Source organism: Micromonospora sp. NPDC023644, assembly GCF_040640115.1.
In the GTDB taxonomy this organism is placed as follows: Bacteria; Actinomycetota; Actinomycetes; order Mycobacteriales; family Micromonosporaceae; genus Micromonospora.
This window is the reverse complement of record NZ_JBFABA010000013.1, coordinates 108,972-151,749: the sequence shown is the minus strand read 5'-3', so window position 1 is coordinate 151,749 and position 42,778 is coordinate 108,972. Positions and strand designations below refer to the sequence as shown.

44 protein-coding genes and 1 pseudogene (1 of these 45 running past the window's edge) are annotated in these 42,778 nt (G+C 73.9%); 25 read left to right on the top strand and 20 right to left on the bottom strand.

Features of this window, described 5'->3' with window-relative positions; translation table 11 throughout:
• The 7 genes and pseudogenes from AB0G08_RS13545 to AB0G08_RS13515 form a co-directional block, all read left to right on the top strand.
• Positions 1-502 (top strand): annotated as a pseudogene (locus AB0G08_RS13545) (ATP-binding protein); the annotation flags it as partial.
• Positions 502-921: a roadblock/LC7 domain-containing protein gene (locus AB0G08_RS13540; protein WP_357867460.1), complete on the top strand. Its 420-nt coding sequence runs from the start codon at positions 502-504 to the stop codon at positions 919-921. The pseudogene AB0G08_RS13545 and the gene AB0G08_RS13540, both read left to right, overlap by 1 nt.
• Positions 911-1,300, top strand: a complete 390-nt coding sequence (locus AB0G08_RS13535; protein WP_357867457.1) for a DUF742 domain-containing protein — start codon at positions 911-913, stop codon at positions 1,298-1,300. The genes AB0G08_RS13540 and AB0G08_RS13535 overlap by 11 nt, the downstream gene beginning before the upstream one ends.
• Positions 1,281-1,883, top strand: coding sequence for an ATP/GTP-binding protein (locus AB0G08_RS13530; protein ID WP_358086960.1), 603 nt, complete (start codon positions 1,281-1,283; stop codon positions 1,881-1,883). Before AB0G08_RS13535 ends, AB0G08_RS13530 begins: the two co-directional genes overlap by 20 nt.
• 132 nt (positions 1,884-2,015) lie before the next feature.
• A complete protein-coding gene (locus AB0G08_RS13525; protein ID WP_358086958.1) occupies positions 2,016-3,053 on the top strand; it encodes a lactonase family protein in 1,038 nt (345 codons plus the stop codon).
• A 143-nt stretch (positions 3,054-3,196) separates the two neighbouring features.
• Entirely contained in the window at positions 3,197-4,957 is a 1,761-nt protein-coding gene (locus AB0G08_RS13520) for a VWA domain-containing protein (protein WP_358086957.1), read from the top strand.
• Positions 4,958-5,170: 213 nt separating this feature from the next.
• A complete protein-coding gene (locus AB0G08_RS13515) occupies positions 5,171-6,652 on the top strand; it encodes a sugar transferase (RefSeq protein ID WP_357867445.1) in 1,482 nt (493 codons plus the stop codon).
• A gap of 13 nt (positions 6,653-6,665) precedes the next feature.
• Here AB0G08_RS13515 and AB0G08_RS13510 read toward each other — a convergent pair whose 3' ends face one another.
• Positions 6,666-7,796 (bottom strand): PP2C family protein-serine/threonine phosphatase, encoded by a 1,131-nt coding sequence (locus AB0G08_RS13510; protein ID WP_358086955.1) that lies wholly within the window; start codon positions 7,794-7,796, stop codon positions 6,666-6,668.
• A 96-nt stretch (positions 7,797-7,892) separates the two neighbouring features.
• Between AB0G08_RS13510 and AB0G08_RS13505 the strand changes: the two genes are divergently transcribed.
• Positions 7,893-8,426, top strand: coding sequence for a MarR family transcriptional regulator (locus AB0G08_RS13505; protein ID WP_358086953.1), 534 nt, complete (start codon positions 7,893-7,895; stop codon positions 8,424-8,426).
• Positions 8,427-8,514: 88 nt separating this feature from the next.
• Here the strand turns inward: AB0G08_RS13505 and AB0G08_RS13500 are convergent, their stop codons facing one another.
• Positions 8,515-10,170 (bottom strand): PP2C family protein-serine/threonine phosphatase, encoded by a 1,656-nt coding sequence (locus AB0G08_RS13500; RefSeq protein ID WP_358086951.1) that lies wholly within the window; start codon positions 10,168-10,170, stop codon positions 8,515-8,517.
• Positions 10,171-10,295: 125 nt separating this feature from the next.
• Complete coding sequence (locus tag AB0G08_RS13495; protein ID WP_358086949.1) at positions 10,296-11,534, bottom strand: ROK family protein; 1,239 nt, start codon at positions 11,532-11,534, stop codon at positions 10,296-10,298.
• 76 nt (positions 11,535-11,610) lie between these two features.
• Between AB0G08_RS13495 and xylA the strand changes: the two genes are divergently transcribed.
• From xylA to AB0G08_RS13475, 4 genes are all read left to right on the top strand, one after another.
• Positions 11,611-12,798 carry a xylose isomerase gene (gene xylA / locus AB0G08_RS13490; RefSeq protein ID WP_358086947.1) on the top strand — a complete coding sequence of 396 codons (1,188 nt, stop codon included), beginning with the start codon at positions 11,611-11,613 and terminating at the stop codon, positions 12,796-12,798.
• Positions 12,799-12,809: 11 nt separating this feature from the next.
• Positions 12,810-14,261: a xylulokinase gene (gene xylB, locus AB0G08_RS13485; RefSeq protein WP_358086945.1), complete on the top strand. Its 1,452-nt coding sequence runs from the start codon at positions 12,810-12,812 to the stop codon at positions 14,259-14,261.
• 40 nt (positions 14,262-14,301) lie between these two features.
• Entirely contained in the window at positions 14,302-15,405 is a 1,104-nt protein-coding gene (locus tag AB0G08_RS13480; protein WP_358086944.1) for a DUF5925 domain-containing protein, read from the top strand.
• Positions 15,406-15,467: 62 nt separating this feature from the next.
• On the top strand, positions 15,468-16,892 hold the full coding sequence (locus tag AB0G08_RS13475) for an MFS transporter (protein WP_358086942.1): 1,425 nt from the start codon (positions 15,468-15,470) through the stop codon (positions 16,890-16,892).
• Positions 16,893-16,944: 52 nt separating this feature from the next.
• Here the strand turns inward: AB0G08_RS13475 and AB0G08_RS13470 are convergent, their stop codons facing one another.
• The 5 genes from AB0G08_RS13470 to AB0G08_RS13450 form a co-directional block, all read right to left on the bottom strand.
• Positions 16,945-18,621, bottom strand: a complete 1,677-nt coding sequence (locus AB0G08_RS13470) for a glycoside hydrolase family 13 protein (protein WP_358086984.1) — start codon at positions 18,619-18,621, stop codon at positions 16,945-16,947.
• Between the two features lie 59 nt (positions 18,622-18,680).
• Positions 18,681-19,727 carry a LacI family DNA-binding transcriptional regulator gene (locus tag AB0G08_RS13465; RefSeq protein ID WP_358086940.1) on the bottom strand — a complete coding sequence of 349 codons (1,047 nt, stop codon included), beginning with the start codon at positions 19,725-19,727 and terminating at the stop codon, positions 18,681-18,683.
• 59 nt (positions 19,728-19,786) lie between these two features.
• A complete protein-coding gene (locus AB0G08_RS13460; protein WP_358086938.1) occupies positions 19,787-20,755 on the bottom strand; it encodes a carbohydrate ABC transporter permease in 969 nt (322 codons plus the stop codon).
• A gap of 1 nt (position 20,756) precedes the next feature.
• Complete coding sequence (locus tag AB0G08_RS13455) at positions 20,757-21,806, bottom strand: sugar ABC transporter permease (protein ID WP_358086936.1); 1,050 nt, start codon at positions 21,804-21,806, stop codon at positions 20,757-20,759.
• A 68-nt stretch (positions 21,807-21,874) separates the two neighbouring features.
• Positions 21,875-23,215, bottom strand: a complete 1,341-nt coding sequence (locus AB0G08_RS13450; RefSeq protein WP_358086934.1) for an ABC transporter substrate-binding protein — start codon at positions 23,213-23,215, stop codon at positions 21,875-21,877.
• A gap of 249 nt (positions 23,216-23,464) precedes the next feature.
• On the opposite strand from AB0G08_RS13450, the gene AB0G08_RS13445 reads away from it, so the two are divergent.
• Entirely contained in the window at positions 23,465-24,238 is a 774-nt protein-coding gene (locus AB0G08_RS13445) for a peptidoglycan DD-metalloendopeptidase family protein (protein WP_358086932.1), read from the top strand.
• A gap of 106 nt (positions 24,239-24,344) precedes the next feature.
• Here AB0G08_RS13445 and AB0G08_RS13440 read toward each other — a convergent pair whose 3' ends face one another.
• The 5 genes from AB0G08_RS13440 to AB0G08_RS13420 all read right to left on the bottom strand — a co-directional run bounded on the left by AB0G08_RS13440 (position 24,345) and on the right by AB0G08_RS13420 (position 26,774).
• Positions 24,345-24,839, bottom strand: a complete 495-nt coding sequence (locus AB0G08_RS13440; RefSeq protein ID WP_358086930.1) for a TspO/MBR family protein — start codon at positions 24,837-24,839, stop codon at positions 24,345-24,347.
• 158 nt (positions 24,840-24,997) lie between these two features.
• On the bottom strand, positions 24,998-25,141 hold the full coding sequence (locus AB0G08_RS13435; protein ID WP_165947907.1) for a GPGG-motif small membrane protein: 144 nt from the start codon (positions 25,139-25,141) through the stop codon (positions 24,998-25,000).
• Complete coding sequence (locus AB0G08_RS13430; protein ID WP_358086928.1) at positions 25,132-25,908, bottom strand: metallophosphoesterase; 777 nt, start codon at positions 25,906-25,908, stop codon at positions 25,132-25,134. The genes AB0G08_RS13435 and AB0G08_RS13430 overlap by 10 nt, the downstream gene beginning before the upstream one ends.
• Positions 25,909-25,917: 9 nt before the next feature.
• Entirely contained in the window at positions 25,918-26,193 is a 276-nt protein-coding gene (locus AB0G08_RS13425) for a hypothetical protein (RefSeq protein WP_358086926.1), read from the bottom strand.
• Complete coding sequence (locus tag AB0G08_RS13420; protein ID WP_358086924.1) at positions 26,190-26,774, bottom strand: nucleotidyltransferase; 585 nt, start codon at positions 26,772-26,774, stop codon at positions 26,190-26,192. Before AB0G08_RS13420 ends, AB0G08_RS13425 begins: the two co-directional genes overlap by 4 nt.
• A 153-nt stretch (positions 26,775-26,927) precedes the next feature.
• Between AB0G08_RS13420 and AB0G08_RS13415 the strand changes: the two genes are divergently transcribed.
• From AB0G08_RS13415 to AB0G08_RS13400, 4 genes are all read left to right on the top strand, one after another.
• Positions 26,928-27,641: a dTMP kinase gene (locus tag AB0G08_RS13415; protein ID WP_358086922.1), complete on the top strand. Its 714-nt coding sequence runs from the start codon at positions 26,928-26,930 to the stop codon at positions 27,639-27,641.
• A gap of 261 nt (positions 27,642-27,902) precedes the next feature.
• Entirely contained in the window at positions 27,903-28,817 is a 915-nt protein-coding gene (locus AB0G08_RS13410) for a MurR/RpiR family transcriptional regulator (protein ID WP_358086920.1), read from the top strand.
• Positions 28,814-29,770: an N-acetylmuramic acid 6-phosphate etherase gene (gene murQ, locus AB0G08_RS13405; RefSeq protein WP_358086918.1), complete on the top strand. Its 957-nt coding sequence runs from the start codon at positions 28,814-28,816 to the stop codon at positions 29,768-29,770. The genes AB0G08_RS13410 and murQ overlap by 4 nt, the downstream gene beginning before the upstream one ends.
• Before the next feature lie 446 nt (positions 29,771-30,216).
• Complete coding sequence (locus tag AB0G08_RS13400) at positions 30,217-31,206, top strand: sigma-70 family RNA polymerase sigma factor (protein ID WP_358086916.1); 990 nt, start codon at positions 30,217-30,219, stop codon at positions 31,204-31,206.
• A gap of 73 nt (positions 31,207-31,279) precedes the next feature.
• On the opposite strand, the gene AB0G08_RS13395 is transcribed toward AB0G08_RS13400, so the two are convergent.
• Positions 31,280-32,254: an NlpC/P60 family protein gene (locus AB0G08_RS13395; RefSeq protein WP_358086915.1), complete on the bottom strand. Its 975-nt coding sequence runs from the start codon at positions 32,252-32,254 to the stop codon at positions 31,280-31,282.
• Positions 32,255-32,754: 500 nt separating this feature from the next.
• On the opposite strand from AB0G08_RS13395, the gene AB0G08_RS13390 reads away from it, so the two are divergent.
• The gene (locus tag AB0G08_RS13390) at positions 32,755-33,279 is read left to right on the top strand and encodes a DUF6232 family protein (protein ID WP_358086913.1); all 525 of its coding nucleotides are present in this window, start codon (positions 32,755-32,757) and stop codon (positions 33,277-33,279) included.
• A gap of 6 nt (positions 33,280-33,285) precedes the next feature.
• Here the strand turns inward: AB0G08_RS13390 and AB0G08_RS13385 are convergent, their stop codons facing one another.
• Positions 33,286-33,615, bottom strand: a complete 330-nt coding sequence (locus tag AB0G08_RS13385) for a DUF3817 domain-containing protein (protein ID WP_358086911.1) — start codon at positions 33,613-33,615, stop codon at positions 33,286-33,288.
• A 25-nt stretch (positions 33,616-33,640) separates the two neighbouring features.
• On the bottom strand, positions 33,641-34,075 hold the full coding sequence (locus tag AB0G08_RS13380; RefSeq protein WP_358086910.1) for a hypothetical protein: 435 nt from the start codon (positions 34,073-34,075) through the stop codon (positions 33,641-33,643).
• 121 nt (positions 34,076-34,196) lie between these two features.
• On the opposite strand from AB0G08_RS13380, the gene AB0G08_RS13375 reads away from it, so the two are divergent.
• From AB0G08_RS13375 to AB0G08_RS13365, 3 genes are read left to right on the top strand one after another with little or no spacing between them, the layout of a single operon-like run.
• Positions 34,197-34,523 carry a DUF6158 family protein gene (locus AB0G08_RS13375; protein WP_357867504.1) on the top strand — a complete coding sequence of 109 codons (327 nt, stop codon included), beginning with the start codon at positions 34,197-34,199 and terminating at the stop codon, positions 34,521-34,523.
• Complete coding sequence (locus AB0G08_RS13370; protein WP_358086908.1) at positions 34,523-34,843, top strand: hypothetical protein; 321 nt, start codon at positions 34,523-34,525, stop codon at positions 34,841-34,843. The genes AB0G08_RS13375 and AB0G08_RS13370 overlap by 1 nt, the downstream gene beginning before the upstream one ends.
• A gap of 35 nt (positions 34,844-34,878) precedes the next feature.
• Positions 34,879-35,415, top strand: coding sequence for a DUF1360 domain-containing protein (locus AB0G08_RS13365; protein ID WP_358086906.1), 537 nt, complete (start codon positions 34,879-34,881; stop codon positions 35,413-35,415).
• 147 nt (positions 35,416-35,562) lie between these two features.
• Here the strand turns inward: AB0G08_RS13365 and AB0G08_RS13360 are convergent, their stop codons facing one another.
• The 3 genes from AB0G08_RS13360 to AB0G08_RS13350 form a co-directional block, all read right to left on the bottom strand.
• Positions 35,563-35,772: a hypothetical protein gene (locus tag AB0G08_RS13360; protein WP_358086904.1), complete on the bottom strand. Its 210-nt coding sequence runs from the start codon at positions 35,770-35,772 to the stop codon at positions 35,563-35,565.
• Positions 35,773-35,918: 146 nt separating this feature from the next.
• Complete coding sequence (locus tag AB0G08_RS13355; RefSeq protein WP_357867501.1) at positions 35,919-36,167, bottom strand: hypothetical protein; 249 nt, start codon at positions 36,165-36,167, stop codon at positions 35,919-35,921.
• 520 nt (positions 36,168-36,687) lie between these two features.
• Positions 36,688-37,785 (bottom strand): 3-deoxy-7-phosphoheptulonate synthase, encoded by a 1,098-nt coding sequence (locus AB0G08_RS13350; protein ID WP_358086982.1) that lies wholly within the window; start codon positions 37,783-37,785, stop codon positions 36,688-36,690.
• A 303-nt stretch (positions 37,786-38,088) separates the two neighbouring features.
• On the opposite strand from AB0G08_RS13350, the gene AB0G08_RS13345 reads away from it, so the two are divergent.
• Positions 38,089-39,243, top strand: a complete 1,155-nt coding sequence (locus AB0G08_RS13345) for an alkaline phosphatase PhoX (protein ID WP_358086902.1) — start codon at positions 38,089-38,091, stop codon at positions 39,241-39,243.
• 188 nt (positions 39,244-39,431) lie between these two features.
• Entirely contained in the window at positions 39,432-39,647 is a 216-nt protein-coding gene (locus AB0G08_RS13340; protein ID WP_121400099.1) for a hypothetical protein, read from the top strand.
• On the opposite strand, the gene AB0G08_RS13335 is transcribed toward AB0G08_RS13340, so the two are convergent.
• The gene (locus AB0G08_RS13335; protein ID WP_358086900.1) at positions 39,614-40,354 is read right to left on the bottom strand and encodes a phosphodiesterase; all 741 of its coding nucleotides are present in this window, start codon (positions 40,352-40,354) and stop codon (positions 39,614-39,616) included. The two genes, AB0G08_RS13340 and AB0G08_RS13335, sit on opposite strands and share 34 nt — an antisense overlap.
• An 89-nt stretch (positions 40,355-40,443) precedes the next feature.
• On the opposite strand from AB0G08_RS13335, the gene AB0G08_RS13330 reads away from it, so the two are divergent.
• Together AB0G08_RS13330 and AB0G08_RS13325 are read left to right on the top strand one after the other, a co-directional pair.
• Positions 40,444-41,736, top strand: coding sequence for a pitrilysin family protein (locus tag AB0G08_RS13330; protein WP_358086898.1), 1,293 nt, complete (start codon positions 40,444-40,446; stop codon positions 41,734-41,736).
• Positions 41,736-42,778, top strand: the 5' portion of a protein-coding gene (locus AB0G08_RS13325; RefSeq protein ID WP_358086896.1) for a pitrilysin family protein. It continues 304 nt past the right edge of the window; the window shows 1,043 of its 1,347 coding nt (coding positions 1-1,043); the start codon lies at positions 41,736-41,738; its stop codon lies off the right edge, out of view. The genes AB0G08_RS13330 and AB0G08_RS13325 overlap by 1 nt, the downstream gene beginning before the upstream one ends.

The window sequence follows — 42,778 nt, the reverse complement described above, 5'->3', positions numbered from 1 at the left end:
CGCCGGCAGCCGCGCCGGCGGCCAGGTTCCGCCCGGCACGGCTCCCGGCGGCCAGGTCCCGGGCGAGGCGGCCTCCGGCGGTCCGACCCCGCCCGGCCCGGCCTCCGGCGGTCCCGCCCCCGTCGAGGTGGCCGGGGAGGTCGACGGGCTGCCCCGTCGGGTGCGCCGGCGGCCTCCGGCGGCGCTGCCCCGGCGGCCGGCCCCGAACGGGGGTCAGCCGTCCGCCGGGGACGCCCCGGGACGGTCGTCCGCGCTGGACGGCCCGACGCTGCGGCAGCCGGTGATCGAGATTCCCGCCCCGCGCAGCCCGGAGGAGGCGCGGCGGATCATGTCCGCCCTGCAGTCCGGCACCGCCCGTGGCCGCGCGGCGGCCACCGCGACGGCCCCGGAGCGGGCCGCCCCCGCCGGCCAGCCGGACCCGCCGCGCGAGGACCCGAGCCCGACGCCGGCCGCACGGCCGGTGGACACCGAACCCATGACCGCGACTGAGAGGGACGCCTGATGCATCCGACGAGGCAGAGTGCCGATCTCGACTGGTTGCTCGACGAGCTGGTGGAACGGGTGCCGGCCGCCCGACAGGCGGTGGTGCTCTCGGCGGACGGGCTGCTGATCGGCTCCTCCGCCGGCATGGACCGGGCCGACGCCGAGCACCTGTCCGCGCTGGCCTCCGGCTTCTCCAGCCTGGCCCGGGGCACCAGCCGGCAGGTGGCCGGCGGGGCGGTCCGGCAGACCGTGGTGGAGATGGAGTCCGCCTACCTCTTCGTCACGGCGGCCGGTCAGGGCGCCTGCCTGGCCGTGGTCAGCGACGCGGACGCGGACATCGGCCTGGTGGCGTACGAGATGGCGATGCTCGTCACCCGCGTCGGGGAGTACCTGAGCGCCCCGGCCCGGTCGACGGCGGGGGCCGCCGATGCGGGCTGAGTCGCCCGGGCCGCAGCACGAGTGGCTGGACGACGACGCCGGCCCGGTCGTGCGGCCCTACACCCTGACCGGCGGCCGGGTCCGGTCGGGCGCCGACGGCTTCGACCTGGTCGCGTACGTGCTGGCCGAGGCAGCCGCCGACCCGACCGTCCACCCGGACCTGCACCCCGAGCACCGGCGCCTGGTGGAGCTGGCCGCCCGGCCGGTCCCCGTCGCCGAGCTCGCGGCCGACCTCGACCTCGCGGTGGGCGTGGTCCGCGTGCTCCTCGGCGACCTGCGGGCGCGGGGGCTGATCGCGGTCCACCAGCCGACGGCCGCCGCGTACCTGCCCGACGACGACATCCTCAAGGCGGTGGTCAGTGGACTCCGTGCGCTATGACCGAACCGGATCCGGCCCCCGGATCCCGCTCGCGCTGAAGATCCTGATCGCCGGGGGGTTCGGTGCCGGCAAGACGACGCTGGTGAGCGCGCTCAGCGAGGTCCGGCCGTTGCAGACCGAGGAGGTGTTGACGGGCGCCAGCATCGGCACCGACGACCTCTCGGGCGTCGAGGCGAAGTCGACCACGACGGTGGCGATGGACTTCGGCCGGATCACGATCAACGACGATCTCCAGGTCTACCTCTTCGGCACCCCGGGCCAGGACCGGTTCTGGTTCCTCTGGGACGAGTTGGCGTTCGGGGCGCTCGGCGCGGTGGTGCTCGCCGACACCCGCCGGCTGGCCGACTGCTTCCCCTCGATCGACTACTTCGAGCAGCGGGGCGTGCCGTTCGTGGTGGGCGTGAACTGCTTCGAGGGGGCCCGCCAGTTCAGCCTGGAGTCCGTACGCCAGGCGTTGGACCTCGACCCCGACGTGCCGCTGGTGCTCTGCGACGCGCGGGAGCGGCAGTCCGGCAAGGAGGTGCTGATCGCGCTGGTCGAGCACGTGGCCCGACAGCGCGGCGAGCCCGTGCCGGCGGCCTGAGCCGGCGCGGCGGCGGTCCGGCGGGCGTCTCCCGGCGGGCCGCCGCGATTCGGCCGGGTTTTCGGGGCTAAGCGGGCGGCCCAGGGGGAAGGCTGGTGGGATCGACGGAGGAATCGGCGGAGGGCGGATCCGGTGACAGGTCAGGGCGAGATCGTCCACATCGGCGGCTACACGGCGCACAGCGGGGGCCGGGGCACCGGCATCGTCGCGGCGCGGCGGGACCCCGCCTCCGGTGAGCTGACCCCGCTCGGCACCGTCGCGGTCACCCCCTCGCCCTCCTTCCTCGCCCGGCACCCGCGGCTGCCCGTGCTGTACGCGGTCAACGAGCTGCCGGACGGGCAGGTCAGCGCGTTCCGGGTCGGCGCCGACGGCGGCCTCACCGCGCTCGGCACCCAATCCACCGGGGGCGCGGAGCCCTGCCACCTGGCGGTCGTCCCGGACGGCGGCCACCTCGTCGTGGCCAACTACGGCGGCGGCAGCGTGACGGTGTTCCCGCTCGACCGCGACGGGGTGCCCGGCGAGCGCAGCGACCTGGTGGCGCACGAGGGGCACGGGCCGGACCAGGATCGCCAGGAGCGCGCGCACGCCCACATGGTGAGCCCCGACCCGGGGCGGGGCCCGCTGCTCGCGGTCGACCTGGGCACCGACTCGATCTACCGCTACGACCTGGACGCCGCCTCGGGCCGGCTGGTGCCCCGGGCGCCCCGGGTGCGCACGGCCGCCGGCGTCGGGCCCCGGCACCTGGCCCGGCATCCCGACGGGCGGCGCTGCTGGGTGGCGGGGGAGCTGGACGGCTCGGTCACCGCCTACGAGCTGACCGGCGACGGTGCGCTGCACCAGCGGGGCCGGGTCGAGGCCAGCGACCGGACCGGGCCCGTCCAGCCGTCGGAGATCGCGGTCGGCCCGGACGGGCGCTTCCTCTACGTCGCGAACCGGGGGGTGGGCACCGTCGCGGTCTTCGCCGTCGCCGGTGAGCTGCCGGAGCTGGTCGCCGAGGTGGACACCGGCGGGGAGTGGCCGCGGCACTTCGCCCTGGCCGGGGAGCACCTCTACGTCGCCGACGAACGGGCCGACATGATCCGGGTCTTCCGGGTGGACGCGGGCACCGGCGTGCCGGCTCCGGTCGGGGAGCCCGTGGCAGTGGCGAGCCCCACATGTGTGCTGCCCTGACCAGCCACAACTCCCGCGACGTCGACGGCACGGGGTGGCCCGGTCGCTGAGTGTGACAATGTGACGATCAACTATCTCTCCTGCGTAACTTTCGACCGAACGGCCCGTGGCAGTCGTCCTGGCGGGTCCGCAAGATGGTCACCGTGTCAGCAGGCCGCCATCGCATGCGTAGGAACGTCCACGCAGCCACCGCCGCCGCTGCCGTGGGCGTCCTCGCCGTCACGGCCGGCGGCTGGTTCGGCTACCAGCAGCTGGCGCAACCGGACTGCTCCGGGCGGATCGAGCTCTCCGTCGCCGTCGCCGCCGAGCTCGCCCCGGCGGTCGACGCCGCCGCGGCGAAGTGGGTGAAGAACGGCGCCGCGGTGGGCGGCACCTGCATCGCGGTGAACGTCTCGGCGTCCGACCCGGTCGACGTGGCCGCGACGGTCGCGGCGAAGCACGGCGTCACCCTGGCCGGCGTGGGGCAGGCCAGCGGCACGTCGGTCAGCCCGGACGTCTGGGTGCCCGACTCCTCCACGTGGCTGCTGCGGCTCAAGACCGGTGGCGCCACCGCCTTCGAGCCGGGCATCGGCGCGTCCATCGCGCGCAGCCCGGTGGTCGTGGCGATGCCGCAGCCGGTCGCCACGCGGCTGGGCTGGCCGCAGAAGAAGTTCAGCTGGACCCAGCTCCTGCAGCAGGTGCAGAGCGACAAGCCGTTGCGCACCGGGATCGTCGAGCCGACCCGTGACGCCGCCGGCCTGTCCGGCCTGCTCTCGCTGACGGCCGCCGCCAGCGCCTCCGGCGGCCCCGACGCCGAGAAGGAGAAGGTCGCCGCGCTGCGGGCGCTGGCCACCGACCGCTCGGCGCTGCGGCCGGACCTGCTCGCCCGGTTCCCCACCGCCTCGGATCCCACGACGATCGCGAGCAGCCTCGGCGCGGCGGCGCTCTCGGAAGAGGACGTGATCCAGTACAACAGCAGGAAGCCGCCGGTGCCGCTGGCCGCGCTCTACCTGGAGCCGGCGCCCGCGGCGCTGGACTACCCGTACGCGGTGCTGCCCGGCATCGAACCGGCCAAGGCGTCGGCGGCGCGGGTGCTCTACGAGGTGCTCGTCACCGACGACTTCCACGACCGGCTGGCGCGTCAGTCGCTGCGCGCGCCGGACGGCAACTGGGGCGCGGGCTTCGACGCGCCGCAGGGTGCGCCCAGCCCGGCCGGCGGCGCGCCGGCCCCGCCGGCCAACGGCGGCGGATCGGCTCCGGGCGGGCTCGACCCGCAGGCCATGGACCGGGCGGTCTCCAGCTGGTCGATCGCCACCCAGTCCGGCCGGATGCTCGCCGTCATCGACGTCTCCGGGTCGATGAAGGAGAAGGTGGCCAACGCCGGCAACGCGACCCGGCAGCAGGTCACCGTCGAGGCGGCCCGGCGCGGGCTGAACCTCTTCGACGACTCCTGGTCGATCGGTCTCTGGACGTTCTCCACGGAGCTGGTGGGCTCCGTCGACCACCGGGAACTGGTCGCCATCGGGCCGCTGTCCCGCCAGCGCGGCAAGCTGGAGCAGTCCCTGGGCGCGATCCGCTCGTCGGCCGGCAGCACCGGCCTCTACGACACCGTGCTGGCGGCGTACCAGCAGGTGCAGGAGAACTGGGAGCCCGGCCGGGTCAACTCGGTCGTGCTGTTCACCGACGGCAAGAACGAGGACTCCGACGGCATCACGCAGCAGAAGCTGCTGGCCGAGCTGAGCAAGATCAAGGACCCGGAACGGCCGGTGCAGGTCGTGATCATCGGTATCGGTGGCGACGTGAGCCGGGCCGAGCTGAAGTCGATCACCGACGTCACCGGCGGCGGCGCCTTCGTCACCGAGGATCCGACCAAGATCGGCGACATTTTCCTCAAGGCGGTCGCGTTGCGCAAGGCCCCGGCCTGAGCCGTAGCGCAGCGCGGGGCGGACCCGCCGCACGGGACCGGGTGCCGTGGGCCCTTTCCCGACAAGGGGTTCCTCGGGGAAAGTAGTGACGGTAATGCGTCCGAAGCAATCGGCGACCAAGGTTGTCGGGGCAGGATGTCCTGGTGCCCCTGTGTCGGGCCCGCGCCCCGGGCCCGCCGTACGGGCCGTCGGCGACCGAAGTGGGGAGGGCCGGTGACCTCAGCGACGCTGTTGACCCCCGCCAGCACGTCGTCGAGACCGGACGAACCACGGCCAGGCCCGGCCCGCAGCCGCGAGCGCGCCTACGTCCGCTCCCTGGTGGTGCTGGACACCACCGTCCTGACCGTCGCCGTGCTCGTCGGGTACGTCGCCCGGTTCGGCGACGACGCCCCCGGCGGCTCGAAGATCCCGTACGTCCTGGTCGCCCCCGGGCTGGTCCTCGCCTGGCTGGTCTCGCTGCGGGTGCTGCGCTGCTACGACGACCGCGTCCTCGGCTACGGCGCCGACGAGTACCGGCGGGTCGGCACCGCCAGCCTGCGCCTCGCCGGCGGCATCGCGATCGCCGGCTACATCGCCGACGTCGGCGTCTCCCGGGGCTTCCTCGGCATCTCGTTCGCCGTCGGCATGCTCGGCCTGGAGGTGGCCCGGTTCGCCGCCCGCAAGCGGCTGCACCGGGCGCGGTCCGAGGGCGCCGGCTGGTCGCGCAAGGTGCTGGTGGTCGGCGACACCGCGCACGTGCTGGAGCTGGTGCACACCCTGCGCCGCGAGCCGTACGCGGGCTACCAGGTGGTCGGCGCCTGCATCCCGGACGCGCTGCTCGCCCCCGTCGCGCAGCGGCTGGGCGACGTGCCGGTGGTCGGCTCGTTCCGGGGCATCCCCGAGGCGGCCACCGCCATCGGCGCGGACACCGTCGCGGTGACCGCCTCCGGCGAGTTGACCGCCACCCGGCTGCGCCGGCTGGGCTGGCAACTGGAGGGCACCGGCATCGACCTGGTGGTGGCCCCGGCGCTGACCGACGTCGCCGGCCCGCGCATCCACACCCGGCCGGTCGCCGGCCTGCCGCTGATCCACGTCGAGGCGCCGGAGTTCCGCGGGGCCCGCAAGCTGGTCAAGGGCTTCGTCGACCGGGCCGTCTCCTCGGTGGCCCTGACGCTGCTGCTGCCGCTGCTGGCCGTCGTCGCCCTGGCGATCAAGATCGACAGCCGAGGGCCGGTGCTGTTCCGGCAGACCCGGGTCGGGCAGGGCGGGCGGGAGTTCGGCGTCTACAAGTTCCGCACCATGGTGGTCAACGCCGACGCCCTGCTGGCCGCGCTGGCCGCCCGCAACGAGACCGACGGCCTGATGTTCAAGATGCGCGACGACCCGCGGGTGACCCGGATCGGGCGGCTGCTGCGCAAGTGGTCGCTGGACGAGCTGCCGCAGCTGGTCAACGTCCTGCTCGGGCACATGAGCCTGGTCGGCCCCCGCCCGCCGCTGCCCTCCGAGGTGGCCCGCTACGACGGCGACGTGGCCCGCCGGCTGCTGGTCAAGCCCGGCATGACCGGGCTCTGGCAGGTCAGCGGCCGGTCGGACCTGAGCTGGGAGGACGGCATCCGGCTCGACCTCTACTACGTGGAGAACTGGTCGCTCGCGGCCGACCTGACGATCCTCTGGAAGACCTTCGGCGCGGTGCTCAACAGCCGGGGGGCCTACTGACCGGCCCGCACGCTCAGTCCTGCGGGCCCGTCCAGTCCAGGCACACCACCACCGCGTCGTCGATCAGGTCGCCGGCGACGAACGCGCGCAGGTCGCCGATCAGCGAGCGGACGGCGTCCAGCGGCTCCATCGGCCCGGTCCGGCGCAGGAACCGGTCCAGCGCGGTCTCGCCGTAGCGGACATCCTGCCCGGTGGCGTCGATGACGCCGTCGCTGACCACGAAGAGCCGGTCGCCCCGGCACAGCTCGAAGCGTTGCTCCCGGTAGTCGGTGGCCTCGAACATGCCGAGCGGGAACTGCGCCTCCAACGGCAGCTCCCGCACCGTCCCGTCGCGCAGCAGCACGAGGCGGGGCGACCCGGCGTCGACCACGGTGAGCAGCCCCGAGCGCAGGTCCAGCTCCATCAGCAGCGCCGCGAGGTGCCGGTCGCCCCGGTGCAGGTCGTAGACGGCCTGGTCGGCGAGGGCCGCCTGGTCGGCGAGGCCGAGCCCGGAGCGGCGGGCGTTGCGCAGCGCGTGGGTGGCGAGCGAGGTGAGCATCGCGGCGGCCACTCCCTCACCCGTGCCGTTGATGGTCGACAACCAGACCCGGGTGCCGTCGTCGGACCAGTCGAAGCTGTCGCCGCGCACGGCGTACGCCGGTTCCAGCTGCCCGGCGAGGCTGAACGACGGACGGGTCCGGCTGCGGCCCGGGAGCATCTCCCACTGCATCTCGGCGGCGAGGGTGAGTCGCCTGCTGCGGCGCGCGGACCGGTAGACGTCCGTGCCGTCGGTGACCGCGGCGATCTCGTGGGCGAGCGCCGTGGCGATCTCCGTCAGCTCGTCGAGCGCGGCCGGCCGGGTCGGCGCGGGGGCCACCACCAGCACGCCCCGGCGTTCCCCGCGCATCGACACCGGGAGGTATCCGGTGTCGTCGGCGACGGTCGGGCTCTGGTGGTCGAAGCAGCGCCAGGCGGGGTGCCCCGGGGCGGTGACGGGCTCGTCCCCGACCAGCGGGAGCAGCGCCGCCAACCGGTAGTCGACCTGGAGCAGGTCCACCCGGGTGATCCCGTAGCCCGCGGCGAGGACGTCGGCGATCCGGTCCAGCAGGAGATCGGCGGGCGCCTCGTTGAGGACGCGCCGTGCCCGGTTGACCGGTTCGCTCATCATCGCTCCTTCATCACGAGCCCAGACCAGTGGATTCGGAGTAGTGTCGGGCCCACCATGGCGGAAGTGCACGGTCCCTACGGACCCGAGACGAGTATGGCCGTCGAGCTCGACACGGTGGCCGACGCCCTGCTGACGGTCTGGGAGGCCGCGCGGGAGCGGACGACCAGCCGGGTCTCCGGCGCGCAGTTGCGCGCGATCATGCTGGTCGAGCAACACGACGGGATCAACCTCCGTCGCCTGGCCACCGGGCTCGACATGCTGCTCTCCTCCGCCAGCCGGCTCTGCGACCGGCTGGTGGCGGCGGGGATGCTGGAGCGCGAGCCCGGCCGGTTCGACCGGCGGGAGATCTCGCTGCACCTCACCCCGGAGGCCCGCCGGCTCCTCGCCGAGCTGCGGGACGACCGGCGCCAGCAGCTCGCGGCGATCCTCGCCGACATGACCTTCGAGGGGCGGCAGGCCCTGCTGCGGGGGATGCGGGAGTTCGACGAGGCGGCGCGCCACCGCAACGCGTCCGTGCAGTCCGTCGAGGCGGCCGACCCCTGGGCGGGCGGGCCGCTGGAGCACCCGGTCGGCCTGCCGACGCAGGAGCGGCCGGGGAACGGGCCGCGGGTGGCCCGGACGGCCTGACCCGGGCGGCGACGACCACCACGGCGGCTTTCCCCGTCGACGGGTGCGCCGAGGGTCGGGCGCGGCCAGCGGACACACGGCCGCGACGTCAGGCCGGCGCGGCCGCGACGGCCAGCATCGCGATGTCGTCCTGGCTCTGCCCGTCGAGCCACTCGTCGACGGCCCCGAGGAGCCGGTCGACCAGCGCGGCCGGGGGCAGCCCGGCGGCCGAGGCCAGCGCCGCGCGCAGCCGTTCCTCGCCGAACTGATCCTGGCCGCCGGGGCCGCCGCGGGCCTCGAGGACCCCGTCGGTGTACGCGAGCAGCAGCTCGCCGGGGGCGAGGTGGAGTTCGGCCTCGGCGAACCGGGCGGCGGCGAGCGCGCCCACCGGCATCCCGCCGACCGCGACCGGGGTGACCCCGCCGTCGGCGCGGAGCAGCAGCGGGGACGGGTGACCGCCGCCGGCGATCCGGACGTCGACGCCGCCGTCGGACGCCGCGTCGAGGGTGCCGAGCAGCAGGGTGGTGAACTGGCTGCGGCGGGCCGCGTCCGGGGCGTCGAAGAGGGCCTGGTTGAGCAGCCCCATCAACTCCAGCGGGCGCTGCTCGACCAGGCGCAGGGTCCGCAGGGACTGGCGGACCCGCCCGGTGAGGACGGCCGCGCCGACGCCCTTGCCGGCCACGTCGCCGAGGGCGAAGATCGCGCCACCCGGCACGGGGAACACGTCGTAGAAGTCGCCGCCGATGCGCAGCCGGTCCCCGGCCGCCCGGTACCCGCCGGCGAGGGTGGCGCCCGGCACGGCCGGCAGGTCGGGCGGGAGCAGGCTGTTCTGCAGCACCCGGGCGAGGTGGACCTGCTCGCCGTAGAGCTCGGCGGCCCCGAGGGCCGCGCCCGCGCGGGCGGCGAACTCCCGGGCCAGCTCGATGTCGCGCCGGGCGAAACCGGCACGCCCGGCGCGCCGGACCAGCACCAGGGCGCCGGTGGTGCGGCCGGCGCCCCGCATGGGGCTGGTCAGCACGGTGCCCGGCCGGCCGAAGCCGGGCGGAAGCACGGTGGACAGGTCGGCCGGCTCCCCGTCCGGCCACCGGGCCGGGGCTACCGCGTGGCCGGCCAGCGCCTCGGCCAGGCCGGGCAGCGAGCCGGTCAGCGACCAGGTCGCCAGCCCGGTCGCGGGGACCGGATCGACGCCGTCGTACCGGATCCAGTGCGGCTGGCCCTGCGCGGGCGGGGGCGGCAGGTGGACCACCATCGCCAGGTCGGCGAGGTAGGGCACGGGCAGGGTCGTCGCGGTCCGCAGCGTCTGCTCGCGCTGGAGGGAGAGCCCGAGCCGGCTGCCGGCCTGGGCGAGGAACACCGTCCGGGAACGCTCGACGTGCAGCGCCTCCACGCGCGCGTGTTCCTCGGTGACGTCCCGCACGTACCAGGCGTGCCGCCCGTCGGCCAGGTCGCGTCGTACGCCGCACAGCCGGCGGCCGCCGTGTTCGGTGTCGAAGCTGTCCGCCCCGGCCCGCACCGCCCGGGCGATGGCCGGTACCGGACAGGTGTTCAGGTCCGTGCCGGGTGCGACCTCGGGGAGGAGCGCGGTCGCCATCGCGTTGACCAGCGTCACCAGCCCCGCCCGGTCGGCCGTCACGACCGCCTCGGCGAGCCCGTCGAGCACCTCCCGGGTGAGCCGGGAGTCGGCCGGCCGCGCGGCGCCGGAGGAGCGGCCCGGTTGCCCGCCCTCGGCCGGGCCCGTGACACCGCCCCGGGGAGCGCTGGTCACCGCGGCTCGCCGGGCGCCCCGGTCTGGTGACCTGTGCGCATGCTGGTCGTGCACTCCTCGGATCGGGTCGTTGCCTCGGGGCAAGCGTACCGAGGCGGAGCCGCGCCGCCATCGGAGGAACGCGTTCAGGCCGGGCGGGCCAGCCAGCCGGCCGGGCGCGCCAGGATCCGGCGTACCACCGAACCGGCCCCACCGACGGCAGCGGCGGCGGCGCCGAGGGCCGCCGGGCGGACGGCGACCGGCGACCAGGCCGCGGTGAGCACCCGCCGGGAGATCTCGGCGAGCACCGGCGGGCGCAGCCACGGCGCGAGCGGGGCGTATCCGCCGCCGAGCACCACGGTGTCGAGGTCCAGCAGGTTCACCACGCCGGCGACGGCGACCCCCAGGGCCGTGCCGGCCTCGGCGAGGGCCCGCAGCGCGGCGGGGTCGCCGGCCCCGGCCAGTTCGGCCAGCCGGGTCGTCGCGGTGTCCGCCGGGAGGTCCGCGCCGGCGAGGCCGGCCGCCGCCAGGATCGCCTCCTGCCCGGCGTACGTCTCCAGGCAGCCCCGGCCGCCGCACCGGCAGGGCGGGCCGTCGGGCCGGATCGGGATGTGACCGATCTCGCCGCTCCAGCCGCGCGCGCCCCGGAACAGGGCTCCGTCGAGCACGATCCCGGCGCCGATGCCGACCTCCCCGGAGATGTGCAGGAAGCTGGGCCGGCCCGCCGGGCCGGCGTGCAACTCGCCCAGCGCGGCGAGGTTGGCCTCGTTGTCGACCACCAGCGGCGGTACGCCGTCGACGTGCGCGGTCAGCGGCGCCCCGGCGCCCAGCAGCGCGGGTACGGGCACGTCGCGCCAGCCGAGGTTCGGCGCGAGCCGGACCAGGCCGGCGTCGTCGACCAGGCCCGGCACCGCGAGGGCCGCGCCGGCCAGGGTGAGCCCCTCCCGGGTGGCGTCGGCGCGGGCGCGGGCGGCCAGGTCGGCCAGCCGGGCGAGCGCCTCGGCGGGGGAGACGGGCCGCAGGTCGGCGCGGTGCACGGTGTGGTGGCGGACCCGGCCGGCGAGGTCGACCACGCAGGCGGCCAGGTAGTCGACGTTGATCTCCAGGCCGAGCCCGGCCGGGCCGTCCGCAGCGAGCACCAGGCCCCGCGACGGCCGCCCCGCGCCGGTGCGGGGCGTCGGCTCCGCCTCGGCGACCAACCGGCCGGCCAGCAGGTCCTCCACCACGGCCGAGACGGTGGCCCGGGTGAGGCCGGTGCCGGCGGCCAGCTCGGCCCGGGAGGGCGGGCGGTCGGCGGCGGCGATCCGGCCGAGCACCACTGCGAGGTTCCACTCGCGCAGGCTGCCCTGCCGCACCGCCCCGGGCGGGGCGTCGGGTCGGGTCACCCCTTGACACTGCCACAGGCCGATCAAATAATTCAACCACTGAACAAATAGCGGACGACACTTCCGGAGGTCTGCCATGGCACCCCGTCCCACCCCCGCCGACAAGTTCTCCTTCGGCCTCTGGACGGTGGGCTGGCAGGCCCGCGACCCGTTCGGCGACGCCACCCGCCCCGAGCTGGACCCGGTCGAGGCGGTGCACCGGCTCGCCGAGCTGGGGGCGTACGGGATCACGTTCCACGACGACGACCTGGTGCCCTTCGGGGCGGACGCCGCCACCCGCGACCGGCACGTGGCCCGCTTCCGCAAGGCGCTCGACGAGACCGGCCTGGTGGTGCCGATGGTGACCACCAACCTCTTCACCCACCCGGTGTTCAAGGACGGCGGCTTCACGAGCAACGACCGCGACGTCCGGCGGTACGCGCTGCGCAAGGTGCTGCGCAACGTCGACCTCGCCGCGGAGCTGGGTGCCCGCACCTTCGTGATGTGGGGCGGCCGGGAGGGCGCCGAGTACGACCTCGCCAAGGACGTCCGGGCCGCGCTGGACCGCTACCGGGAGGCCGTCGACCTGCTCTGCCAGTACGTCGTCGACTCCGGCTACGACCTGCGCTTCGCCATCGAGCCCAAGCCGAACGAGCCGCGCGGCGACATCCTGCTGCCCACCGTCGGGCACGCCCTGGCCTTCATCTCCACCCTGGCCCGCCCCGAGCTGGTCGGGCTCAACCCGGAGGTGGGGCACGAGCAGATGGCCGGCCTGAACTTCGCCCACGGCATCGCCCAGGCGCTCTGGCAGGGCAAGCTGTTCCACATCGACCTCAACGGGCAGCGCGGCGTCAAGTACGACCAGGACCTCGTCTTCGGCCACGGTGACCTGCTGAACGCGTTCGCGCTGGTCGACCTGCTGGAGCACGGCGGGCCCGGCGGCGTCCCCGCCTACGACGGCCCCCGGCACTTCGACTACAAGCCCTCGCGCACCGAGGACATGACCGGCGTCTGGGCGTCGGCGGAGGCGAACATGCGCACCTACCTCCTGCTCAAGGAGCGGGCGGCGGCGTTCCGGGCGGACCCGGAGGTCGCCGAGGCGCTGGCCGCGAGCCGGGTCGCCGACCTCGGCACGCCGACGCTGGCGCCGGGGGAGGGCTACGCCGACCTGCTCGCCGACCGCTCCGCGTTCGAGGAGTTCGACGTCGACGGGGCCGCCGCGTGGGGCTTCGGCTTCGTCCGGCTCAACCAGCTCGCCGTCGAGCACCTGCTCGGCGCCCGCTGAGGCCGCCGGCGATGCCGATCGTCGCGGGGGTCGACTCCTCGACCCAGTCCTGCAAGGTCGTCGTCCGGGACGCGGAGACGGGCGCCCTGCTCCGGCAGGGCCGGGCGCCGCACCCGGACGGCACGGAGGTCGACCCCGCGGCGTGGTGGTCCGCGCTGGGCGCGGCGGTCGACGCCGCCGGCGGGCTGGCCGACGTGGCGGCGCTCTCCGTCGCCGGCCAGCAGCACGGCATGGTGTGCCTCGACGAGGCGGGCGGTGTGGTCCGGCCGGCGCTGCTGTGGAACGACACCCGTTCCGCCGGGGCCGCCGCCGAGCTGGTCGAGGAGGCCGGTGGCGGGGAGGCCGGCCGCCGGTTCTGGGCGGACGCGGTGGGCAGCGTGCCGGTGGCCAGCTTCACTTCCACGAAGCTGCGCTGGCTGGCCCGGCACGAGCCGGAGCACGCGGCCCGGGTGGCGGCGGTGTGCCTGCCGCACGACTGGCTCACCTGGCGGCTGGCCGGCGCGCCGGGCCTGGCGGCGCTGCGTACCGACCGGGGCGACGCCAGCGGCACCGGCTACTGGTCCCCGGCCACCGGCGACTACCGGCTCGACCTGTTGGAGCGGGCGTTCGGCCGGCGCCCGCACGTGCCGACCGTGCTCGGTCCGGCGGAGCCGGCCGGCGCCGCACGCCCCGACGCCCTGCGGGGCCTGCCCGACGGCGGGGCGATGCTCGGCCCCGGCACCGGAGACAACGCCGCCGCCGCGCTCGGCGTCGGCGCGGGCCCGGGCGACGTGGTCGTCTCGATCGGCACCTCCGGCACCGTGTTCAGCGTCGCCGACGCCCCGGCCGCCGACCCGGGCGGCACGGTCGCCGGCTTCGCCGACGCCACCGGCCGCTTCCTGCCCCTGGTCTGCACGCTCAACGCGGCCCGGGTGCTCGACGCCGCCGCGTCGATGCTCCGGGTCGGCCTGGACGAGCTGGCCGGGCTGGCGCTGGCCGCCCCCGCCGGCGCGGACGGGCTGGTCATGGTGCCCTACCTGGAGGGCGAGCGCACGCCCGACCGGCCGCTGGCCTCCGGGGCCGTGCACGGGCTGACCCTGCGCACCTCGACGGCGGCCCACCTGGCGCGCGCCGCCGTCGAGGGGCTGCTCTGCGCACTCGCCGACGGCCTCGACGCGCTCACCGCCCAGGGCGCCACCGTGCGCCGGGTGATCCTGGTGGGCGGCGGCGCCCGCTCGGCGGCCGTGCGCCGGATCGCGCCGCAGGTCCTCGGGGTGCCGGTGGTCGTCCCGCCGCCCGGCGAGTACGTCGCCGACGGCGCCGCGCGCCAGGCCGCCTGGGTCGCCCTGGGCGGCGCGGCGCCCCCCACGTGGTCCGTCCAGGGCACCGAGGAGTACGCCGCCACCCCCGTCCCCGCCATCCGCGAGCGGTACGCCGCCGCCCGCGAACACTTCCTGCCCCGGGCCGACGCCGTGGCGGGGTAAACGACTGTACGGACGCGCGCCGGCTCGCGATCATCGACGGATGCGAACCAGCCCCGAAGCGGACGAGGCACCCGGCACCGGCATCCCCTCGATGCTCCAGTACGACGACGCGGACACCCCCTGCGACGTCATCGACGCGCTGGTCCTGGCGGACTTCGTCACCGGCCGGCACCCGTGGTCGCACACGGTCCGGCTCTCCCGGGTGCGTCCCGACGCGCCGCTGACCGCCCCGGACGGGCGGCTGCTGCGCACGGCGGTGGAGAACCGGCAGCGGTCCCGCCTGCTGGCCGGCGACGGCTGGACGGCCCGGGTGGTCACCTGGAAGGGACGCGGCGCCGAGGTGACGGTCACGGCGGTCTCCGAGGAGGTGGGCCGGGCGACCCTCGACCGGATCGTCGACGGCGCCGCCGAGCCGGAGGACCCGGGCGCCGGGCGGATCGGCTTCTGGCACCAGAACCCCCGCCGGGGCAGCCAGCGCGACGTGCGGTCCATCGCCGCGCCGGAGTGGGCGGAGATCCGGCCGAACTACGCCGCCGCGGCACGCGACGCGCTCGACGCGCTGATGGCGACCACTCCGGAGCGCCTCTCCGGCCGGCTGGTGCTGCTGCACGGGGCGCCCGGGACGGGCAAGACCACCGCGCTGCGCGCCCTCGCCCGCTCCTGGCGCGACTGGTGCCAGGTCGACGCCGTGCTCGACCCGGACGTGCTCTTCGCGGACACGGCGTACCTGTCCGAGGTGGCGGTCGGGGACGAGGACGGCGAGCAGGGGACGGGCCGCCGGTGGCGGCTGCTCATCCTGGAGGACTGCGACGAGCTGATCCGGGGCGAGGCGAAGCAGGCCGCCGGGCAGGCATTGTCCCGGCTGCTCAACCTCACCGACGGGCTGCTCGGGCAGGGGCGCGACGTGCTCGTCGCGATCACCACGAACGAGGACCTGTCCCGGCTGCACCCGGCGGTGGTCCGCCCGGGGCGGTGCCTGGCCCGGATCGAGGTCGGCCCGCTGTCGTACGAGGAGGCGACCGGATGGCTGGGCACGGCGGCGGGGGTGCCGCCCCAGGGCGCCACCCTGGCCGAGCTGTACGCGCTGCGGTCGGGCACGCCGGCCGTGCCCGCCGCCCCGCCCGCGATCGGCGGCTATCTCTGAGCGGCCGGGCGCGCCCGCGCGTCGTCACCCGCTCGTGACCTGATCCTGGTTGGCTGCCGCACATGACCTCGACCAGGGGCGGGCCGGCGCGGGCCCGGGGCGGGACGCCCGCGCACCGGTTCTACAGCGTCGTGGTCTTCGTGCTGCTCGCCTCGCTGGACAACGTGGCGATCGGTCTGGTCCCCCCGTTGTACGGGCCCATCTCCGACGCCTTCGACGTGCCGCAGCGGCTGCTCGGCCTGGTCACCGCCGTGAGCTTCCTGGCCAGCGCGGTGGCCGCGGTCGGCTGGGCGTACGTCGGCGACCGCGCGAACCGCAAGCCGCTGCTGATGCTCGGCACCCTGATCTGGGCGCTCGGCACGGGCGGCAGCGCCGTCGCGGTGAACTATCCCGCCTTCCTGGCCGCGCAGATCCTGGCGGCGGTCGGGCTGGGCGCGGTCGGGTCGGTCGGCTTCTCGGTCGTCACCGACCTGATCTCGCCCCGCCGCCGGGGGCTGGTGATGAGCTTCTGGGGGCTGTCCCAGGGCGTCGGCACGCTGGCCGGCACGCTGGTCGGCGGCCTGCTGGGGGCCGCCGACTGGCGGCGGCCGTTCCTGCTGCTGACCGTGGTCGGCCTCGCGGCCACCGTCGCCTACCTGTTCACCTACGACATCCGGCGCGGGCAGAGCGAGCCGGAGCTGGCCGACGCGCTCGCCACCGGCGCCGAGTACGACTACCGGATCAGCCGGGCGGACCTGCCGAGGATCCTCGGCAGGCGGACGAACCGCTGGCTGATCCTGCAGGGCCTCACCGCCCAGGCGGCCTTCGGGTCGCTGGTCTGGCTGCCGGTGCTCTTCGCCGAGCGGGCCGAGGACCAGGGCTACTCCGCCGCCACCGCCGTGGTGGTGGGCAGCGTCTTCGCCACGCTGTTCCAGCTCGGCGGGGTGCTCTCCATCGTGGGCGGGCTGGTCGGCGACGCGCTGCAACGGCGTACGCCCCGGGGCAGGGCGCTGGTCGCGGCGGTCGGCATCCTCGCGGCGCTGCCGTTCTACCTGGTGCTCTTCTTCGTGCCGGTGCGCATCGACGTGCCGGACGGCGCCGGCGCCGGGACGGTGGTCCGGGCGGTGCTGGCCAGCGTGGTCACCGAGCCGACGGTCGGGCTGAGCCTGCTCACCGCCGTGGTGGCCCTGGCCCTCACCTCGGCCAACTCGCCGAACTGGTTCGCCCTGATCGCCGACGTCAACCCGCCCGAGCACCGGGGCACCGTCTACAGCCTCGGCAACCTGGTCAACGGCGTCGGCCGGGCGGCCGGCAACGGGCTGGTCGGGGTGGCCTTCCACGGCCTGCGGGCGGCCTTCCCGCCGCCGCTGAACTACGCCGTCGGGCTGGCGGCCTTCCAGCTCTTCTTCATCCCGACGGGCGTCATGTACTGGCTGGCCTCGCGCACCTCGCCGGGCGACATCGCCGCCGTCGGCGACCTGCTGCACGACCGCGCCGAGCGCCTGTAGGGAGGGGGTCCCCCGGCAACGTCGCGGCGCTGCCGAGGGACCCCCTGCCGCGTTAGGCCGAGCGGACCCAGACGGTCACGTCGGTGGGAACGGCGCCGTCGGCGTCCAGCGGGGCGCTGGCGTGCACCAGTTCGGTCCCGGCGGGCACCGGCACGGCGGCGTCGCCGAAGTTGGTCAGCACGGTCAGCGCGCCGTTGCGGAACGAGAGCACCTCGTCGCCGGAGGCGAGCCACTCCAGCGTGCCCTCGCCCAGCCGGTGCTCGCGGCGCAGCCGCAGCGCCGTCCGGTACAGCTCGTACGTCGAGCCGGGCGTGTCCCGCTGCCGGTCCAGGGCGTACTCCGCCCAGAGCGACGGTTGCGGCAGCCAGCTCGCGTCGGTCGGCCCGAAGCCGTACGACGGGGCGTCGGCCTCCCACGGGATCGGCACCCGGCAGCCGTCCCGGCCCCGCTCGGTGTGCCCGCTGCGCATCCAGGTCGGGTCCTGCCGGGCCTCGTCGGGCATCGTGGTGTGCTCCGGCAGGCCCAGTTCCTCGCCCTGGTAGAGGTAGGCCGAGCCGGGCAGGGCGAGCATCAGCAGGCTGGCCGCCCGGGCCCGGCGCAGGCCGAGCGCGGCGTCCGGCTGCGGGTCGCCGATGCCGATGCCGTTGGGCCGCTTGGCGCCGACCGGCAGCCCCAGCCGGGAGGCGTGCCGGACCACGTCGTGGTTGGAGAGCACCCAGGTGGTCGGGGCGCCGACGGAGTCGGTGGCCTCCAGCGAGCGGGTGATCACCGCGTACTGGGCCGGCGCGGTCCACGCGGCGAGCAGGTACTCGAAGTTGAACGCCTGGTGCATCTCGTCCGGGCGGACGTAGCGGGCCAGCCGCTCGGCCGGCTCGACCCACGCCTCGGCGACCAGGACCCGTTCGCCCGGGTAGCCGTCCAGCAGGCGCCGCCAGTCCCGGTAGATGTCGTGCACGCCCTCCTGGTCCCACATCGGCGGGCGCGGCTTGTCGATCTCCTGGCCGGAGAGGATCTCCTGCGGCTCCTGCCAGTCGGCCAGGTCGGCCTGCTTGATCAGGCCGTGCGCCACGTCGACGCGGAAGCCGTCGACGCCGCGGTCCAGCCAGAACCGCAGCACCCCCAGGAACTCCTCCCGGACCTCGGGGTTGTCCCAGTTGAGGTCGGGCTGCCCGGCGTCGAACAGGTGCAGGTACCACTGGCCGGGGCGGCCGTCGGCCTCGGTGACGCGGGTCCAGGCCGGCCCGCCGAACACGCTCTGCCAGTCGTTGGGCGGCTGCGCGCCGTCCGGCCCCCGGCCGTCGCGGAAGACGTAGCGGTCGCGCTCCGGGCTGCCCGGGGCGGCGGGGAGCGCCGCCTGGAACCACCGGTGCGCCGACGACGTGTGGTTGGGCACCAGGTCGACGATGACCCGCAGCCCGCGCGAGTGCGCCTCGGCGATCAGCCGGTCGGCGTCGGCGAGGGTGCCGAAGAGCGGGTCCACGTCCCGGTAGTCCGCCACGTCGTACCCGGCGTCGGCCTGTGGCGACGGGTAGAACGGCGACAGCCAGAGCGCGTCCACGCCCAGTTCCACGAGGTGGTCCAGGCGGGCGGTGATGCCGGGCAGGTCACCGATCCCATCGCCGTCGGAGTCGGCGAAGGAGCGCGGATAGACCTGGTAGATGGTGGCCCTGGTCCACCAACCGGTGGCCGGGCCGGCGGGCGTGTCCTGGTGCGTCGGGTTGCTGTTCAGGGCCTTCTCCCGTGTGTCGAGCCGGACGGTCGGATGCTGCCCGGGGTCGGCGGTTGCCGTTAGTGTGCCCGGGGTGGTGCGGTCGATTCACGCACGACGAGCCGAGTGGGCAGGATCACCGGCGATCCCGGCGTGTCGAGATAGGGGCCGCTGCGCTGCGCGAGGACCCCACCGTGCAGCGGGTCCAGCAGGATCCGCGCGGCGAGCCGGCCCTGTTCCGCCGCGGGCTGGGCGATCGTGCTCAGCCCGAGGACGCCGGCCAGGTCGTGGTCGTCGACGCCGATGACGCTGACGTCCTGCGGCACCCGCAGGCCGGCGTCGCGCAGCGCGGTCATCGCCCCCATCGCCATCTCGTCGCAGGCCGCGAAGATCGCCGTCGGCGGGTCGCCGCGCCGGAGCAGTTCCTCGGTGGCCCGCGTGCCGCCGCTGATGGTGAACTGCGACTCCACGTCGAGGCCGGGGTCCGGGTCGATCCCGGCCTCGCGCAGCGCGTCCCGGTAGCCGCGCCGCCGGTCGAGGTGGGTGGTGTAGGCCAGCTCGTCGTCCGGGTCGCCGGAGATGTGGGCGATCCTGCGGTGGCCCAGGTCGAGCAGGTGGCGGGTGGCGGTCCGGGCGACGCCCACGTCGTCGATGCGTACGCAGGGCCAGCCGGGCACCACCGTGCCGGAGCTGATGGTCACCCCGGGCAGTTCCAGCTTGGCCAGGGCGGTCAGGTCGGCGGGCCGCAGCGGCGTGGCGACCAGCATGATCGCGTCCACCCGCTTGTGCAGGTTGGCGGTGCGCAGCACCCGCTGGCGGACCTGTTCCCGCCCGCCGAGGTTGTGCAGCAGCAGGTCGTAGCCCGCCTGCTGGAGGAAGTCCTCGACCGCCTCGACGACGGTCCCGAAGAACCACCGGGTGATGCGGGGGACCACGACGGCGACCGTGCCGGTGCGCCCGCCGGCCAGGCGCGAGGCGCTCGGCGAGACGGCGTACTCCAGTTGCTCGGCCGCCGCGAGCACCCGGCGGCGGGTCGCGGCCGAGACCGTCGGCAGCCCCCGCAGCGCCCGGGACACGGTGGCGGTGGAGACCCCGGCCAGGCGTGCGACATCGTCGATCCTCGTCACCGCTACCCCCGCTCCGCCCGCTCCGCCGCCGCCGGGTCACCGGCGGCGGCGGAGACGCCTCAGCCCTTGACGCTGCCGGCGAGCAGGCCGCGCACGAAGTAACGCTGGAGGGACAGGAAGACGATCAGCGGTACGACGATCGAGACGAACGCACCGGCGGTGAGCCGCTGCCACTCGTTGCCCCGGGTGCCGGCCATCTCGGCCAGCCGGACGGTGAGCGGGGCGGTCTCGTTGCTGCCACCGGCGAAGATCAGCGCGACCAGCAGGTCGTTCCAGACCCAGAGGAACTGGAAGATGCCGAACGCGGCCAACGCCGGGGTGATCAGCGGCAGCACGATGCTGCGGAAGATCTTCGGGTGGGTGGCCCCGTCGACCCGGGCCGACTCCATCAGCTCACCCGGCAGCTGCGAGATGAAGTTGTGCAGCAGGAAGACGGCGAACGGCAGCGCGAAGCAGGTGTGCGCGAACCACACCTGCGCGAACTTCTGTTCGTCGACCAGGTCCCAGGCCGGCATGACGGTGACCCCGGCGACGGTGACCCCGGTGGAGAAGAACTTCAGCAGCGGCACCAGGGCCATCTGCAGCGGCACGATCTGCAACGCGAAGATCGCGATGTACATCCAGTCCCGCCCCCGGAAGTTGATCCAGGCCAGCGCGTACGCGGCCAGGGCCGCGAAGGCGAGCGGGAAGAGCACCGACGGGATGGTGATCGCCAGCGAGTTGATGAAGTAGCTGGCGAGCTGCCCGGACGACGAGGAGCGGCCGAACAGCACCTCCTGGTAGTTCTCGAAGGTGAACTGCGGGTCGGTGAAGAACGTCCACCACCCGGTGCTCTTGATCTGGTCCTCCGGCCGGAACGAGGAGATGAACAGGCCGAAGGTGGGGATGGTCCAGACCATCGCGATGACGATCGAGACGAGGGTCGCGGTACGGCTGTTCAGCCGCTTGCGGACCCGCCCGGCGGTGCTGGTGCCACGGCCGTCGGTCTTCTGGGTGCCGGCGGCGACGGTGGGCGTCGCGGTGGTCATCTCAGCCCTCCCGCTGCTGACGGATGTTGCGGATCTGGTAGATCACGATCGGGATCACCAGGATGAACAGGAACACCGCCAGGGCCGAGCCCTGCCCGTTCTCGCCGTACCGGAACGCCTGGTTGTACATCTCGTTGGCGATGACGCTGGTCTCGTAGTTGCCGTTGGTGGACGTCCGGACGATGTCGAAGACCTTGAGGGTGGCGATCGACAGCGTCACCACGACCACGATCAGCGCCGGCCGGATGCTCGGCATGGTGATCTGCCAGAACATCTGCCACGGGGTGACCCCGTCGAGGCGGGCCGCCTCCACGATGTCGGCGGGGATCGCCTTGATCGCGGCCGAGAGCACCACCATGGCGAAGCCCGCCTGGATCCAGACCATGATCACGATCAGCAGCAGCGTGTTGAGCGGTGAGTCCAGCAGCCACTGCTTCGGCTCGCCGCCGAGGCTCACGACGATCTGGTTGAGTAGGCCGATCTGCTCCTGCCCGTCACCGCGGTAGGCGTAGACGAACTTCCAGATGATGCTCGCGCCGACGAAGGAGATCGCCATCGGCAGGAAGATCAGCGACTTGGCCACCGCCTCGAACCGGGCCTTGTCCACCATGACGGCGTAGAGCAGCCCGAACGAGGTGGCCACCAGCGGGACGAGGAGCACCCACACCAGGGTGTTGATCAACACCCGGACGATGGAGTCCTCGGAGAACATCCAGCCGTAGTTGCGCAGCCCGACCCACTCGTTGCTGCCACCGTCCATGAACGACAGCAGCGTGGTGCGGATGGCCGGGACGATCAGCCCGATGGTGAGCAGCAGCACCGTCGGCAGCAGGAAGAAGAGCGCGAACATGCCCTCCCGCGGCTTGCGCCGGCGGGGGAGCGGGGTGCCGCTCGCGTAGGCGGCGACGATCTGCGCCTCCCGGCGGCGGGCGAACCAGGCCGGCACCACGTCGAGGAGCAGGAGCAGACCGCCCACCACCGCGACGAAGGCGATCAGCCCGTACATCAGCATGAGGAACTTCGGCTGTTCCGCAGCGAAGTCGAACTCCATCGACCCTCCCAGGTCCTTGATCAGCCGGTGGGCCGGCCCGCGTGCGCGGACCGGCCCACCGGTCTAGATCACTTCCAGCTGCTCTCGATGCCCTGCAGCACGGTCGCGGTGTCCTTGCCGTTGATCCACTGGACCATGCCCTTCCAGAACGTCCCGGAGCCGACGGCAGCCGGCATCAGGTCCGAGCCGTCGAAGCGGAAGACGGTGGACTTGTCCTGGAGGATCTGGACGGAGAGCTTGTCGATGGGGTTGGCGACGTTGGCCAGGTCGAGCTTGTTGTTCGCCGACACCCAGTCGCCGATCTTGGCGCGGCTGTTGGCGTACTCACCCGAGGCGAGGTAGGTCTGCACGGCCTGGACCTCGGGACGGTCGGCGAAGGCCGCGACGAACTCGCCGCCGCCCAGCACCGGCTTGCCCTTGCTGGCGTCGATCGCGGGGAAGTAGAACGCGAAGACGTCGCCGTCCTCGGCCACCTTGGTGCCCTGCGGCCACTGGTTGGCGTAGAAGGACGCCTGGCGGTGCAGCGCGCACTTGCCGGTGGTGATCGGCACGCCGGCCTCCTGGAAGGAGGTGGTGGCGATGCTCTTCACGCCGCCGAAGCCGCCGTTGACGTACTTCTCGTTCTTCAGGATGGTGCCGGCCTTGTCGAGGGCCTCGGCGACCTTCGGGTCGTTGAACGGGATGCCGTGGCTCGTCCACTGGTCGTAGACCTCGGGGGTCTGCGTCCGCAGCATCAGGTCCTCGATCCAGTCCGTGGCCGGCCAGCCGGTGGCCTCACCGGACTCGATGCCGACGCACCACGGCTTGGTGCCGGCGGCCGCGATCTGGTCGCTGAGCTTGATCAGCTCGTCCCAGCTGGTGGGGACGGTCCAGCCCTTCTCCTTGAAGGTCTTCGGCGAGTACCACACGAAGGACTTCACGTTGGAGCCGAGCGGGGCGCCGTAGAACTGGCCGTTGACGGTGCTGTACTTCAGCCAGTCGGCCGGGTAGTTCTCCTCGGCCATCTTCTTGGTGTCGGCGCCGACCGGCTTGAGCTTGCCCGAGTCGACGAAGCGCTTGAGCAGGCCCGGCTGCGGGATGAACGCGAGGTCGGGGGCGTTGCCACCGTCGACCCGGACGTTGAGCTGCGCCTCGAACTCGCCGCTGCCCTCGTGGTCGATCTCGATGCCGGTGCAGTCCTCGAACTGCTTCCAGGACTCCGCGAGGCGGTCGGCCTCGATGTCCCGGATCGACGAGTAGATCGTGACCTTCTTGCCGTCGTTGTCGCCGTACTTCTCGTATGCGGCGCACTCCGCGGAGCCCGCGGAGTCACTCTTCTTGTCGTTGCCGGTGCCGCAGGCGGTGGCGCTCAGCGCCAGCCCCAGGACGCCGGCGATCGCGAGAGCCTGGCGTGATCTGGCAAACGCCATGCCGTTCTCCTTCCTTGCCGGCGCGTGCAGGGATCGAACCCGCGCCGGTCCGATGGACGTCACCCACATGTAAGCGCTTGCATCTGGACTGGTCCACCCCTAACCGGACACGAGGAAGTAACAATCCAGAAACCCGTAGGCCCCCTGTTGGGCACGCTCCCACACGGAGGTCGGACCCCTTTCCAACGGCGGCATTTTCTGACACGCTGCAAACACGCGATCGAAGGATTTCGACATAGGAGGTGCTGGATGGGCAAGCGGTGGTTGGGCCTGCTGGCGGCCGGTCTGCTGGCGGTGGGCGTGGTGCTCCCGGCGGCCCCGGCGATGGCTGCTCCCACGTTCAAGGTGCCGTTCCCGTGCGGGCAGTCCTGGTCCGGCCAGACCCGGACCGGCCACAGCCCGGCGTACGCGGTGGACTTCAACCGCACCGACGACCTCGGGGACCCGGTGGTGGCGAGCGCGCCCGGCACCGTCGACCGGGTCACGGATCTCGGCGGCACCAGTTACGGAAAGTACGTCCGGATCAACCACGGTGGCGGGTACAGCACCTACTACGCCCACCTCAACGGCTTCAACGTCTCCGTCGGCCAGACCGTCGGCTACGGCAAGGTGATCGGCTGGGTCGGCAGCACCGGCGGCTCCAGCGGCCCGCACCTGCACTACGAGCAGCGGCTCAACGGCGCCGACATCCAGGTGCGGTTCAACGGCGCGCTCGCCCTCTACTGGGGCACGAAGACCTACACCAGCGACAACGGCTGCGGCAGCAGCACCGGCTCCGGCACGGTCAACACCAGCGGTACGGCGCTGACCGTCCGCTCCGGCCCGGGCACCGGCTACGCCGCGGTGGGCACCGTCGCCGACGGCACCCGGGTGACCATCTACTGCCAGACCAGCGGCACCAGCGTCACCGGCACCTACGGCACCAGCACGATCTGGGACCGGATCGGCAGCGGCCGGTACATCGCCGACGCGTACGTCTACACCGGCTCCGACGGCTACATCTCCGGCGTGCCCCGCTGCTGAGCGGGCGACGGCACGGGGCCCCGGCTCAACCCGGGACCCCGTGCCGTGTCGTGCGGTCCGCCCGCCGGCCGGGGGCGCCCGGTGCGCGTCGCGCGGTCGGGGCCGCTCAGCTGTTGAGGCGCCAGATGGCGAAGTTCAGCGCGGCCGCGAAGGTGACCCACGCCCAGTAGGGCAGCATCAGCAGGGTCGCCGGGCGGGACACCGTGCGGAAGAGCGCGACCGTCACGCCGATCGCCACCCACATCAGCAGGATCTCGGCGAACGCCAGCCCGTAGCGGCCGGCGCCGAAGAAGAGCGGGGTCCAGATCGCGTTGAGCGCCAGCTGGGCGATCCACGCCCAGAGGGCCGGGCCGAAGCCGACCCGCCGCCAGACCAGCCAGCCGGCCACCGCGATCATCGCGTAGAGGAGGCTCCAGACCGGTCCGAAGAGCCAGGACGGGGGAGCCCACGCCGGCTGTTCGAGGCTCGCGTACTCGGCCGAGGTGCCCCGCACGCCCAGCCCGCCGATCGCCGCGGCGACGAACACCGCGGCCCCGAAGCCGAGCAGCGCCCACCACTGCCGGGCACCACCCGTACGTTCAGCGCTCCCAGACATCTCCATGGTCGAGATATCTCCGCCGGAGGCGCACCGTAAACCCGCGATCACACCCCGGAAGGCAGAACACCGGGGTCGTCGTGTCCGGATTCTCCTGTCGGGAGGACGGAGTTCCGGTCACGACGACCCCGGTGGGTCCCTGACGGCGGCTTCTAGCCGCCACATCAATTGAAGATGCTCACACCACCCGGCCCGACGAGCAGGCCGACCACGATGAGGACGACGCCCCACAGGATCTGCCGCCGGAACAGCGCGAGGATGCCGGCGACCACGAGTACGACTGCGAGAATCCAGAGAATCAGCTCCATGATTGCTGAATACCCGAGCCGCCGACCCCGGAAACCTGCGCCGGGTCGAGGTGGTCTCCCAGATGGAAGACGCTGTACGCCTGCTTGATCACGGGGTGGGCGACGTTGCGCACGCGGACCCCGCCGGGCGTGGTGCCCCGCTCGCTGCCGGCGTGCGCGTGCCCGTGCAGGGCCAGCGCGGTCGGCGCCGAGTCGATCGCCTGACCGAGCTGGTACGACCCCAGGAACGGGTAGATCTCCAGCGGCTCGCCGGCGAGCGTGTCCGGCACCGGCGAGTAGTGGGTGAGCGCCACCAGCACGTCGCAGTCCAGCCCTCTCAGCGCGGCGGAGAGGGCGTCCGCGCTCTCCGTGGTGGTCCGGACGAACGCCTTCATCTCCGGCTCGCCGAAGTCGCTGGCGCAGCGCCCGGCGAACCCCCCGCCGAACCCCTTCACCCCGGCCACCCCCAGCCGGCCGCCGGCGCAGTCCAGCACGACACCGTCGCCCTCCAGCACGGTGATCCCGGCGTCCTCGAGCACCTTGACCACCTGCGGCACCTGGTCGCACTGGTGGTCGTGGTTGCCCAGCACGGTCACCACCGGCACGCCGAGCCCGCCGAACTCGGTGGCCACGCACCGGGCCTCGGACTCGGTCCCGTGCCGGGTCAGGTCGCCGGCGAGCAACAGCACGTCGGCGTGCTCGGGCAGCTCGTCCAGGGCCGGCCGGAACCGGCCGACCACGTCCTCGTCCAGATGCACGTCACCCACGGCGGCGATCCGGATCACCATGGAACCTCCTCAGGGCAGTTGCTCGATCTCCGTGGGCGCCGCCGCGCGGATCACCCCGATGTCGCTGGTGACCGGCACGTCCGGGAAGCGTTCGGCCACCCGGCGCAGGATCTCCTCCCGGCGGTGCGGGCTCTCGACCTCGCCGTAGAGCACGAGGCCGCGCTCACGGCGGACCACGGTGATGCCCTGTTCGGCCACGTCCGGGTCCTCGGCGAGCAGCCGGTGGATCTCCGCCTCGACGTACTCGTCGGGCGGTCCGGTGGCGACGTCGCGGTGCTCGGTCACGGTGTCCCCTCTCCCTCGACGGTGCCGGAGTGCGGCACCACCTCCAGCCGGTCCAGCAGCACCAGGAACGCCTCCGCGTACGGCGAGTGCTGCGTCTCCTTGCGTACCCGTTCCCAGTCGATCTGCTCGCGCAGGGAGCGGGCCAGCGGCAGGCCCCGGGCGAAGTCGCAGTAGTGCTGCGAGAAGCTCAGCAGTTTGTGCACCATGAGCTGGGTGGCCGAGAGCACCGGCATGTGGATCGCGTCGACCGGCCGGACGACCGTGTCGGCGAACGTCTCCTCGGTCACCGGCGTCTCGATCGGCCGGTGGATCAGGTCCACCATGCGACCGTCGTCGAAGACCTTGACCAGCCAGTCCTCGGGCGGCCGCTCGGCGGTGAAGCCCGCCGCGACCAGCGCCTCCAGGGAGCGTTCCACGTCGACCTCCCGGATGAGGAAGTCGACGTCGTGCTCGCTGGAGTGACCGCCGTGGGCGTACACCGCGAAGCTGCCCCCGAGCGCGAAGGGGATCTCTTCCTGCTTGAGCACGGCGGCGACCTTCTTCAGCGTGTGCACCAGGCTCTCGTCCCCGCGCTCTGCCATTGGCGTCTCCCGTCATGGTGGTGGGCGGCTGATCCAACTCCGGTACCCGGCATCCCGGCGGGCCACACCTGGCAGGTGGCACGGTCGGGGTCAACCGGGAGCAGACGGCACAAATCTCCGGGACGCGAGCGCGGGTCGGATAGCCTGTGCAGAGTGTCCAGATCACCGCAGGCGCGGCGCGGCAGGGCCCGATTGCGCGCCGTCGCCCTGATCGGCATCGACGGCTCGGGCAAGACCACCCAGGCGCACCGGCTCGCCGACGCGCTCACCGCGGCGGGCCGCCCCGCCACCTACCACCGCAACGCCGGCGGGCGGCGCTGGCTGGGCCGCCTCGCGCACCGCCTCGGACGCCCGGACGCCCAGCGGCTCGTCGGGCGCAGCGGGATGCTGGCGGTGGAGTCCGTGCTCCGCTGGCTGGCGATCGCCGTCGCCCTGCTCAGCTGTCTGGCCACCGGCCGGGTCGCGGTGATGGACCGCTACTCCGCCTGCCAGTACGCGAGCATCCGCGCGCACGGGGGCCAGCGCTGGGAGCGGCTGGCCCGGGTCGGCTACCGGATGTTTCCGCGACCGCAGGTGACCTTCCTGCTGACCGTGGATCCCGCCGAGGCCTACCGGCGGATCGAGCAGCGCGGCACCGACCACGAGAGCATGCGCTACCTGACCGCCGCGGACAGCGCGTACCGGACCCTGCCGGAGTACCCCACCTTCGTGGTGGTGGACGCCGGGCGCCCGCCGGAGGAGGTCACCCGGCAGATCCAGGACCACATGGCCGGCTGGCTGCCGGCCGCCGACGGGCGCGACGGCCGGCCCGCCGGCGTGCCCGCCCCCGGCGCGGAGCCGGTCGCGATCGGCCGGCTGACCGCCTGAACCGCTGGCGTGCGGGCCGGTCGCCTGGCGTGATGTCGCGTCCCCGGGGCGTCGCGTGCGGCGGCGGGATGGCATCGTCTGCACCAGGGGTGCGTGCGGACCGGCGGCGGCCGTCCGGCGACCCCGGGCAGGTCGCGTGAGCGGGGACGGCACCCGTGGGAACAGCACGCTGGACGAAACGGCACAACCCGGCAGGCGGTACTTTCCTCAATACGGGGAGTCATGGTTGACGCTCACGCCTCGTGAAAGTAAGTTTCATCCGTGGCGAAGAGTCCGAAGATTTCTGCGAGTCACGAGCCGGGTGGGCTGATCGTCCACATCAGCGGCCTGCTCCCGTCGTTGTCGCCGGCCGAGCAGCGGGTCGCCCGGCTGGTGGTCTCCGATCCGGCCGACGCCGCGCGTCGGACCATCACCGACCTCGCCACCGCTGCCGAGACATCCGAGGCGACCGTCATCCGCTTCTGCCGGTCCGTCGGGATGGACGGCTACCCGCAGCTGCGGATTCGGCTCGCCGCCGAGGCCGCCCGCCGGGTCGAGCCGCCGGACGCCCGGGTCGTCGGCGGCGACATCCCGCCCGGCGCCGACCTCGCCCAGATCATCGCGACCATCGCCTTCAACGACGCGCGGGCCGTCGAGGAGACGGCCGAGCAGCTCGACCCGGCGATCTGCGAACAGGTCGTCGACGCCATCGCGGGCGCCGGCCGGATCGACGTCTACGGGGCGGGCGCCAGCGGCTTCGTCGCCTCGGACTTCCAGCAGAAGCTGCACCGCATCGGCCGCACCGCCTTCTACTTCCCGGACGTGCACACCGCGCTGACCTCGGCCGCGCTGCTCGGGCGGGGCGACGTCGCGGTCGGCATATCGCACACCGGCACCACCTCCGACGTGATCGAGGTGCTGGAACAGGCGCAGGCCCGGGGGGCGGCCACGGTGGCGCTCACGAACTTCCCCCGGTCGCCGATCACCGAGGTGGCCGACTTCGTGCTCACCACGGCCGCCCGCGAGACCACCTACCGCTCCGGCGCGATGGCGAGCCGGCTGGCCCAGCTCACCGTCGTCGACTGCCTCTTCGTCGGGGTGGCCGCACGCAACCGGTCCCGGGCCAGGAAGGCCCTCGAAGCGACAGCCGAGGCGGTCCGGTCACGCCGGGTCGGCCCGGGACGGAGGCGGGCATGACGGCGGGCGCGGTGGAACCCCACGAGGTGACGGCCCCGGTGACGGCCCGGCCGGTGATCCGGGTCGGCGCGCCGACCGAGCGGCGCAACCCGCTCAGCGCGGACCTCGACCTCATGTCGACCCGGGACGTGCTCACCGTGATCAACGAGGCGGACCGGCGGGTGCCCGGCGCCGTCGCGGCCGTCCTCGACGAGATCGCCACGACGGTGGACCTGGCGGTGACCGCCCTGCGCGGCGGGCACCGGGTGCACTACTTCGGCGCCGGCACCTCCGGCCGGCTCGGCGTGCTCGACGCCGCCGAGCTCGCGCCCACCTTCAACTCGCCCCGGCACTGGTTCTGCGCCCACATCGCCGGGGGGCCGGAGGCCATGTGGCGGGCGGTCGAGGACGCCGAGGACGACGACCGCGGTGGCGCGGCCGAGGCAGCCGACTGCGTACGGGCCGGTGACCTCGTGGTCGGGCTCGCCGCCAGCGGACGCACACCGTACGTCCTGGGGGCGCTCGCCGCGTCGAGGGCCAAGGGGGCCTCGACCGCGCTGCTCTGTGCCAACCCGGAGGCGACGGCCGCCCGCTCGGTGGACGTCTTCATCGGGGTGGACACCGGACCGGAGGTCGTCACCGGGTCGACCCGGATGAAGGCGGGGACCGCGCAGAAGCTGGTGCTGAACACGTTCTCCACGGCCGTGATGGTCCGACTCGGTCGGGTCTACTCGAACCTCATGATCGACATGGTCGCCACCAACGCCAAGCTCCGGGGTCGGATGATCTCGATCCTGATCGAGGCCACCGGCTGCTCGGAGGAGATCTGCCGGCAGGCCCTGCACGAGGCCGACGGCGACATGAAGGTGGCGCTGGTCCTGCTCGTCTCCGGCGTGGAGGTGTCCGCCGCGCGGGCCGCCCTGGCCCGCTCCGCCGACCAGGTCCGCGGCGCCTTGGCCCTGCTCGCCTCCTGACCCCACCCCCGCGTTCCACCCACCCTGCGACCCCCGTCACGTACGGGTATGGATCACCGGTGCGGATTGTTCACCGGGGGGTGGGGTATTACCACGGGCGTGGATGAACCGACCGGTGCACCGGCGCGTGTCCTGACAGTGACCAGGATCGCAGCGCGACGGTGACCCGGGTCGCTGCGTCCCCCGGGCGGGCGGTGCTGCCATGGTCCGGGAGACGGCGACACGTCCATCCGCCGCCCCTGGTGTGGTGCCCATCGGAGTGCCCATCGGAGAGCCGCCACATGGGGTGCTGACAGCAAACATGGACCGCGCTCTCAGCGGATTATCAGGCATTCGTGACACTTTCGACTCACGACATGGAATCCCCGACGCGTCTCAACTGTTGTGTAGGTGTCAGCACCGGTGGGCACGGCGCAAGTTACGGGGGAGGGCTGATGGACGTGGGGATGGCAAGGAACCGGGCAACCGGCGCGAGCGAGGGGACCGTGGGCAACGTGGACAAGAACATCGGCATGCGAACCGACGAGGTTGCCGAGGAGCGCGACCTGGTCGGCGTCTACCTTCACGAGATCTCCCGGACGCCACTGCTGGACGCCGCCAGGGAGGTCGACCTCTCCAAGGCGATCGAGGCCGGCCTCTACGCCGAGCACCTGCTCGGCGAGGACCGCGTCCCCGCCGGTGTCGACCGGGACGACCTGGAGCGGCTGGTCGCCGAGGGTGAGCGGGCCAAGGACCTGTTCATCCGGGCCAACCTGCGGCTGGTCGTGTCGATCGCCCGCCGCTACGTCCGGTCGGGCATGCCCATGCTGGACCTGATCCAGGAGGGCAACACCGGCCTGGTGCGGGCGGTCGAGAAGTTCGACTACGTGCGTGGCTACAAGTTCTCCACCTACGCGACCTGGTGGATCCGCCAGGCGATCAGCCGGGCGATCGCCCAGCAGGAGCGCACCGTGCGACTGCCGGTGCACCTGGTCGAGGACGTCAACCGGATGCGCAACGTGGCCCGCCAGCTCACCCGCGAGCTGGGCAGCGACCCGGAGCCGGAGCAGATCGCGGCGTCCCTCGGGGTCACCGTCGAGCGGGTCAACGAGCTGGTCCGCTGGTCGCAGGACACCGTCTCGCTGGACACCCCGGTGGGCGACGACGGCGACACCAACCTCGGCGACCTGGTCGCCGACAGCGACGCGCCGTCGCCGGAGGAGATCGTCCTCACCGGGCTGGAGCGGCAGCGGATCGAAGGCCTGCTCAACCACCTCGACGACCGTTCGGCCGGCATCATGCGGGCCCGCTACGGGCTCGAGGACGGCCGGGAGCACTCCCTCACCGAGGTCGCCTCGCGGTTCTCGCTCTCCCGGGAGCGGATCCGGCAGCTGGAGATCCAGGCGCTCGGCCGGCTCCGCGAGCTGGCCCGGGCCGAGGGGCTCCAGGCGGCCTGAGCAGGGTAGGAAGTACGGCGAACGGCCGGCGTCCGATAGGGGGACGCCGGCCGTTCGCCGTACTCGGCTGCGGTCAGCGGACCCGGCCGTAGCCCTGGATGGGCATCAGGTTCATGCCCCGCTTGAGCACGTTGCGCCCGGCGCTCGGCGCGTCGATCACCTGGCCGCCGCCGACGTAGAGGCCCACGTGCCCGAGCCCGCTGTAGAAGACGAGGTCGCCGGGGCGCAGGTCGCTCCGGCTGATGTGGGTGACCGCGCCCCACTGCATCCGGGTGTTGTGCGGCAGCGACTTGCCGGCCGCCCGCCAGGCCGCCGAGGTCAGGCCCGAGCAGTCGTAGCCGTTCGGCCCGTCGGCGCCCCAGACGTACGGCTTGCCGAGCGCGCCGTACGCGTACCGCACCGCGACGCCGGCCCGGCCGGAGACCGCCGGGGCCTCCTTGGCGCTGTCGGGCCGGGCGGCCGGCTTCTCGGTGGCCCGGCCGTACGCCTGCCGGCGCAGCTCGTAGAGCTCGGCCAGGTCGCGCTCGATGCGCTTCTTGGCGGCGGTCATCTCGCGGGCCTGGGCGGCCTGCCGGCCCAGCGTGATCTCCAGCCGGGTCTTCTCGTCGAGCAGCCGGCGCTGGTTGCCCGTGAAGTTCGAGATCTTCTCCTGCCGCTGCCGGGTGAGCTGGTCGAGCATGCCCAGCCGGTCCAGCAGGGTGTCGGGGCCGCCGGGACGCAGCAGCGCGTCCGCGGTGGTCAGGTTGCTGCCGGTCTTGTACGCGGTCACCGCCAGCTCGCCGACGTCCGCCCGGCTCCGCTCGGTCTCCTGCTCCAGCGGGCCGATCCGGCTCTGCACCCGCGCCACGGCGGCCTCGTTGGTCTTGATCTCCTCCCGGAGCTTGTTGTACGCCTCGACGACGTGTTCCAGCTGGTTGGAGGAATTCTCGATCCGCCGGGTCAGCTCGGCGGGGGACGGTTCGGCCCGGGCGGGTGCCGCCGGTGCGAGCAGCGTGGCCGACACCACGGCGACCGCCAGGGCGCGCAGCGTGTTCCTGAGGGACGACAAGAGCGGAAGGCTCCTCTCCCACCGGCCGCCGCGGGCTGCTGACGCCCCCGACGACACCGGGCCGGTGCTGTCCGGGTGGACGGCGATCGACCGGGCCGGCCCGGACAACCTATCCCGGGGCAGGAGTGATGCGCAGTTGAAGCAGGGTCGAATGTTGGCCGAGTGACGGAAACTGTTGATCACGACGGGCACGCCGCGTGATCGACTTCTCCGGCCCGCCGCGGGGCGCCCGCGGCTATTGCCGGCGATCGGGCGATCCGCGCCATTCGTCGTTGTCGGCGTATGCCGTTAGAGGCTGAGCCGTTATGACCGACAAGACCGACATGGTGGCCGCAACCGGCGGGCCAGGCACCCGCCGGCCTCGGACGTGAGCCGAAACCGCCCTCCGGGCTGGCACGTGCGCCACACAATGAAGCGCGCAGCCGGGAATCCCGTCGACCGGCACCGATGCGAGACCGGCGACGGGAGCCGACCCGGCACCAGCCGCGGGAGGTAGAACCGTGAACCCTCAAGGCGCCACACGACAGACGCGGTCGGCGCGACCGACCGCAGGGAAGAACACCCTCCTCTACGCCCGACCCGGGATCATCGTGACGGTCGACCGGTTCACCGTCGGGCGCAACAGCTGGCGGGTCACCGAGCTGACCCACCTGCACACCGGCCGCGGCCCGCACGACCGCGTCGCGGTACGGGCCGTCGTCGTCACCGGCACCATGATCGGCGGCGTCGGCCTGCTGCTCGGCTTCACCGGCGGGCTGCAACGGCTCACCGCGGGGGCGTACCTCGTCCTGGGCCTGGTGTTCCTGCTGCCCGTGCTGGTCGCGCTGGTGGGGGACAGGTGGCGACCGCCCGCGTACGAGCTGTGGGGCCGGCGCCGGGGCGAGCGGGTGCTGCTGTTCAGCAGCGACGACGAGCGGCAGTTCGGCCAGGTCACCCGGGCCCTGCGCCGGGCCCGGGAGATGAACCGGTACGGCGGCTGGGAGGACCCGCTCGCCTCGGCCGACCCGTGGCGGCCCAACCGGTAGCCGGCGTCAGCCGGCGACCGGCTCCGGGGCGCGCTCGGCGCGTTCCGCGGTCACCCAGGAGCTGACCCGCCGCTCGGCGTAGAAGGAGACGAACGGCACCGTGCCGGCCAGCATCACCAGGACCATCCGCTTCAGCGGCCAGCCGGCCCGGCGGGACAGGTCGAAGGCGGCCACCAGGTAGAGCATGTAGAGGAAGCCGTGCGCCTGGCCCACGGTCTCCACCAGGATCGGGTCGTCGAAGCCGTACTTCATCGGCATGCCGATCACGACCAGCAGGATCAGCGCCACGCCGACGATCCAGGCGATGACTCGGTACCGGGTCAGGGCTGCGCCCACCGTCGTCCGTCCTTTCGCGCCCGGCTCAGCCGGGGTAGTCGCCGGGCTTCGCACCCGGGTTGTCGTTCAGCCATTGCAGGTAGTGGTTGTAGGCGGCCAGGTCGCCGTCCTCACCGCCGTCGGCAGCCGCGGCCACGCGGGCGACCCGCACGGGTCGGCGTACGACCGGGCGCGTCGCGGCCTCCGGGGCGTCGGCCGGCCGCGTCCCGGCGGCGGTCGACGCCTCACCGGGCGCGTCGGCCGGCGCCGCCGGTCCCCGCAGCGTGTGCCGGACCTCACGCCACCAGACGAAGACCACGAAGCCCGCGAAGATCGGCCACTCGACCGCGTAGCCCCAGCTGATCGCGTTGCCGGCGGCAGCCCGGCTGACCTGCCACCAGCCCAGGCCCAGGAAACCGGTGACCAGCACGACCATGGCCACGTGGCGCGCGATCCACGCCGGGGTCCAGAGCCGTTTCATGGCTTCGAGAGTACCGGTCTCCGAGGCGCTCTCCGACGCGGCGTCGTAGCCGCGGGATGGTTTGGTGCCACCCGGTGTGGGCATCCGTCTAGACGCGAGCCCAAACCAGAGCAGGGGGTCGATCATGACGGGATCGGTACGGCAGGACGACTTCGGCAGTCCGGAGCAGCGGATGCCCGAGTGGGACGGGGACCACGTCCACGACAGGGCCTCCGGCGAGGCGGACCCGCCCGACGGCGAGCTGCTCGGGGTCGACCCCGCCGAGCTGGCCGACGAGGACCTGATCCGGGAGATGCACAGCCTGCACCGCACCCGCCTGGACACCCTGCGCCACGCGTCGGACTCCGCGCTCGCCAACCACCTGCGGCGCACCGCCGAGCTGGAGACCGAGTACCTCGCCCGGCATCCCGGGCGCGAGGTCGACCCGAGCCGGCTGCGGGACGCGTGATGGCGTCCGCCGAGCGCGGGATGTCCGCGCCGCCGGAGGTGGTGTTCAGCACCGCCACCGACCCCGCCCGGGCGTCGGCGTGGCTGCCCGAGCCGCTGCGGGCCGACGGCACCCCGGCGGAGGAGGTCAGCGCGGAGGAGCTGCGGGCCCGGTGGAGCGCCGCCGAGGAGTGGTCGGCCGAGATCCGGGTGGAGCCGGCCCAGGCGGGCGGCGCCCGGACGCGGCTCGACCTGACCGGCGGGCCGGACGCCGAGCGGCTGGCCGACGAGGCGCTGGACAGCCTCGCCCGTGAGGTGGCCGACAACCTGCAGGCCGGCTGAGCCGGTCGCGGGACCGAGAAGACCGAGGAGACCGGGTGACCGCCCTGAAGGAGAAGGTGGCGCGGCTGCGCCAGGCGTACGCGCCGCACGAGCACCGGCCGCTGGGCGGCTACCTGGCCGCGATGGGCACCTACGCCGGGGTGACCGCCGGCATCGCCGGTCTGGTGAAGGCGACCGGCCGCCCGGTGCCCGAGCGTCCCGCGCCGGCCGACGTTGTGCTGCTCGCCATCGCCACCCACAAGCTGAGCCGGCTGCTGTCGAAGGACGCGGTGACGAGCCCGTTGCGGGCCCCGTTCACCCGGTACGACAAGCCGATCGGCAGCGGCGAGGTGATGGAGCAGGTCCGCGACCAGGGCAGCTCCACCCGGCACGCGATCGGGGAGCTGCTGAGCTGCCCGTTCTGCCTCGCCGTCTGGGTCGCCACCGGGCTCACCGGCGGGCTGGTGCTCGCCCCCCGGCTCACCCGGCTGGTGGCGACCGCGCTGACCGCCGTGGCCGCCTCGGACTTCCTCCAGATGGCGTACGCGGTGGCCCAGCAGGCCGCCGAGGGCGGCGACCACGACGAGGACTGACGACGTACGGAAGGGGGCCGGCGCGCAGCCGGCCCCCTTCGTCGTGCCGTTCTCGTGTCATGCCGTTCGTTGGTCGTGCCGCCGCTTGTTCCTGCCGTCCCTCGGTCGTCGCCGTCCTCGTCGTGCCTCGGGTCGGCCGGCGGAGCGTCAGGTCGGGGTGGTGCCGTGGTCCTCGCCGGCCCAGCCCCGGGATGCCTCCGGCTCGCGCTCGTCGGCGTCCGCCCCGGTGATGATGTCCCGGTCGACCGCGGTGCGGTCGTGCTCGTTGGCGAAGTCGGGCTCCGGCAGGGTGTCCCGGCCCTTGGGCGGTTGACCGAGCGCCGGCAGCTTCTCGTGCTCTTCCTCGTGGTGGGACATCTCGCTCTCCTCACTGCTCGTCGGCCCCCGGTGCGGGAAGGCCGGCCGCCCCTGGGGGACGGGTGGCGGCGCGTTTCGCTCCGCGGACGAGGGGCCGGCACGAGCCGCTCGGGCCGCGCCGACGGCCCGACCGGAGCCGCGGGGCGTCAGGTGACCGAACCGCCGAGCAGGTCGGCGACCTCGTCCACGGCGTACTCGCCCCCGGGCAGGGCGGCGATGCGGGTGAGGAGCTGCGCGGGAAGCTCGGCGGCGACGGCCCGGCGGTAGATGTCCGCCTGACTGATCCGCTCCTGGCCGTGGTAGAGGTCCTCGAGCAGCTCGTCGAGGCGCCGGGTGTCCGGCTCCTCGATCACGGGCGCGTCCGTCACAGGTGCGTCGTCGGTCACGTCGGTCAGCTACCCGCGTCCGAATCGGTCAAACGTCACCGCGCGGCCGGTGCCCGCTGCGCGGGGGTGGTCGCCGGGCTGTGACGGCGGTCATGGCGGGGGCCGGAACACCGGCGGCGGGTCGCCCGTTGAGTCAGGTGTCGGTGTGCCCAGTGTCCCCGGGCCTCACCTAAATCGCCTTCGCGGAATACCGTTCGGCTGGAGCCGCGTCGCGCCACTCGCCGAGAGGCGACCTGCACACCGACACCAGCGCCGCCCCCGAGCCTCCGGGCCCGGGGGCGGCGTTGTCTCTCCCCCCTTCCCCTGCCCCGCTGCATCCCGTCCCCCTCGCCTCCCGCCCCCGGCCCGCCCGGCTCCCGGCTCCCGGCGCCCGGCCGCCCTGCCCCCTGCTCCCGGTGATCATGAGGTTGGCGGCACAAATGGAGATCAATTTCGCCGCCAACCTCATGATCACGGGGCCGGGCTGGGCCGGGCCAGGGCGGGGTGGGTCAGGGCAGGGCAGGGGCTGGGCGGGCGGGGGAGAGTCGGGTCAGGCGGGGGTGGGGGCGGGGGTGCGGCGGCGGGTGCGGACGGCGGCGGCCAGGTGGGTGAGGACCTCCTCGGTCGTGTCCCAGCCGATGCAGGCGTCGGTGACCGACTGGCCGTACGTCAGCTCGCGGGTCGGGTCGAGGTCCTGGCGGCCGGCGAGCAGGAAGCTCTCCAGCATGATCCCGACGATGCCGCGCTGGCCGGCGTCGAGCTGGGCGGCCACGTCGGCGGCCACCCTCGGCTGGTTGCGGTGGTCCTTGCCGCTGTTGGCGTGGCTCGCGTCGATCACCACGCGCTCGGGCAGGCCGGCCGCGCGCAGCAGCTCCAGGGCGCCGGCCACCGACTCCGCGTCGTAGTTCGGCCGCCCGCCCCCGCCGCGCAGCACCAGGTGCCCGTCCGCGTTGCCCCGGGTGTGCAGGATCGCCGGCGTGCCGGAGAAGTCGATGCCGGGGAAGACGTGCGGTACGCCGGCGGCCCGGATGGCGTCCACGGCGGTGCCGATGCTGCCGTCCGGGCGGTTCTTCATGCCGATCGGCATCGACAGGCCGGAGGCGAGCTGCCGGTGCACCTGGCTCTCCACCGTCCGCGCGCCGATCGCGCCCCACGCCACCGTGTCGGCGATGTACTGCGGGGTGATCGGGTCGAGGAACTCGCAGCCGACGGGAAGCCCCAGGCGCAGCACGTCGAGCAGGAGCGCGCGGGCGGTACGCAGGCCGGTGTTGACGTCGCCGGAGCCGTCCAGCCCGGGGTCGTTGATCAGGCCCTTCCAGCCCACCGTCGAGCGCGGCTTCTCGAAGTAGACCCGCATCACCACGAGCAGGTCGTCGGCCACCCGGGCGGCGGCGTCGCGCAGCCGGTGGGCGTACTCCAGGGCGGCGGCCGGGTCGTGCACCGAGCACGGGCCGACCACCACCAGGAGGCGGTCGTCGGCGCCGTCCAGCACCCGGCCGACCGCGCGTCGCCCGGCCAGCACGGCCGAGGCGAGCGTGTCGTCGAGGGGCAGCTCGTGGTGCAGCAGGGCCGGGGTGGTCAGCGGCACGACGCGGTCGATCCGCTGGTCGCTGACCCGAACGGTCTCCGGGGTCGTCACGGTGGGAATCCTTCCGCCGACCGTGCCCCGGGGCCGGTGCCCAGGTCGAGCCGGCTGCTCGTACGCAAAAGGGCAGGAACGAGAGCTCCTGCCCGGCCGGCTCGAATGTGGTGACGTCAGATCATGGTGAAGTCACCGGCGTGCGAGCCGGCTGCCTAAACCATCGATACGAACGCGTCACGCGGCCCAGCGTACCCGACCGTGCGGGAAGGTCCACCCGGTCGTCGGGAAAGACTCGCCTCGCGTTCACCTCCGTCGATGTCTACGGCGGTAGTTTCATCGACACCGACCGTTGCTCTCCGGAGGTTCCCGATGGACCGTCGTACCGTCCTGCGCGCCACCGTCCTCGGCGGCGCCGCCGCCTTCTCCGGCAGTCTCTGGGCCGGCGCCGCCCACGCCGCCCCTGCTCAGCCCGGTGCCAGCCCCTACGGGCCGCTCGGCGCGGCCGACGCCAACGGCATCCAACTGCCCGCCGGCTTCACCAGCCGGGTGATCGCCCGGTCCCGGCAGACGGTGCCCGGCACGTCGTACACCTGGCACGACGCGCCCGACGGCGGCGCCTGCTTCGTCGCCGGCACGGGCTGGATCTACGTCTCGAACTCCGAGATCCTCACCACCGGCGGGGCGTCCGCGGTGCGCTTCGACGCCGCCGGCAGCGTCGTCTCGGCGTACCGCATCCTGTCGAACACCAACCGCAACTGCGCGGGCGGCGCGACGCCGTGGGGGACCTGGCTCTCCGGCGAGGAGGTCAGCCGGGGTTACGTGTACGAGACGTACCCGCAGGGCGACCGGGCCGGGGTGCGGCGGGCCGCCATGGGGCGGTTCAACCACGAGGCCGCCGCCTGCGACCCGGACCGCCGGGTCGTCTACCTCACGGAGGACGAGTCCAGCGGCTGCTTCTACCGGTTCCGGCCCACCACCTGGGGTGACCTCTCCGCCGGCACGCTGGAGGTGCTGGTCGCCGGCACGGGCACCAGCGGCCCGGTGAGCTGGGCGCGGGTGCCCGACCCGGACGGCTCGCCCACGCTGACCCGCAACCAGGTCGCGGGCGCGAAGAAGTTCAACGGCGGCGAGGGCTGCTGGTACGCGGACGGCACCTGCTGGTTCACCACCAAGGGCGACAACCGGGTCTGGGCCTACGACGCGGTGAACCAGCGCATCGACCTGGCGTACGACGACTCGCTCGTCTCGGGGACGGCGCCGCTGACCGGGGTGGACAACATCACCGGGACCCGCTCGGGCGACCTCTACGTCGCCGAGGACGGCGGCAACATGGAGATCAACGTGATCACGCCGGCCGGGGTGGTCGCCCCGTTCCTGCGGATCACCGGCCAGTCCTCGTCGGAGATCTGTGGGCCGGCGTTCTCGCCCGACGGCAGCCGGTTCTACTGCTCGTCGCAGCGCGGCACGTCCGGCTCCTCCTCCGGGGGCGTCACCTACGAGGTGCGCGGCCCGTTCCGCTCCTGACCGGCCCGCCTCCGCCCGTCGGCCCGCCTCCGCACGCCGCCCCGCCTCCGCACGCCGCCCCGCCTCCACGCGCCGCCCCGCCTCTGCCTGCGGGCCGGTCCGTCTCCGCCCGGTGTGGGCGGGCCTCCCGCCGGGCCCGGCGCGATCATGCGGCGTGCCGGAGGCGGCGGCGGGGTATGTGGGCGGTCATGAGTCACGAGCAGAGCGACCAGGAACGGGTGGAGTCCCGCGCCCACCTGCTGCCCGAGGAGGCGGCGGTCGGCAGCGACGACCCCCAGGCGCAGGCGGAAGCCATCCTCGCCGAGTCCGACATCCGGGAGGAGGACCGCAACGCCGCCCCGGACACCGTGCTGGAACGGCGTACCTCCGATCAGACGGTTACCCCCATCGAACCCCCCGACTGAGCCACGGCGCCCCGGGCCCGTCGGGAGCCCCGGTAGGTGTGCTCCCGCAGCCAGGCGATCGGGCCGACGGCCCGCAGCCCGGGCGGCAGGTTGCCGATCGGGTCGAAGGCCAGCGCGGCGTCCTCCCGGGCGCTGAGCTGGGCGCCGAGGACGACCTGGCCGAACGGCCGCCACGGCCCGACGGCGGACGCGACCGCGAGCACCAGGCGCGGCGCGTCCGCCCGGGCCGCGGCGGCCACCTCGGCCAGGCTGCGGCCCAGGTCGGGCGACTCCGGGTCGGCCAGGGCGGCCAGGAAGAGCCGCCGCCGGCCCGCGCGCAACGGCATGATCGTGCTGTACGTCCCCGCGAAGCGCCGCCGGGGCAGCGGCAGGTTCCGCAGCAGCGGCGCGGCCCCGCTGGAACTGACCAGCAGGTCGAACGGCCGGCCGGCATCAAGGTGCAGCCGCACGGCCAGCCCCAGCACGTCCGGCCAGCCGCCGGGGGTGGGCACGCCCTTGGAGAGCCGGACGGTCGCCCGGAAGCGACCCGGGTCGTCCAGCAGCGGCACCCCGGTCGGCGGTCCCGGCGTGCCCCAGACGACGACCTCGCCCGCGAACGAGCGGCCCGCGGGGTGCAGCAGGCGGGCCCGGCGCAGCCGGGTCAGGGCGGCGGTCGCGTGGTCGACCGCGACGGCGGCCCGGTCGGTCACGGTGGCGGCAGGCGGCATCCTCCCCCGGTACCCGGCCGCCGGCGGTCGATGCCTCGCCACGTGCGGCGCGTCCCCTTCGCGCGCACCTGATCGGATAGCGTCGTGCCATGCCCGACAGCGGTTACCCCTGGCCCATCGAGACCACCCGACTGGACAACGGCCTGCGCGTGGTGGTGAGTGAGGACCGCACCGCCCCCGCGGTCGCCGTGAACCTCTGGTACGACGTCGGCTCCCGGCACGAACCCGCAGGGCAGACGGGCTTCGCCCACCTCTTCGAGCACCTGATGTTCGAGGGCTCGGCCAACGTGGCGAAGACCGAGCACATGAAGCTGGTACAGGGCGCGGGCGGTTCCCTCAACGCCACCACCAACCCGGACCGCACCAACTACTTCGAGACCGTTCCCGCCGAGCACCTGGAACTGGCGCTGTGGCTGGAGGCGGACCGGATGGGCGGCCTGGTCCCCGCGCTGACCCAGGAGAAGCTGGACAACCAGCGGGACGTGGTCAAGAACGAGCGGCGCCAGCGCTACGACAACGTGCCCTACGGCGACGCCTGGCTGCGGCTGCTGCCGCTGCTCTACCCGCCCGGGCACCCCTACCACCACGCCACGATCGGGTCGATGGCCGACCTGAACGCCGCCGACCTGGACACCTTCCAGGCGTTCCACCGGACCTACTACGCGCCCGACAACGCGGTGCTCACCGTGGTGGGCGACGCCTCGGCCGCCGAGGTGTTCGCGCTGGCCGACAAGTACTTCGGCGCGATCCCGTCTCGCGCGGAGATCCCGCCCGCGCCGGACGGCCGGAGCGTCCCGGCCACCGGCCGACCAGCCGTCGAGACGGTCACCGCCGACGTGCCGGCGCCGCGCGTCTACGTCGCGCACCGCACCCACCCCTTCGGCAGCCCCGGCTACGACGTGATGACGGTGCTCGCCACCGTGCTGGGCAGCGGCCGGGGCAGCCGCCTCTACCAGCGCCTCGCCGACGGGGAGCGGATCGCCCAGCCCGACCTGGTCGGGGCGTACGGGGTGGATCTCACGCACGCCCCCGCGCCGCTGATCGCCACCGCCACGGCCCGCCCCGGGGTAAGCGCCGAACGGCTGGCCGCCGGGCTGGCCGAGGTGGTCGACGAACTGGTCACCGTCCCGGTCACCGCCACCGAGCTGGACCGGGCCAAGTCCCTGCTGAGCACCTCCTGGTGGCGGCAGATGTCCACCGTGGACGGCCGGGCGGACACGCTGGGGCGCTACGCCACCCAGTTCGGCGACCCGGCGAAGGCCGCGGAGCGGCTGCCGGCCTGGCTCGCGGTGACCGCCGAGCAGATCGCCGAGGCCGCCGCCGAGGTGCTCGCCGCCGACGACCGGGTGACCCTGACCTACCTGCCCGAGGAGAAGCCCTGATGACGCTGATCGCTGACCGTCCCGGGCCGGGCGCCGCCCGCCCGTACCGGTTCCCGCAGGTGGTCCGCCGCACGGTGGCGGGTGGTCAGGTGGTCGCCGCGCACCTGCCCGGGCAGAACCTGGCCGTGGCGCTGCTGCTGCTCGACGCGGGCGCCGGCCACGAGCCGACCGGCAAGGAAGGGCTCGGCGCGGTGCTCGCCAAGGCCCTGGAGGAGGGGACCGCGCAGCGCGACGCGGCGGCGTACGCGCTGGCGATCGAGGGGCTCGGCACCGAGCTGGTGATCGGGCTGGACTGGGACTCCTTCCAGGTCAGCGTGCAGGTGCCGGTGGAGCGGCTGAGCGCCGCCGTGGAGCTGCTCGCCGAGGCGGTGCGCACCCCGAAGCTGGACCCGGACGACGTCCGGCGGGTCCGCGACGACGAGGCGACCGCGCTGCGGATGGACTGGGCCAACCCCGGCCCGCGGGCCGACGCGGCGCTGCGCGCGGACCTGTTCGGCGCCGGGAACCGCTGGGGCCGCCCCCTCTACGGCGACCCGGAGTCGGTGGCCGCGCTGGACGTCGAGGACGTCACCGTCTTCCACTCCGAGTGGTTCATCCGCCCTGGCACGCTGATCGTCGCCGGTGACCTGGACCGGCTGGACCTGGACGCGCTCGGCGCGACGGTGTTCGCCGGCACCGGCGGCGGGCCGGTCGACCGGGGCGGCCCGATCGAGGTGCCGACCCGTTCCGGCCGGCGGATCATCCTGGTGGACCGGCCCGGCTCGGTGCAGTCCATGCTGCGGCTGGGCCACCCGTCGCCGCACCGCGCCCACCCCGACCACGTGCCGATGACGCTCGCCGGCACGGTGCTCGGCGGGGCGTTCACCTCCCGGCTCAACCACCTGATCCGCGAGGTGCGTGGCTACACGTACGGCATCCGGGGCGACTTCGCCTCGGCCCGCCGGTTCGGCCGGTTCGGGGTCAGCTCCAGCGTGCAGACGGCGGTCACCGCGCCGGCCGTCGTCGAGGCGGTCGGGGAGATCACCCGTACCCGGGAGACCGG

Coding starts and splice junctions, on each gene's coding strand:
- AB0G08_RS13505 (WP_358086953.1), top strand. CDS start 7,893: ATGGCCGTCGAGCTCGACACGGTGGCCGACGCCCTGCTGACGGTCTGG.
- AB0G08_RS13420 (WP_358086924.1), bottom strand. CDS start 26,774: ATGGCAGAGCGCGGGGACGAGAGCCTGGTGCACACGCTGAAGAAGGTC.
- AB0G08_RS13440 (WP_358086930.1), bottom strand. CDS start 24,839: ATGGAGATGTCTGGGAGCGCTGAACGTACGGGTGGTGCCCGGCAGTGG.
- murQ (WP_358086918.1), top strand. CDS start 28,814: ATGACGGCGGGCGCGGTGGAACCCCACGAGGTGACGGCCCCGGTGACG.
- AB0G08_RS13535 (WP_357867457.1), top strand. CDS start 911: ATGCGGGCTGAGTCGCCCGGGCCGCAGCACGAGTGGCTGGACGACGAC.
- AB0G08_RS13460 (WP_358086938.1), bottom strand. CDS start 20,755: ATGACCACCGCGACGCCCACCGTCGCCGCCGGCACCCAGAAGACCGAC.
- AB0G08_RS13345 (WP_358086902.1), top strand. CDS start 38,089: ATGGACCGTCGTACCGTCCTGCGCGCCACCGTCCTCGGCGGCGCCGCC.
- xylB (WP_358086945.1), top strand. CDS start 12,810: ATGCCGATCGTCGCGGGGGTCGACTCCTCGACCCAGTCCTGCAAGGTC.
- AB0G08_RS13400 (WP_358086916.1), top strand. CDS start 30,217: ATGGCAAGGAACCGGGCAACCGGCGCGAGCGAGGGGACCGTGGGCAAC.
- AB0G08_RS13430 (WP_358086928.1), bottom strand. CDS start 25,908: ATGGTGATCCGGATCGCCGCCGTGGGTGACGTGCATCTGGACGAGGAC.
- AB0G08_RS13475 (WP_358086942.1), top strand. CDS start 15,468: ATGACCTCGACCAGGGGCGGGCCGGCGCGGGCCCGGGGCGGGACGCCC.
- AB0G08_RS13510 (WP_358086955.1), bottom strand. CDS start 7,796: ATGAGCGAACCGGTCAACCGGGCACGGCGCGTCCTCAACGAGGCGCCC.
- AB0G08_RS13340 (WP_121400099.1), top strand. CDS start 39,432: ATGAGTCACGAGCAGAGCGACCAGGAACGGGTGGAGTCCCGCGCCCAC.
- AB0G08_RS13335 (WP_358086900.1), bottom strand. CDS start 40,354: ATGCCGCCTGCCGCCACCGTGACCGACCGGGCCGCCGTCGCGGTCGAC.
- AB0G08_RS13380 (WP_358086910.1), bottom strand. CDS start 34,075: ATGAAACGGCTCTGGACCCCGGCGTGGATCGCGCGCCACGTGGCCATG.
- AB0G08_RS13455 (WP_358086936.1), bottom strand. CDS start 21,806: ATGGAGTTCGACTTCGCTGCGGAACAGCCGAAGTTCCTCATGCTGATG.
- AB0G08_RS13370 (WP_358086908.1), top strand. CDS start 34,523: ATGGCGTCCGCCGAGCGCGGGATGTCCGCGCCGCCGGAGGTGGTGTTC.
- AB0G08_RS13330 (WP_358086898.1), top strand. CDS start 40,444: ATGCCCGACAGCGGTTACCCCTGGCCCATCGAGACCACCCGACTGGAC.
- AB0G08_RS13540 (WP_357867460.1), top strand. CDS start 502: ATGCATCCGACGAGGCAGAGTGCCGATCTCGACTGGTTGCTCGACGAG.
- xylA (WP_358086947.1), top strand. CDS start 11,611: ATGGCACCCCGTCCCACCCCCGCCGACAAGTTCTCCTTCGGCCTCTGG.
- AB0G08_RS13450 (WP_358086934.1), bottom strand. CDS start 23,215: ATGGCGTTTGCCAGATCACGCCAGGCTCTCGCGATCGCCGGCGTCCTG.
- AB0G08_RS13360 (WP_358086904.1), bottom strand. CDS start 35,772: ATGTCCCACCACGAGGAAGAGCACGAGAAGCTGCCGGCGCTCGGTCAA.
- AB0G08_RS13480 (WP_358086944.1), top strand. CDS start 14,302: ATGCGAACCAGCCCCGAAGCGGACGAGGCACCCGGCACCGGCATCCCC.
- AB0G08_RS13435 (WP_165947907.1), bottom strand. CDS start 25,141: ATGGAGCTGATTCTCTGGATTCTCGCAGTCGTACTCGTGGTCGCCGGC.
- AB0G08_RS13445 (WP_358086932.1), top strand. CDS start 23,465: ATGGGCAAGCGGTGGTTGGGCCTGCTGGCGGCCGGTCTGCTGGCGGTG.